Annotated in this window: 42 protein-coding genes, 5 tRNA genes, 5 rRNA genes and 1 riboswitch (2 of these 53 cut by a window edge); of the genes, 35 read left to right on the top strand and 17 right to left on the bottom strand. The window is 53.8% G+C overall.

The features are described from left to right. From EBC_RS02705 to birA, 4 genes are all read left to right on the top strand, one after another. Positions 1-1,419 (top strand): 23S ribosomal RNA (locus EBC_RS02705) (it extends 1,489 nt beyond the left edge of the window). A 107-nt stretch (positions 1,420-1,526) separates the two neighbouring features. Then, positions 1,527-1,642 (top strand): 5S ribosomal RNA (rrf, locus tag EBC_RS02710). A 1,095-nt stretch (positions 1,643-2,737) separates the two neighbouring features. Next, the gene (murB, locus tag EBC_RS02715) at positions 2,738-3,775 is read left to right on the top strand and encodes a UDP-N-acetylmuramate dehydrogenase (protein WP_013200287.1); all 1,038 of its coding nucleotides are present in this window, start codon (positions 2,738-2,740) and stop codon (positions 3,773-3,775) included. Beyond that, positions 3,772-4,734, top strand: a complete 963-nt coding sequence (gene birA / locus EBC_RS02720; protein WP_013200288.1) for a bifunctional biotin--[acetyl-CoA-carboxylase] ligase/biotin operon repressor BirA — start codon at positions 3,772-3,774, stop codon at positions 4,732-4,734. Before murB ends, birA begins: the two co-directional genes overlap by 4 nt. Before the next feature lie 30 nt (positions 4,735-4,764). Here the strand turns inward: birA and coaA are convergent, their stop codons facing one another. Then, on the bottom strand, positions 4,765-5,715 hold the full coding sequence (gene coaA / locus EBC_RS02725; protein WP_013200289.1) for a type I pantothenate kinase: 951 nt from the start codon (positions 5,713-5,715) through the stop codon (positions 4,765-4,767). A gap of 567 nt (positions 5,716-6,282) precedes the next feature. On the opposite strand from coaA, the gene EBC_RS02730 reads away from it, so the two are divergent. From EBC_RS02730 to rpoC, 13 genes are all read left to right on the top strand, one after another. Continuing rightward, positions 6,283-6,358, top strand: a tRNA-Thr gene (locus EBC_RS02730). Between the two features lie 20 nt (positions 6,359-6,378). Continuing rightward, positions 6,379-6,463, top strand: a tRNA-Tyr gene (locus EBC_RS02735). 159 nt (positions 6,464-6,622) lie between these two features. After that, positions 6,623-6,697: transfer RNA gene (locus EBC_RS02740), tRNA-Gly, on the top strand. Positions 6,698-6,703: 6 nt separating this feature from the next. Beyond that, positions 6,704-6,779 (top strand) — tRNA-Thr (locus tag EBC_RS02745). Between the two features lie 114 nt (positions 6,780-6,893). Beyond that, entirely contained in the window at positions 6,894-8,078 is a 1,185-nt protein-coding gene (tuf, locus tag EBC_RS02750) for an elongation factor Tu (protein WP_013200290.1), read from the top strand. Positions 8,079-8,306: 228 nt separating this feature from the next. Continuing rightward, complete coding sequence (gene secE / locus EBC_RS02755; RefSeq protein ID WP_013200291.1) at positions 8,307-8,690, top strand: preprotein translocase subunit SecE; 384 nt, start codon at positions 8,307-8,309, stop codon at positions 8,688-8,690. 1 nt (position 8,691) lies between these two features. After that, the gene (gene nusG, locus EBC_RS02760) at positions 8,692-9,237 is read left to right on the top strand and encodes a transcription termination/antitermination protein NusG (protein WP_013200292.1); all 546 of its coding nucleotides are present in this window, start codon (positions 8,692-8,694) and stop codon (positions 9,235-9,237) included. A gap of 201 nt (positions 9,238-9,438) precedes the next feature. Beyond that, entirely contained in the window at positions 9,439-9,867 is a 429-nt protein-coding gene (rplK, locus tag EBC_RS02765; protein ID WP_013200293.1) for a 50S ribosomal protein L11, read from the top strand. A gap of 3 nt (positions 9,868-9,870) precedes the next feature. Beyond that, on the top strand, positions 9,871-10,572 hold the full coding sequence (gene rplA, locus EBC_RS02770; RefSeq protein WP_013200294.1) for a 50S ribosomal protein L1: 702 nt from the start codon (positions 9,871-9,873) through the stop codon (positions 10,570-10,572). Between the two features lie 291 nt (positions 10,573-10,863). Further along, positions 10,864-11,367, top strand: a complete 504-nt coding sequence (rplJ, locus tag EBC_RS02775; RefSeq protein ID WP_013200295.1) for a 50S ribosomal protein L10 — start codon at positions 10,864-10,866, stop codon at positions 11,365-11,367. A 71-nt stretch (positions 11,368-11,438) separates the two neighbouring features. Beyond that, positions 11,439-11,804: a 50S ribosomal protein L7/L12 gene (gene rplL, locus EBC_RS02780; RefSeq protein WP_013200296.1), complete on the top strand. Its 366-nt coding sequence runs from the start codon at positions 11,439-11,441 to the stop codon at positions 11,802-11,804. Positions 11,805-12,130: 326 nt separating this feature from the next. Next, entirely contained in the window at positions 12,131-16,159 is a 4,029-nt protein-coding gene (gene rpoB / locus EBC_RS02785) for a DNA-directed RNA polymerase subunit beta (protein WP_013200297.1), read from the top strand. A 133-nt stretch (positions 16,160-16,292) separates the two neighbouring features. Continuing rightward, complete coding sequence (gene rpoC / locus EBC_RS02790; RefSeq protein ID WP_013200298.1) at positions 16,293-20,513, top strand: DNA-directed RNA polymerase subunit beta'; 4,221 nt, start codon at positions 16,293-16,295, stop codon at positions 20,511-20,513. A gap of 135 nt (positions 20,514-20,648) precedes the next feature. On the opposite strand, the gene EBC_RS02795 is transcribed toward rpoC, so the two are convergent. After that, entirely contained in the window at positions 20,649-20,840 is a 192-nt protein-coding gene (locus tag EBC_RS02795) for a DUF1127 domain-containing protein (RefSeq protein ID WP_013200299.1), read from the bottom strand. A gap of 171 nt (positions 20,841-21,011) precedes the next feature. Between EBC_RS02795 and EBC_RS02800 the strand changes: the two genes are divergently transcribed. Further along, the gene (locus tag EBC_RS02800; protein ID WP_013200300.1) at positions 21,012-22,496 is read left to right on the top strand and encodes an aminotransferase-like domain-containing protein; all 1,485 of its coding nucleotides are present in this window, start codon (positions 21,012-21,014) and stop codon (positions 22,494-22,496) included. Positions 22,497-22,632: 136 nt separating this feature from the next. Here EBC_RS02800 and thiH read toward each other — a convergent pair whose 3' ends face one another. From thiH to EBC_RS02835, 7 genes are all read right to left on the bottom strand, one after another. Beyond that, positions 22,633-23,760: a 2-iminoacetate synthase ThiH gene (thiH, locus tag EBC_RS02805; protein ID WP_013200301.1), complete on the bottom strand. Its 1,128-nt coding sequence runs from the start codon at positions 23,758-23,760 to the stop codon at positions 22,633-22,635. Next, positions 23,757-24,533, bottom strand: a complete 777-nt coding sequence (locus tag EBC_RS02810; protein ID WP_013200302.1) for a thiazole synthase — start codon at positions 24,531-24,533, stop codon at positions 23,757-23,759. Before EBC_RS02810 ends, thiH begins: the two co-directional genes overlap by 4 nt. A gap of 1 nt (position 24,534) precedes the next feature. Next, complete coding sequence (gene thiS, locus EBC_RS02815) at positions 24,535-24,735, bottom strand: sulfur carrier protein ThiS (protein WP_041691857.1); 201 nt, start codon at positions 24,733-24,735, stop codon at positions 24,535-24,537. Then, on the bottom strand, positions 24,719-25,480 hold the full coding sequence (locus EBC_RS02820; RefSeq protein WP_013200303.1) for a HesA/MoeB/ThiF family protein: 762 nt from the start codon (positions 25,478-25,480) through the stop codon (positions 24,719-24,721). Before EBC_RS02820 ends, thiS begins: the two co-directional genes overlap by 17 nt. Then, positions 25,470-26,117, bottom strand: a complete 648-nt coding sequence (thiE, locus tag EBC_RS02825) for a thiamine phosphate synthase (protein WP_013200304.1) — start codon at positions 26,115-26,117, stop codon at positions 25,470-25,472. The genes EBC_RS02820 and thiE overlap by 11 nt, the downstream gene beginning before the upstream one ends. Continuing rightward, the gene (gene thiC, locus EBC_RS02830; RefSeq protein WP_013200305.1) at positions 26,114-28,048 is read right to left on the bottom strand and encodes a phosphomethylpyrimidine synthase ThiC; all 1,935 of its coding nucleotides are present in this window, start codon (positions 28,046-28,048) and stop codon (positions 26,114-26,116) included. Before thiC ends, thiE begins: the two co-directional genes overlap by 4 nt. A gap of 88 nt (positions 28,049-28,136) precedes the next feature. After that, positions 28,137-28,237, bottom strand: a riboswitch (TPP riboswitch). Positions 28,238-28,355: 118 nt separating this feature from the next. Then, entirely contained in the window at positions 28,356-28,862 is a 507-nt protein-coding gene (locus EBC_RS02835; protein WP_013200306.1) for an Rsd/AlgQ family anti-sigma factor, read from the bottom strand. 84 nt (positions 28,863-28,946) lie between these two features. Here EBC_RS02835 and nudC point away from each other — a divergent pair, with 84 nt between their 5' ends. The 7 genes from nudC (at position 28,947) to EBC_RS02870 (ending at position 34,461) form a co-directional block, all read left to right on the top strand. Then, entirely contained in the window at positions 28,947-29,720 is a 774-nt protein-coding gene (gene nudC, locus EBC_RS02840) for an NAD(+) diphosphatase (RefSeq protein ID WP_013200307.1), read from the top strand. A gap of 365 nt (positions 29,721-30,085) precedes the next feature. After that, positions 30,086-30,628, top strand: coding sequence for a bactofilin family protein (locus EBC_RS24670; protein ID WP_013200308.1), 543 nt, complete (start codon positions 30,086-30,088; stop codon positions 30,626-30,628). Positions 30,629-30,811: 183 nt separating this feature from the next. Then, positions 30,812-31,879, top strand: a complete 1,068-nt coding sequence (gene hemE, locus EBC_RS02850) for a uroporphyrinogen decarboxylase (protein WP_013200309.1) — start codon at positions 30,812-30,814, stop codon at positions 31,877-31,879. Positions 31,880-31,881: 2 nt separating this feature from the next. After that, a complete protein-coding gene (gene nfi, locus EBC_RS02855; protein ID WP_013200310.1) occupies positions 31,882-32,550 on the top strand; it encodes a deoxyribonuclease V in 669 nt (222 codons plus the stop codon). 65 nt (positions 32,551-32,615) lie between these two features. Beyond that, positions 32,616-33,206: a YjaG family protein gene (locus tag EBC_RS02860; protein WP_013200311.1), complete on the top strand. Its 591-nt coding sequence runs from the start codon at positions 32,616-32,618 to the stop codon at positions 33,204-33,206. 188 nt (positions 33,207-33,394) lie between these two features. Then, positions 33,395-33,670, top strand: coding sequence for a nucleoid-associated protein HU-alpha (gene hupA, locus EBC_RS02865; RefSeq protein WP_013200312.1), 276 nt, complete (start codon positions 33,395-33,397; stop codon positions 33,668-33,670). Positions 33,671-33,795: 125 nt separating this feature from the next. Continuing rightward, positions 33,796-34,461 (top strand): DUF1481 domain-containing protein, encoded by a 666-nt coding sequence (locus EBC_RS02870; protein WP_041692185.1) that lies wholly within the window; start codon positions 33,796-33,798, stop codon positions 34,459-34,461. Positions 34,462-34,499: 38 nt separating this feature from the next. Here EBC_RS02870 and purD read toward each other — a convergent pair whose 3' ends face one another. Continuing rightward, positions 34,500-35,780: a phosphoribosylamine--glycine ligase gene (gene purD / locus EBC_RS02875; RefSeq protein WP_013200314.1), complete on the bottom strand. Its 1,281-nt coding sequence runs from the start codon at positions 35,778-35,780 to the stop codon at positions 34,500-34,502. Positions 35,781-35,799: 19 nt separating this feature from the next. Further along, positions 35,800-37,389 carry a bifunctional phosphoribosylaminoimidazolecarboxamide formyltransferase/IMP cyclohydrolase gene (gene purH, locus EBC_RS02880; protein WP_013200315.1) on the bottom strand — a complete coding sequence of 530 codons (1,590 nt, stop codon included), beginning with the start codon at positions 37,387-37,389 and terminating at the stop codon, positions 35,800-35,802. A 628-nt stretch (positions 37,390-38,017) separates the two neighbouring features. Here purH and EBC_RS02885 point away from each other — a divergent pair. From EBC_RS02885 to rrf (EBC_RS02900), 4 genes are all read left to right on the top strand, one after another. Then, positions 38,018-39,558: ribosomal RNA gene (locus EBC_RS02885) — 16S ribosomal RNA — on the top strand. A gap of 73 nt (positions 39,559-39,631) precedes the next feature. Then, positions 39,632-39,707: transfer RNA gene (locus tag EBC_RS02890), tRNA-Glu, on the top strand. A gap of 229 nt (positions 39,708-39,936) precedes the next feature. Further along, positions 39,937-42,844 (top strand): 23S ribosomal RNA (locus tag EBC_RS02895). Between the two features lie 106 nt (positions 42,845-42,950). After that, positions 42,951-43,066 (top strand): 5S ribosomal RNA (rrf, locus tag EBC_RS02900). Together the 16S, 23S and 5S rRNA genes with 1 tRNA gene alongside form the textbook arrangement of a ribosomal RNA operon. Before the next feature lie 199 nt (positions 43,067-43,265). Here rrf (EBC_RS02900) and EBC_RS02905 read toward each other — a convergent pair. Both EBC_RS02905 and EBC_RS02910 read right to left on the bottom strand, forming a co-directional pair. Then, the gene (locus tag EBC_RS02905; RefSeq protein WP_013200316.1) at positions 43,266-44,060 is read right to left on the bottom strand and encodes a transporter substrate-binding domain-containing protein; all 795 of its coding nucleotides are present in this window, start codon (positions 44,058-44,060) and stop codon (positions 43,266-43,268) included. Then, a complete protein-coding gene (locus tag EBC_RS02910; RefSeq protein ID WP_013200317.1) occupies positions 44,057-45,265 on the bottom strand; it encodes a M20 family metallopeptidase in 1,209 nt (402 codons plus the stop codon). The genes EBC_RS02905 and EBC_RS02910 overlap by 4 nt, the downstream gene beginning before the upstream one ends. A gap of 160 nt (positions 45,266-45,425) precedes the next feature. Between EBC_RS02910 and EBC_RS02915 the strand changes: the two genes are divergently transcribed. The 5 genes from EBC_RS02915 to aceK all read left to right on the top strand — a co-directional run bounded on the left by EBC_RS02915 (position 45,426) and on the right by aceK (position 52,390). Next, positions 45,426-46,277 carry a LysR family transcriptional regulator gene (locus EBC_RS02915; protein WP_013200318.1) on the top strand — a complete coding sequence of 284 codons (852 nt, stop codon included), beginning with the start codon at positions 45,426-45,428 and terminating at the stop codon, positions 46,275-46,277. Positions 46,278-46,383: 106 nt separating this feature from the next. Beyond that, positions 46,384-47,313, top strand: a complete 930-nt coding sequence (gene metA, locus EBC_RS02920) for a homoserine O-acetyltransferase MetA (RefSeq protein WP_013200319.1) — start codon at positions 46,384-46,386, stop codon at positions 47,311-47,313. 327 nt (positions 47,314-47,640) lie between these two features. After that, positions 47,641-49,239: a malate synthase A gene (gene aceB, locus EBC_RS02925; protein ID WP_013200320.1), complete on the top strand. Its 1,599-nt coding sequence runs from the start codon at positions 47,641-47,643 to the stop codon at positions 49,237-49,239. Between the two features lie 18 nt (positions 49,240-49,257). Then, complete coding sequence (gene aceA, locus EBC_RS02930; protein WP_013200321.1) at positions 49,258-50,562, top strand: isocitrate lyase; 1,305 nt, start codon at positions 49,258-49,260, stop codon at positions 50,560-50,562. Positions 50,563-50,581: 19 nt separating this feature from the next. Continuing rightward, positions 50,582-52,390: a bifunctional isocitrate dehydrogenase kinase/phosphatase gene (gene aceK / locus EBC_RS02935; RefSeq protein ID WP_013200322.1), complete on the top strand. Its 1,809-nt coding sequence runs from the start codon at positions 50,582-50,584 to the stop codon at positions 52,388-52,390. Here the strand turns inward: aceK and EBC_RS02940 are convergent. The 4 genes from EBC_RS02940 to iclR all read right to left on the bottom strand — a co-directional run bounded on the left by EBC_RS02940 (position 52,336) and on the right by iclR (position 56,328). Next, on the bottom strand, positions 52,336-52,977 hold the full coding sequence (locus EBC_RS02940) for a bifunctional 4-hydroxy-2-oxoglutarate aldolase/2-dehydro-3-deoxy-phosphogluconate aldolase (RefSeq protein ID WP_041691858.1): 642 nt from the start codon (positions 52,975-52,977) through the stop codon (positions 52,336-52,338). The genes aceK and EBC_RS02940 overlap by 55 nt on opposite strands. Positions 52,978-52,991: 14 nt before the next feature. Then, complete coding sequence (gene edd / locus EBC_RS02945; RefSeq protein ID WP_013200323.1) at positions 52,992-54,812, bottom strand: phosphogluconate dehydratase; 1,821 nt, start codon at positions 54,810-54,812, stop codon at positions 52,992-52,994. Next, the gene (gene gntK, locus EBC_RS02950) at positions 54,809-55,348 is read right to left on the bottom strand and encodes a gluconokinase (protein WP_013200324.1); all 540 of its coding nucleotides are present in this window, start codon (positions 55,346-55,348) and stop codon (positions 54,809-54,811) included. Before gntK ends, edd begins: the two co-directional genes overlap by 4 nt. A 146-nt stretch (positions 55,349-55,494) precedes the next feature. Then, positions 55,495-56,328, bottom strand: coding sequence for a glyoxylate bypass operon transcriptional repressor IclR (gene iclR, locus EBC_RS02955; RefSeq protein WP_013200325.1), 834 nt, complete (start codon positions 56,326-56,328; stop codon positions 55,495-55,497). Positions 56,329-56,525: 197 nt separating this feature from the next. Here iclR and metH point away from each other — a divergent pair, with 197 nt between their 5' ends. Further along, a protein-coding gene (metH, locus tag EBC_RS02960) for a methionine synthase (RefSeq protein ID WP_013200326.1) crosses the window boundary here: on the top strand, positions 56,526-57,671 show its 5' end (the start). It continues 2,538 nt past the right edge of the window; only the first 1,146 of its 3,684 coding nucleotides appear in the window; its start codon is at positions 56,526-56,528; its stop codon lies beyond the right edge, outside the window.

Raw genomic sequence — 57,671 nt, forward strand, 5'->3', positions numbered from 1 at the left:
GGTAAATCCGGACTCTTTTTAACGCTGAGGTGTGATGACGAGGCACTACGGTGCTGAAGTAACAAATGCCCTGCTTCCAGGAAAAGCCTCTAAGCATCAGGTAACACGGAATCGTACCCCAAACCGACACAGGTGGTCAGGTAGAGAATACCAAGGCGCTTGAGAGAACTCGGGTGAAGGAACTAGGCAAAATGGTGCCGTAACTTCGGGAGAAGGCACGCTGGCGCGTAGGTGAAGGGACTTGCTCCCGGAGCTGAAGCCAGTCGAAGATACCAGCTGGCTGCAACTGTTTATTAAAAACACAGCACTGTGCAAACACGAAAGTGGACGTATACGGTGTGACGCCTGCCCGGTGCCGGAAGGTTAATTGATGGGGTTATCCGCAAGGAGAAGCTCTTGATCGAAGCCCCGGTAAACGGCGGCCGTAACTATAACGGTCCTAAGGTAGCGAAATTCCTTGTCGGGTAAGTTCCGACCTGCACGAATGGCGTAATGATGGCCAGGCTGTCTCCACCCGAGACTCAGTGAAATTGAACTCGCTGTGAAGATGCAGTGTACCCGCGGCAAGACGGAAAGACCCCGTGAACCTTTACTATAGCTTGACACTGAATATTGAACCTTGATGTGTAGGATAGGTGGGAGGCTTTGAAGCGTGGACGCCAGTCTGCGTGGAGCCAACCTTGAAATACCACCCTTTAACGTTTGATGTTCTAACCTGGCGCCGTGATCCGGCGTGGGGACAGTGTCTGGTGGGTAGTTTGACTGGGGCGGTCTCCTCCTAAAGAGTAACGGAGGAGCACGAAGGTTAGCTAATCACGGTCGGACATCGTGAGGTTAGTGCAATGGCATAAGCTAGCTTGACTGCGAGAGTGACGGCTCGAGCAGGTGCGAAAGCAGGTCATAGTGATCCGGTGGTTCTGAATGGAAGGGCCATCGCTCAACGGATAAAAGGTACTCCGGGGATAACAGGCTGATACCGCCCAAGAGTTCATATCGACGGCGGTGTTTGGCACCTCGATGTCGGCTCATCACATCCTGGGGCTGAAGTAGGTCCCAAGGGTACGGCTGTTCGCCGTTTAAAGTGGTACGCGAGCTGGGTTTAGAACGTCGTGAGACAGTTCGGTCCCTATCTGCCGTGGGCGCTGGAAGATTGAGAGGGGTTGCTCCTAGTACGAGAGGACCGGAGTGAACGCACCACTGGTGTTCGGGTTGTCATGCCAATGGCATTGCCCGGTAGCTAAGTGCGGAAAAGATAAGCGCTGAAAGCATCTAAGCGCGAAACTTGCCTCGAGATGAATCTTCCCTGGGCCTTTAAGGCCCCTGAAGGGACGTTGAAGACTACGACGTTGATAGGCCGGGTGTGTAAGCGCAGCGATGCGTTGAGCTAACCGGTACTAATGACCCGTGAGGCTTAACCTTACAACACCAGAAGCGTTCTGGTGGTGTCTGAGAGACACGAACAGATATTTTCAGCTTGAACCGGATAAATTTGCGCGGCCCTATGGCGGCGTGAATAACAGAATTTGCCTGGCGGCTTTAGCGCGGTGGTCCCACCTGACCCCATGCCGAACTCAGAAGTGAAACGCCGTAGCGCCGATGGTAGTGTGGGGTCTCCCCATGCGAGAGTAGGGAACTGCCAGGCATCAATTAAGCAGACAAGCCTCATGCGAAAGCATGGGGCTTTTTTGTGTGCGTAAAAAGCAAAAATCCACGCCAGACCTGCATCAAAACGGCTCCCGGACTCCCCAGGCCCGCCTGATAACGGCCAAAACCCGCCACTAAAATCCAAAACCCGCCACTGAAATCCAAAACCGCCCCAAACACCCCCTAAAACTCCCAAACCATCCCAAAACCAGACAAAAGAAGACGCCGTCCTTCCGCACGACGCCTTAAAGGATAATGACAGGCAGATAACGTCGTGTTCTGAAAGCGTTAATTACCCGACCTTGTTAAGGAGAACATAATGGTAATTTTATTGAGATCCATAAACCCGATGGAATAACCAAAATATAAGAGTAATTAGCAAAAATTTATTCTGACTGTGGTTTTTTACAGATAATATTTAAATTATAAGGAGAGAATAAAAGTGCAGAGGATAAAGACACTGAGTGAAGGGTTTGTTGAGTGAAATAACTGAGCGACTGATATTGCTATATCCTAACCTTCCATTGCGCGCATTGTACATGACGTAAGACAGACAGGGGAGCTCAAAATATTTAAATGATTTCTTGGTGGTAAACACCAATCACTCGCATTATATATTAGCCAGTTTTTATGGCCAATCTCCTGCTAATGGCGTCCCGAGACAATATGAAAAACTGAACCTGAATAGCGTTAAAATAATTCCATCTCATCAGCTATCCTATCAACAGTTGTAGTCTGGTAGACCTTCATTGCCTGAATCTGTATCAAATAGTCTTCAGATGGAATGAATATCATCGGGTCGTCTGATGTGATCTAAATTCATTATTACAATCATGCATTAAATTAAACCTCATCATTGTTAAAGGGGGTTATTTAATGGTGGGTGAATGTTTTGGTGAAACAGTCGATTGATTGAGATGGGGTTTTGTCCCTGCATTTTAATATAAAGCAATATTCAAGAGTTTGGTTTTTAGGGGTTATCCGTAACTCATTCCCGTATTACAACAAAAGTCTTTATTAAATCAAAATCCACTGCAAGCTTGCGGATGGATGGGGTACACTCTCCCGTAGATTAATTTATTAAGGTTTGAGCATGTCCTCTCAACATAACTCCCTTCAATCCTGGAATACTTTTGGCCTTGACGCCCATGCCGCTAATCTTGATGTAGCGACCAGCGCAGAGTCGCTTCTGCAAAGCTGGCAGCAGAGCCTGCTACACAACCAGCCGGTGTTGCTACTGGGAGAAGGTAGCAACATTCTTTTCCTGGAAGACTTTTCTGGCCGGGTGATCATCAACAGAATTAAAGGCATACAGATCGAGGAAGATCAGCATCACTGGCAGCTGCATATCGGCGCGGGTGAAAACTGGCACAATCTGGTGCAGGTCCTGCTGGAGAAAGGCATACCGGGACTGGAAAATCTGGCGATGATCCCCGGTTGTGTTGGTTCAGCACCTATACAGAACATTGGGGCTTATGGCGTCGAGCTAAAGGATGTCTGTGCTTATGTTGATGTATTGGATTTAAACACCGGTGAAGTCGAACGTCTGACGGCAGCCGCATGCCAGTTCGGTTATCGGGACAGCATCTTTAAGCATCAGTATCAGCTGGGCTATGCCATTGTTGCCGTAGGACTGGTGTTGAACAAACAGTGGTGCCCGGTAATGACTTACGGCGACCTGAGAGCATTAGATCCACAGACAGTCACTCCCCAACAAATTTTCGATGCGGTCTGCGCAATGCGTAGCAGTAAGCTGCCGGATCCGGCGATAACAGGTAACGCTGGCAGCTTCTTCAAGAATCCGGTTGTCACTGCTGAAGCCGCAGAGGCGATCCGCACTGCCTACCCAACGCTGCCCGCTTATCCTCAAGCGGATGGAAGAGTAAAGCTGGCTGCAGGCTGGCTGATTGAGCAGTGTGAGCTTAAAGGGGTTAGCGTTGGCGGCGCAGCGGTGCATCAGCAGCAGGCGCTGGTTTTGATCAACAAAGAGAAGGCGACAGGGAGCGACATAGTGGCTTTAGCGCATGAAGTGCGCCAACGAGTGGGCACGAAATTTAACGTGTGGCTTGAGCCTGAGGTGCGCTTTATTGGCGCGCAGGGTGAAAAGGATGCAGTTGGAGTCATTGCATGAAAGCAAATACCGTCCCGTTAACGCTGATTGGCCTGTTGGCTGATGGCGAGTTCCATTCCGGAGAGCAGCTTGGCGAACAGCTGGGTATGAGCCGCGCCGCAATCAATAAGCACATTCAGACCCTGAAGGATTGGGGGATTGATGTCTTCACTGTTACCGGCAAAGGCTATAGCCTGCCGGCACCGATGCAGCTGCTGGATGAAGAAACGATTATGGCGCAGCTGAAGGAAAAACGGCTGGCCGTAATCCCGGTGATTGATTCAACTAATCAGTATCTGTTGGAAAGAATGGATTCACTGCAATCAGGTGATGCCTGTGTCGCAGAGTATCAACAGGCTGGCAGAGGACGGCGTGGTCGTCAGTGGTTCTCCCCGTTTGGTTCTAATCTCTATTTATCTCTTTACTGGCGCCTGGACCAGGGGCCAATGGCGGCAATGGGCCTGAGTTTAGTTATCGGGATTGTCATTGCCGAAGTTTTGCAATCACTGGGTGCTAAAGACGTTCGCGTAAAGTGGCCTAACGATCTCTATCTGAACGATCGCAAACTGGCCGGCATTTTGGTTGAGTTGACCGGAAAAACCGGCGATGCCGCTCAGTTGGTGATCGGTGCGGGTATCAATCTTGCTATGCGCTCACCCGATGCCGGTATTGTGAACCAGGGCTGGATAAACCTGCAGGAAGCCGGCGTCAACGTGGACCGAAATACGCTAACGGCGCATCTGATCAACAATATGCGTGAATCGTTGCCGATATTTGAGCGCGAGGGACTGGCACCTTTTATCGATCGCTGGAGCGAGCTGGATAACTTTATTAACCGGCCGGTTAAATTGCTGATTGGCGATAAAGAAATCCCGGGAATTGCGCGCGGCATCGATCAGCAAGGCGGATTAATTCTGGAGCAGGATGGGGTAAGGAAATCCTGGGTCGGGGGCGAAATTTCGCTTCGTCCGCAAGATTAATTGCAAGAAAAGGGGCTTTCGCCCCTTTTTTTATTTCCGCAAGCGGACCAGGTCCACCGCATGATCGACGCTTTTGGTCATTATCAGGCTGGCTCGTTCCCGGGTAGGCAAGATATTTTCCTTAAGGTTCATAAGGTTGATCTCTTCCCATAGCTGAGTTGCCACGCCCACCGCTTCCTCTTCAGAGAGTTTCGCGTAGTTGTGGAAATAAGAGTCTGGATCGGTAAAGGCGCCCTGGCGGAATTTCAGGAAGCGGTTAATGTACCAGCTCTGCAGCAGATCTTGCGGGGCATCGACGTAAATTGAGAAGTCTACAAAATCAGAGACAAAGACGTGATGCGGATCGTGAGGATAGTCCATCCCACTCTGCAAGACGTTAAGCCCTTCAAGAATCAAAATATCAGGCTGCTGCACAACCTTGTCACCCTGCGGGATCACATCATAAATAAGATGAGAGTAAACCGGAGCCGTGACCTGCGAAGCGCCTGATTTTAAATCTGATACGAAATTCACCAGTCGGTGCATGTCGTAAGACTGCGGAAAGCCTTTCTTCTTCATCAGACCGCGTTCTTTAAGCACCTCATTAGGGTGCAGGAAGCCGTCAGTGGTGATCAGCTCTACCCGCCGATGCTCAGGCCAGCGGCTCAGCAGAGCCTGCAGTACACGCGCTGTAGTGCTCTTACCCACGGCGACGCTGCCAGCAATACTGATGATATAGGGAATCTTCTGGCCATTGGTTCCCAGGAACTGCTCAAGTACAGCCTGACGACGAACGTTAGAACTGATATAGAAATTAAGCAGACGTGAAAGGGGAAGATAGATCTCGGCTACTTCCTCAAGAGATAAATCTTCATTTATCCCCTTCAGGCGGGCAATTTCTTGTTCACTCAAGGTCATTGGGACTGAATCGCGGAGCGCAGCCCATTGATCACGATTGAATTGTAGATAGGGGGTGGTCAACAAGGAGTCTTTTTTGCTCATATGCATGCTTCTGCCAGCAAGAATTTGCCTGTCGTAGAGTTAACTACTCTGTCGAGGGGGATAAACCCGCCTTTTCCAGCTCATGTGACTAAGGTAAATTTCAGAAAACAATGGGCAGGAGGTTACCACCAGAGAGACAGTAGCTGAAGGAAAAATATATTCTGCGAGCGCAAACGGAACGGCACCCGCATTTATTGAATAATGTGCTGGCAATCAGCAAAAGAAACTGATCACACACGCCAAGAAAAAATCGCTTATACGCCGCCTCTGTTTAGTCAGTCATGGCACGATGCCTGCCAATTGTCGCCTTTTTAAGCGTAGTGTGTTGCCATCGCAATTTTTTTGCCGCGATCATGCATCTTTTAAACTTAGCGGCGCAGTTGAATCGCAAAATCATCCGCGTGGATGCTGGTGAAAAAATCGCTAAAATGGCGCTTCTTTGAACTGTTTTTCTGCCCCAATGCGATAATTTGCGAAGAATTGCACAAATAGTAAGCATAAGAACATTTATCGCAATTTTTTTGTTGCATCAGAGGCCAGGTCTTCCTAGAATGCGCACCACTTGATGCCGGCTTAGCTCAGTTGGTAGAGCAACTGACTTGTAATCAGTAGGTCACCAGTTCGATTCCGGTAGCCGGCACCATCAAGTAACGAAATACCCCTGGTGGGGTTCCCGAGCGGCCAAAGGGAGCAGACTGTAAATCTGCCGTCATCGACTTCGAAGGTTCGAATCCTTCCCCCACCACCATTTCGACCCGGAACGTTAAGGTTGAAATGAATGAAGATTTTAGACTGAGCACCAGCGCAGTCAGGGTCATCAAGCGTATGCGGGTTGACTCGAATAGCAAGGGGGCATCTTCTTGTTGTTCAAAAGCTACAGACAGAACAGGTAGCCGAGTTCCAGGATGCGGGCATCGTATAATGGCTATTACCTCAGCCTTCCAAGCTGATGATGCGGGTTCGATTCCCGCTGCCCGCTCCAAGCCGTGCTGATATGGCTCAGTTGGTAGAGCGCACCCTTGGTAAGGGTGAGGTCCCCAGTTCGACTCTGGGTATCAGCACCACTTCTAATTCTCCCTCCCTGATTCTTTCTCTGTACGTTAAAATTCAACTGTTCAGGCTTTGCCTGGTTGATGTGGTGATATCACCGATTTATCCGTGTCTTAGAGGGACAAGTTATGTCTAAAGAAAAATTTGAACGTTCCAAACCGCACGTCAACGTTGGTACAATCGGCCACGTTGACCACGGTAAAACTACCCTGACTGCTGCTATCACTACCGTTCTGGCTAAGACCTACGGTGGTTCTGCTCGTGCATTCGACCAGATCGATAACGCACCAGAAGAAAAAGCGCGTGGTATCACCATCAACACTTCCCACGTTGAATATGACACCCCATCACGCCACTATGCGCACGTTGACTGCCCAGGCCACGCCGACTATGTGAAAAACATGATCACCGGTGCTGCGCAGATGGACGGTGCAATTCTGGTTGTTGCTGCAACTGACGGCCCTATGCCTCAGACCCGTGAGCACATCCTGCTGGGTCGCCAGGTTGGCGTTCCTTTCATCATCGTATTCATGAACAAATGCGACATGGTTGATGATGAAGAGCTGCTGGAACTGGTTGAGATGGAAGTTCGTGAACTTCTTTCTGCCTACGACTTCCCTGGTGATGACCTGCCAATCGTTCGCGGTTCTGCACTGAAAGCACTGCAGGGCGAAGCTGAGTGGGAAGAGAAAATCATCGAGCTGGCTGGCCACCTGGATAACTACATCCCAGAACCAGAGCGTGCAATTGACAAGCCATTCCTGCTGCCAATCGAAGACGTATTCTCCATCTCCGGCCGTGGTACTGTTGTTACCGGTCGTGTAGAGCGCGGTATCATTAAAGTTGGTGAAGAAGTTGAAATCGTCGGCATCAAAGATACGGCTAAATCAACTTGTACCGGCGTTGAAATGTTCCGTAAGCTGCTGGACGAAGGTCGTGCAGGCGAGAACTGTGGTGTTCTGCTGCGTGGTATCAAGCGTGAAGACATTCAGCGTGGTCAGGTTCTGGCTAAGCCAGGCTCTATCAAGCCACACACCAAATTTGAGTCAGAAGTTTACATTCTGTCCAAAGACGAAGGCGGCCGTCATACTCCGTTCTTCAAAGGCTACCGTCCACAGTTCTACTTCCGTACAACTGACGTGACCGGTACCATCGAACTGCCAGAAGGCGTTGAGATGGTCATGCCTGGTGACAACATCCAGATGGTGGTTACCCTGATCCACCCAATCGCGATGGATGACGGTCTGCGTTTCGCAATCCGTGAAGGTGGCCGTACTGTTGGTGCGGGTGTTGTTGCTAAAGTTATCGCATAATCGCGGATAATATTTGACGCAACGCACATGAAAAGGGCATCATTTGATGCCCTTTTTGCACGCTGTAACATAGAACCTGGCTCATCAGTGATTTTCAACCATAATCATTGCTGAGGCAGGCTCTGTAGCACGGCGTTATATGCCGAGTTTCGCCTGAAAGCCTCATTCGGTTTGGTTGCCTCGTATTACGGGGCAAAATAGTTTCTGTTTATTGTGGCAGGTTGGTTTATGAGTGCTAATACCGAAGCTCAAGGGAGCGGGCGTGGCCTGGAAGCGGTAAAGTGGCTAGTCGTAGTGTTACTACTGATTCTGGCCATCGTAGGTAACTACTTTTACCGTGAAGTCTCGCTGCCGTTGCGTGCGCTGGCCGTCGTTGTCCTTATCGCTGTAGCCGGTGGCATTGCGCTGCTGACCACGAAAGGTAAGTCTACACTGGCGTTTGCCCGTGAAGCCCGCACCGAAGTTCGCAAGGTCATTTGGCCGACTCGCCAGGAAACGTTGCATACCACGTTAATCGTTGCCGCGGTTACTGCCGTGATGTCACTGATTTTGTGGGGACTGGATGGTATTCTGGTCCGTCTGGTATCGTTTATCACTGGCCTGAGGTTCTGAGATGTCTGAAGCTCCAAAAATGCGCTGGTACGTCGTTCAGGCGTTTTCCGGTTTTGAAGGCCGCGTAGCCCAATCGCTGCGCGAGCATATCAAGTTACATAACATGGAAGAGCTTTTTGGCGATGTCATGGTTCCAACTGAAGAAGTGGTTGAGATCCGTGGTGGTCAGCGTCGTAAAAGCGAGCGTAAGTTCTTCCCGGGTTATGTCCTGGTCCAAATGCTCATGAATGATGCAAGCTGGCACTTAGTGCGTAGCGTGCCTCGCGTCATGGGATTCATTGGTGGTACCTCCGATCGTCCGGCACCTATTAGCGATAAAGAAGTCGATGCGATCATGAACCGCCTGCAGCAGGTTGGTGATAAGCCACGTCCGAAAACCATGTTTGAACCTGGTGAAATGGTCCGTGTTAGTGACGGTCCGTTCGCAGACTTCAACGGTGTGGTTGAAGAAGTGGATTATGAGAAAAGCCGCCTGAAAGTGTCGGTTTCAATCTTTGGGCGTGCTACGCCGGTTGAGCTGGACTTTGGTCAGGTTGAAAAAGGCTGATAATCACTCTGCGCGGAGACAGACTGTGGGGTAACCACTCCCTGCATATAAAATGATCTCTTTGAGTGAAAATTGGTTGCGAGAGGCGCGAAATTGCCATACAATTTCGCGCCTTTTGTTTTTATGCGCTGTTCGCAGCGTGTGGAATATTAATCACGGGGAGCTCTTCACGGAGCGTCTGAACCCAATTGAGGAATTATCATGGCTAAGAAAGTACAAGCCTACGTCAAGCTGCAGGTTGCAGCTGGTATGGCAAACCCAAGTCCTCCGGTCGGTCCGGCACTGGGTCAGCAAGGTGTTAACATCATGGAATTCTGTAAAGCGTTTAACGCCAAAACAGAATCCCTGGAAAAAGGCCTGCCTACTCCAGTTGTGATTACCGTTTACTCTGACCGTTCTTTCACCTTCGTTACCAAAACGCCTCCAGCACCTATCCTGCTGAAGAAAGCGGCTGGTATTAAGTCTGGTTCCGGTAAGCCGAACAAAGACAAAGTCGGTAAAGTAACGCGTGCTCAGGTACGTGAAATCGCAGAAACTAAAGCTGCGGACATGACTGGTGCTGATATTGAAGCGATGGCTCGCTCAATTGAAGGTACTGCTCGTTCCATGGGCCTGGTTGTAGAGGACTAAGAAATGGCTAAGCTGACCAAGCGTATGAGCGTGATCCGCGACAAAGTTGATGTAACTAAACAGTATGACATCAACGAAGCTGTTGCTCTGCTGAAAGAACTGGCTACTGCCAAGTTCGTTGAAAGCGTTGACGTAGCGGTAAACCTGGGCATTGATGCCCGTAAATCTGACCAGAACGTTCGCGGTGCAACTGTACTGCCACACGGTACTGGCCGTTCTGTTCGCGTTGCCGTATTTGCCCAGGGCGCAAACGCTGAAGCTGCTAAAGCTGCAGGCGCTGAGCTGGTAGGTATGGAAGATCTGGCTGACCAGATCAAAAAAGGCGAAATGAACTTCGACGTTGTTATCGCATCTCCTGATGCAATGCGCGTTGTTGGCCAGCTGGGCCAGGTACTGGGCCCACGCGGTCTGATGCCTAACCCGAAAGTGGGTACCGTAACCCCTAACGTTGCTGAAGCGGTTAAGAACGCTAAAGCCGGTCAGGTTCGTTACCGTAACGACAAAAACGGCATCATCCATACCACTATCGGTAAGGTTGATTTCGATGCAGATAAACTGAGAGAAAACCTGGAATCCCTGCTGGTTGCGCTGAAAAAAGCAAAACCTTCACAGGCGAAAGGCGTTTTCATCAAGAAAGTTAGCCTGTCCACCACTATGGGTGCAGGCGTTGCAATCGATCAGGCTGGCCTGAACGCTGCAGTTTAATCTGCTTTACGCGGGCGAAAGTTTCTATTAGAATCTTACGCCCGTTGTTCCGTTAATTGCGGAACCAGAATTTTCGGTTGGAGCCTGGCCTTATCCAGGCCTCCGTCCAAGACCGCAGGTGTCTCGAAAGAGGCTTAATCTCCTGCGTAGACGGTGACAGAACCTGAAGAATATTTTTATAGTCTTTGCTGGATTCTGCTCACCGTGTTAAGCGCCTGACTTCGGAAACGCGGTCAGGTGAAGTGAGTTCCGGAGAAATTCATCTCCGGCAAAATCCAGGAGCAAAAGCTAATGGCCTTAAATCTTCAAGACAAACAAGCGATTGTTGCTGAAGTCAGCGAAGTAGCCAAAGGCGCGCTGTCTGCGGTAGTTGCGGATTCTCGTGGCGTACCAGTAGGCAAAATGACTGAACTGCGTAAAGCAGGTCGTGAAGCTGGCGTTTACATGCGTGTTGTTCGTAACACCTTGCTGCGCCGCGTCGTTGAAGGTACTCAGTTTGAGTGCCTGAAAGACACGTTCGTCGGTCCAACCTTGATTGCATATTCTATGGAACACCCGGGCGCTGCTGCTCGTCTGTTCAAAGATTTCGCTAAAGCGAATGCAAAATTTGAGGTTAAAGCTGCGGCCTTTGAAGGCGAGTTAATCAGTGCGGCTCAGATCGACCGCCTGGCAACTCTGCCTACTTACGATGAAGCAGTCGCACGCCTGATGGCAACCATGAAAGAAGCCGCTGCCGGCAAACTGGTTCGCACTCTGGCTGCAGTACGTGATCAGAAAGAAGCTGAAGCTGCATAAGCTCAGGCCTTTCATTTTCCGTACTCTTGCTAACGTATTTACACCTAAACTGAATTTCAGGAACATTTGACATGTCAATCACTAAAGAACAAATCATTGAAGGCGTTGCAGCCCTGTCTGTAATGGAAATCGTTGAACTGATCTCCGCTATGGAAGAAAAATTCGGCGTTTCAGCTGCTGCTGCAGTTGCTGGCCCAGCCGCTGCTGCTGAAGCTGTAGAAGAAAAAACCGAGTTCGACGTTGTACTGAAAGCTATCGGCGCTAACAAAGTTGCCGTGATCAAAGCAGTACGTGGCGCAACTGGTCTGGGCTTGAAAGAAGCTAAAGACCTGGTTGAGTCTGCACCTGCTGCCCTGAAAGAAGGCATCAGCAAAGACGACGCTGAGTCTCTGAAGAAAGCACTGGAAGAAGCTGGCGCAGAAGTTGAAGTTAAGTAAGCCAACCTTTCAGGTTGCAGCCTAATCTGATTTAGGCTGACGGCTGGTGACTTTTTAGTCACCAGCCTTTTTGCGCTCTACAGCGTCAATGACGTTTCACACTGTTTAGTCATTGAATTGCTTAATATCTTTCTCTATCGACGACTTAATATATTGCCCTCCTGCGGCGCTTCTCTGCTTTGCTACGGCAACGAAATGATTTAAGAGTGATAGAAAGAGGTATTACGGAAGGGGAGTCTTCTTTCCGCGTCACAAAATAGTGTTGCATGAACTGTCCCCTCTGGACGGACAGCGAGGTTCTACCTTTCAGCGAGCTGAGGAACCCTATGGTTTACTCCTATACCGAGAAAAAACGTATTCGTAAGGATTTTGGAAAGCGCCCCCAGGTGCTCGACATTCCTTATCTCCTTTCTATCCAGCTTGACTCGTTCCAGAAGTTCATCGAGCAAGACCCGGAAGGTCAACATGGTTTGGAAGCGGCTTTCCGTTCCGTATTCCCAATCCAAAGCTATAGCGGTAATTCTGAACTGCAGTACGTCAGCTACCGTTTAGGCGAACCTGTTTTTGATGTGAAAGAGTGTCAGATTCGTGGCGTCACGTACTCTGCACCCCTGCGCGTAAAACTGCGCCTGGTGATCTACGAGCGCGAAGCGCCGGAAGGCACCGTTAAGGACATCAAAGAACAAGAAGTTTACATGGGTGAAATTCCACTCATGACCGATAACGGTACCTTTGTCATCAACGGTACAGAAAGGGTTATCGTTTCTCAGCTGCATCGTAGTCCTGGTGTCTTCTTCGACAGCGATAAGGGTAAAACCCACTCATCGGGTAAAGTGCTTTATAACGCACGTATCATTCCTTACCGTGGTTCATGGTTGGACTTTGAGTTCGACCCGAAAGACAACCTGTTCGTTCGAATTGACCGTCGCCGTAAATTGCCTGCGACCATCATTCTGCGTGCACTGAATTACACCACTGAGCAGATCCTTGACCTGTTCTTTGACAAAATCGTGTATGAAATCCGCGACAACAAGCTGCAGATGGAACTTGTTCCTGAGCGCCTGCGTGGAGACACTGCCTCATTCGATATCGAATCCAACGGTACTATCTACGTTGAGAAAGGCCGTCGTATTACTGCACGTCATATCCGTCAGCTGGAAAAAGATGGCATTGAGCACATCGAAGTTCCTGTTGAATACATCGCCGGCAAAGTCGTTGCTAAAGACTATGTTGACGAGAGCACCGGTGAGCTGATCGTTGCTGCCAACATGGAGCTGTCGCTGGATCTGCTGGCTAAGCTGAGCCAGTCTGGTCACAAGCGCATCGAAACGCTGTTCACCAACGACCTGGATCACGGTGCGTACATTTCCGAAACCGTCCGCGTCGACCCAACCAGCGATCGCTTGAGCGCACTGGTTGAGATCTACCGCATGATGCGCCCTGGTGAACCACCAACGCGCGAAGCGGCTGAAAACCTGTTCGAGAACCTGTTCTTCTCTGAAGACCGCTACGATCTGTCTGCGGTTGGTCGTATGAAGTTCAACCGTTCTCTGCTGCGTGACGAGATCGAAGGTTCCGGTATTCTGAGCAAAGACGACATCATCCAGGTGATGCGTAAACTGATCGGGATCCGTAACGGTATTGGCGAAGTGGATGATATCGACCACCTCGGCAACCGTCGTATTCGTTCCGTTGGCGAAATGGCAGAAAACCAGTTCCGTGTCGGTCTGGTCCGTGTTGAGCGTGCGGTGAAAGAGCGTCTGTCTTTAGGCGATCTGGATACCCTGATGCCTCAGGACATGATCAACGCCAAGCCAATTTCTGCAGCAGTGAAAGAGTTCTTTGGTTCCAGCCAGCTGTCCCAGTTTATGGACCAGAACAACCCACTGTCTGAGATTACGCACAAACGTCGTATCTCTGCACTTGGCCCGGGCGGTCTGACGCGTGAGCGTGCAGGCTTTGAAGTTCGAGACGTTCACCCGACGCACTACGGTCGCGTGTGCCCAATCGAAACGCCTGAAGGTCCAAACATCGGTCTGATCAACTCCTTGTCCGTGTACGCACAGACCAATGAGTACGGTTTCCTGGAAACCCCATACCGTCGCGTTCGCGAAGGCGTGGTGACCGACGAAATTCATTACCTCTCTGCAATTGAAGAGGGTAACTACGTTATCGCTCAGGCTAACACCAACCTCGACGACGAAGGTCACTTCGTAGACGATCTGGTTACTTGCCGTAGTAAAGGCGAATCGAGCTTGTTCAGCCGCGATCAGGTTGACTACATGGACGTATCCACCCAGCAGATCGTTTCTGTTGGTGCGTCACTGATCCCGTTCCTGGAGCACGATGACGCCAACCGCGCATTGATGGGTGCAAACATGCAACGTCAGGCGGTTCCAACTCTGCGTGCTGATAAGCCGCTGGTTGGTACCGGTATGGAACGCGCGGTAGCGGTTGACTCCGGTGTTACAGCCGTAGCAAAACGTGGTGGTACTGTTCAGTACGTGGATGCATCCCGTATCGTTATCAAAGTTAACGAAGACGAAATGTACCCAGGCGAAGCCGGTATCGACATTTACAACCTGACCAAATACACCCGTTCTAACCAGAACACCTGCATCAACCAGATGCCTTGCGTGAACCTGGGTGAGCCAATTGAACGTGGTGATGTGCTGGCTGATGGTCCTTCAACGGATCTCGGCGAACTGGCACTGGGTCAGAACATGCGCGTCGCGTTCATGCCTTGGAACGGCTACAACTTCGAAGACTCCATCTTAGTCTCCGAGCGTGTGGTACAGGAAGATCGCTTCACCACCATCCACATTCAGGAACTGGCATGTGTGTCTCGTGACACCAAGTTGGGGCCGGAAGAGATCACCGCTGACATCCCTAACGTGGGTGAAGCTGCGCTCTCCAAGCTGGATGAATCCGGTATCGTTTATATCGGTGCTGAAGTGACCGGCGGCGACATTCTGGTTGGTAAGGTAACGCCGAAAGGTGAAACCCAGCTGACGCCAGAAGAGAAGCTGTTACGTGCAATCTTCGGTGAGAAAGCGTCTGACGTTAAAGACTCTTCTCTGCGCGTACCAAACGGCGTATCAGGCACCATTATTGATGTGCAGGTCTTCACCCGCGATGGCGTGGAAAAAGACAAGCGCGCGCTGGAAATCGAAGAGATGCAGCTGAAGCAGGCGAAGAAAGACCTGTCTGAAGAATTGCAGATCCTCGAAGCTGGCCTGTTTAGCCGTATTAGCTACCTGCTGGTTGCCGGTGGCGTTGAAGCGGAAAAACTGGAAAAGCTGCCTCGCGAGCGCTGGTTGGAACTCGGCCTGACCGACGAAGACAAGCAAAACCAGCTGGAACAGCTGGCAGAGCAGTACGACGAGCTGAAGCACGAGTTTGAGAAGAAACTCGAAGCGAAGCGCCGCAAAATCACTCAGGGCGATGACCTGGCACCTGGCGTGCTGAAAATCGTTAAAGTGTATCTGGCCGTTAAACGTCAGATCCAGCCTGGTGACAAGATGGCTGGTCGTCACGGGAACAAAGGTGTTATCTCCAAGATCAACCCGATCGAAGATATGCCATACGATGAGAACGGTACGCCGGTCGACATCGTACTGAACCCGCTGGGCGTACCATCACGTATGAACATTGGACAGATTCTTGAAACCCACCTGGGTATGGCTGCGAAAGGTATTGGCGAGAAGATCAACGCCATGCTTAAGAAGCAGGAAGAAGTGTCTAAGCTGCGTGAGTTTATTCAGCGTGCGTACGATCTGGGCTCCGATTTACGTCAGAAAGTCGATCTGAACACCTTCACCGACGACGAAGTGCTGCGTCTGGCAGAAAACCTGAAGAAGGGGATGCCAATCGCAACACCAGTGTTTGACGGCGCGAAAGAAAGCGAAATCAAAGAGCTGTTACAGCTCGGCGGCCTGCCTTCTTCTGGTCAGATCACGCTGTTTGATGGTCGTACTGGCGAGCAGTTCGAGCGTCAGGTTACCGTTGGCTACATGTACATGCTGAAACTCAACCACTTAGTGGATGACAAGATGCATGCACGTTCTACCGGCTCTTACAGCCTCGTTACTCAGCAGCCGCTGGGTGGTAAGGCGCAGTTCGGTGGACAGCGATTCGGTGAGATGGAAGTGTGGGCACTGGAAGCATACGGTGCCGCTTATACCCTGCAGGAAATGCTGACCGTGAAGTCTGATGACGTTAATGGCCGTACCAAGATGTATAAAAACATCGTGGACGGTAACCATCAGATGGAACCGGGCATGCCGGAATCCTTCAACGTACTGTTGAAAGAGATCCGCTCGCTGGGTATTAACATCGAGCTGGAAGACGAGTAATCCCTGTGACTATCAGGCTGTAGCCCATGTGGATGCAGCCTGAGAGAGAACGGGAAAAGCACTCGAATTTGTACTGGTTACAGCACGTCCGCCTGGACGTGCTGAGAAGTCTCACTCCGACGGGAGCTAATCCGTGAAAGACTTACTAAAGTTTCTGAAAGCGCAAACTAAGACCGAAGAGTTTAGTGCGATCAAAATTGCTCTGGCCTCGCCAGACATGATCCGTTCATGGTCTTTTGGTGAAGTTAAAAAGCCAGAAACCATCAACTACCGTACGTTCAAACCAGAACGTGACGGGCTTTTCTGTGCGCGTATTTTCGGGCCGGTAAAAGACTATGAGTGCCTGTGCGGTAAGTACAAGCGCCTGAAACACCGTGGTGTGATCTGTGAGAAGTGTGGCGTTGAAGTTACACAGACCAAGGTTCGCCGTGAGCGCATGGGCCACATTGAGTTGGCATCACCTACTGCGCACATCTGGTTCCTGAAATCGCTGCCTTCGCGCATCGGTTTGCTGCTGGATATGCCACTGCGTGACATCGAGCGCGTGCTGTACTTCGAATCATACGTTGTGGTTGAAGGCGGCATGACCAACCTCGAGCGTCGTCAGATCCTGACTGAAGAGCAGTATCTGGATGCGCTGGAAGAGTTCGGTGACGAATTCGACGCGAAGATGGGTGCGGAAGCTATTCAGGCCCTGTTGAAAAACATGGATCTGGAGCAGGAATGCGAGACGCTGCGTGAAGAGCTGACCGAAACCAACTCCGAAACCAAACGCAAAAAACTGACCAAGCGTATCAAGCTGCTGGAAGCGTTCGTTCAGTCTGGTAACAAGCCAGAGTGGATGATCCTGACCGTGCTGCCTGTACTGCCACCGGATCTGCGTCCGCTGGTACCGCTGGACGGCGGTCGTTTCGCTACGTCGGATCTGAACGATCTGTATCGTCGCGTGATCAACCGTAACAACCGTCTGAAACGCCTGCTGGATCTGGCTGCGCCAGATATCATCGTACGTAACGAAAAACGTATGTTGCAGGAAGCGGTCGATGCGCTGTTGGATAACGGCCGTCGCGGTCGTGCGATCACCGGTTCTAACAAGCGTCCTCTGAAATCTTTGGCCGATATGATCAAAGGTAAGCAGGGTCGTTTCCGTCAGAACTTGCTGGGTAAACGTGTCGACTACTCTGGTCGTTCGGTTATCACCGTCGGTCCATACCTGCGTCTGCACCAGTGTGGTCTGCCGAAGAAAATGGCACTGGAGCTGTTCAAACCGTTTATCTACGGCAAGCTGGAACTGCGTGGTCTTGCTACCACCATTAAAGCTGCCAAGAAAATGGTTGAGCGTGAAGAAGCTATCGTTTGGGATATCCTCGACGAAGTGATCCGCGAACACCCGGTCCTGCTGAACCGTGCACCAACTCTGCACCGTCTGGGCATCCAGGCATTTGAGCCAGTACTGATCGAAGGTAAAGCTATCCAGCTGCACCCGTTGGTTTGTGCGGCTTATAACGCCGACTTCGATGGTGACCAGATGGCTGTTCACGTACCGCTGACGCTGGAAGCCCAGCTGGAAGCGCGTGCGTTGATGATGTCTACCAACAACATCCTGTCTCCAGCGAACGGTGAGCCAATCATCGTTCCTTCTCAGGACGTTGTATTGGGTCTGTACTACATGACCCGCGACTGTGTTAACGCCAAAGGCGAAGGCATGGTGCTGACTGGCCCGAAAGAAGCTGAGCGTGTTTACCGCGCCGGTCTGGCCTCTCTGCACGCTCGTGTGAAAGTCCGTATCACCGAGCACGAAAAGAACGAGCAGGATGAGTGGGTTGCTAAAACCAGCATCATTGATACCACCATTGGTCGCGCCATTCTCTGGATGATCGTGCCTAAAGGTTTGCCGTACTCTATCGTCAACCAGGCGCTGGGCAAAAAAGCGATCTCCAAGATGCTGAACACCTGTTACCGCATCCTGGGCTTGAAGCCGACCGTTATCTTTGCGGACCAGACCATGTACACCGGTTTTGCCTATGCAGCGCGCTCAGGTGCGTCAGTAGGTATCGACGACATGGTCATCCCAGAGAAGAAAGTGGAAATCATCACCGAAGCGGAAGCAGAAGTGGCTGAGATCCAGCAGCAGTTCCAGTCTGGTCTGGTTACCGCTGGCGAACGCTATAACAAAGTGATCGATATCTGGGCTGCGGCCAACGAACGCGTTGCTAAAGCGATGATGGAAAACCTGTCTACCGAAGTGGTTATCAACCGTGACGGTGAAGAAGAGCGTCAGGTTTCCTTCAACAGCATCTTTATGATGGCTGACTCCGGTGCGCGTGGTTCTGCAGCACAGATTCGTCAGCTGGCCGGTATGCGTGGTCTGATGGCTAAGCCAGATGGCTCAATCATCGAGACGCCAATTACCGCGAACTTCCGTGAAGGTCTGAACGTACTCCAGTACTTCATCTCCACGCACGGTGCACGTAAAGGTCTTGCGGATACCGCACTGAAAACAGCTAACTCCGGTTACCTGACCCGTCGTCTGGTTGACGTGGCACAGGATCTGGTTGTCACTGAAGACGATTGTGGTACCCACGAAGGCATCATGATGACCCCGGTTATCGAGGGTGGTGATGTTAAAGAGCCACTGCGTGAGCGTGTTCTGGGTCGTGTGACGGCTGAAGATGTGATCAAGCCGGGTACTGCTGACATTCTGCTGCCACGCAACACCCTGCTGCACGAACAGCAGTGTGACCTGTTGGAAGAGCACTCTGTTGACAGCCTGAAAGTCCGTTCGGTAGTAGGTTGCGAAACTGACTTCGGTGTGTGTGCACACTGTTATGGACGCGATCTGGCACGTGGTCACATCATCAACAAAGGTGAGGCCATCGGCGTTATCGCAGCACAGTCCATCGGTGAGCCGGGTACCCAGCTGACGATGCGTACGTTCCACATCGGTGGTGCGGCATCTCGTGCGGCTGCTGAATCCAGCATCCAGGTGAAGAACAAAGGTACGCTGAAACTGATCAATGCCAAGTCGGTAACCAACTCCGCTGGCAAGCTGGTGATCACCTCGCGTAACGTTGAACTGAAAATGATCGACGAATTTGGTCGTACCAAAGAGAGCTATAAAGTTCCTTACGGTTCAACCATGGCGAAAGGCGACGGCGAGCAGGTTGCAGCGGGCGAGACCGTAGCAAACTGGGATCCGCACACCATGCCAGTGATCACCGAAGTGAGCGGTTTCATTCGCTTCACTGACATGATCGACGGCCAGACCATTACCCGTCAGACAGATGACCTTACCGGTCTTTCTTCTCTGGTGATCCTGGACAGTGCTGAACGTACTGCCGGTGGTAAAGATCTGCGTCCAGCGCTGAAAATTGTTGATGCGAACGGCAACGATGTGATGATCCCAGGCTCCGATATGCCTGCTCAGTACTTCCTGCCGGGTAAAGCAATTGTGCAGCTGGAAGATGGTATCAAGATCAGTTCTGGTGACACCCTGGCACGTGTACCGCAGGAATCTGGCGGTACCAAGGACATCACCGGTGGTCTGCCACGCGTTGCTGACCTGTTCGAAGCCCGTCGTCCGAAAGAGCCGGCAATCCTGGCTGAAATCAGCGGCATCATTTCCTTCGGTAAAGAAACCAAAGGGAAACGTCGTCTGGTTATCACCCCGATTGATGGCAGCGATCATTACGAAGAGATGATCCCGAAATGGCGTCAGCTGAACGTGTTCGAAGGTGAACGTGTTGAACGTGGTGATGTTGTTTCCGATGGCCCTGAGTCTCCACATGACATTCTGCGTCTGCGTGGCGTGCATGCGGTGACCCGTTACATCACTAACGAAGTGCAGGAAGTTTACCGTCTGCAAGGCGTTAAGATTAACGATAAGCACATCGAAGTCATCGTGCGTCAGATGTTGCGTAAAGCAACCATCGCAAGTGCAGGAAGTGCAGACTTCCTGGACGGTGAGCAGGTTGAGTTCTCACGCGTTAAAATTGCTAACCGTGAGCTCGAAGCCAACGGCAAAATCGCAGCGACCTTCGCACGCGATCTGCTGGGTATCACCAAAGCGTCTCTGGCGACCGAGTCCTTCATCTCTGCGGCCTCGTTCCAGGAAACGACGCGCGTACTGACCGAAGCAGCCGTTGCGGGCAAACGCGACGAACTGCGCGGCCTGAAAGAGAACGTCATCGTGGGCCGTCTGATCCCAGCCGGTACCGGTTACGCTTATCATCAGGATCGTATGCGCCGTAAAGCAGCTGGCGAAACGCCGGTTGTTCCTCAGGTGACTGCGGACGAAGCTTCTGCCAGCCTGGCAGAGTTGCTGAACGCGAGCATGGGCGGCAAAGACGATTAATCGTCTCTGACCCTCAAGCCACTAAAAACCGCTCTCCGGAGCGGTTTTTTTATGCCTGCGATTTACGGACAAAAAAATGGGTGGCCGGATTTCTCCAGCCACCCTAAATACGGGCCGTGTCAGCCCAACACCACATCATTTATAGCGACGAACATCCTCACAGGTCATGCCAATATCTTTCAGCTGGCTTGCGCTAAGCCGTGAGAGAATTTTGCGGGTCTCTACCCGGCTCCGCCAGGCTTTCCACAGACGGTAAGGCAATTTGTAGATCAGATGAAACGGTGAATCTGCGAAAGGCTTTGCAGCCCGATTTTCATTGAATTCCATGATGCTCTCCTCAACGGGGTATGGGGCTATTTTGCGCGGAAGCGGAATTTCAATACAGATGCAAAAAACACCTTTATTTAACATACAGATTGGCAGATAGTGAGTCTGAATGGTCAGATGCAGAGCGATCTGTACTGGTTTCTGGCTTGTATACCGTGTGGAGAAGATACGATGACGCGTTATCAACATCTGGCAGATTTGCTGGCAGGGCGGATTGAACAAGGGCTTTACCGCAGTGGTGAGCGCCTGCCCTCGGTCAGGATCCTCAGTACTGAACATGGCGTAAGCATCAGTACCGTTCAGCAGGCGTATCATTTGCTGGAAGAGAGGCAGTTGATCACGCCGCAGCCTCGCTCAGGCTATTTTGTCACTCCGCGCAAAGCCGAACCGCCCGTTCCTCCGCTAACCCGTCCGGCTCAGCGTCCGGTAGAAATTACGCAGTGGGATGCGGTGCTGGATTTGTTAAACGCCCGTCAGGAAAAAGATGTGTTGCAGTTAGGCAGCGGCATGCCTGACCTGAACCAGCCAACGCTCAAGCCGCTGTGGAAGATCATGAGTCGGATCGGCCATCAGCAGGATGTGCGGATGCTGAACTACGACAATATTTATGGGCTGCCGGAATTACGTGAACAGATTGCCCGTCTGGCCATTGATGGCGGTTGTCATCTGACGGCGGATGAGATTGTGGTCACCACCGGTTGTCACGAAGCCTTGTCGGTATCGATTCGCGCTGTCTGCCAGCCGGGCGATATTGTGGCGGTAGAATCCCCGACCTTCCACGGCACCATGCAGTCCCTGCGGGGCTTTGGCATTAAAGCCATTGAGATCCCCACCGATTCAGAAACCGGGATCAGCCTTGAAGCCCTTGAGCTGGCGTTTGAGCAGTGGCCGATTAAAGCGGTGGTGGTGGTACCCAACTGCAATAACCCGCTGGGCTTTATCATGCCCGAACCACGTAAGCGTGCCTTGCTGGCTCTGGCGCAGCGTTTTGACGTGGCCATTGTCGAAGATGACGTCTACGGCGAACTGGCGTATGAATATCCCCGCCCGCCAACCATCAAGTCGTTCGATGATGAAGGCCGGGTTTTGCTGTGCAGTTCCTTCTCCAAAACCGTCGCCCCTGGTCTGCGGGTGGGCTGGGTTGTGCCGGGACGATATCTCGATCGTGTACTGCATATGAAATACATCGTGACCGGTTCAACAGCCACGCAAACCCAGATGGCCGCGGCGGAATTTGTTCGCCAGGGCTACTATCCGGCGCATCTGCGACGGATGCGTCAGCAGTACCAGCGTAATCTGGAAATATTTACCCACTGGGTTCGCCATTACTTCCCTTGCGGCATTTGCGTCACCCGGCCGCAGGGCGGTTTTTTGATGTGGATAGAATTGCCGGAAGCATTCGACTCCGTCAGGCTTAACAAGGAGTTGCGCGAGGCCAAACTGCAAATCGCGGTGGGATCGCTGTTCTCCGCCTCTGGAAAATACCGCAACTGTCTGCGCCTAAGCTATGCCCAACCGTTTACCGACAGAACCGGCATAGCGCTGGAAATCCTTGGTGCTGCGGTGGAGCGGGCAATGGAGCGCTGTGGTATCAAGGTGCACCATCCGGTCACCTCCACCGATGAGGAAGAAGGCAGGGTCAGCGAGAGGGGTTGATACTGACCCTGGTTAACTCCCCTGTTGGAGTCAACGAGAGGGAGTTTACCGTCCTCACTGAACTGTGCCAGTGAGGACGTGACGCGATGCGAAGCGGATTCCAGCGTTTTTGAGGTCCGTTACATCCGCTGGCATTTTACTTCGCGGCTCTTCCCAGATAGCCATCCCAGTCCTTCCAGACCGGCTGCATTCCTGACTGAATCAACGCTTTCGCGACCTGCTGCGGGTGACGGTTATCATGTGGGGAGAACTGTTCCAGCTCCGTCTGCCCGTCGGCATAGCCGCCGGGCTGCGTTTTCGAAAAGGCGCTGACAGTATTAATCGCCAGCGGCACCACCTTATCGCGGAACTGGGGTGATTCCCGGGTTGAGAGCGACTGCTCAACTTCCGGTGCAAACAGCCGGAAAGCGCAAATAACCTGAACCAGCTGCGCTTCATCCATGATCGACGCCGGCTGAATGCCGCCCGCGCAAGGCCGGAGTCGGGGAAAGGCCACCGAATATCGGCTTTGCCAGTAGGTTTTCTGCAGCCATAACAGGTGTTCAGCCATCATATAGCAGTCGGTGCGCCAACTGTCTGACAGGCCGATCAAAGCGCCCAGGCCAATCTTATCCACGCCGGCACGGCCCAACCGGTCTGGCGTTTCCAGCCGGAAGAAGAAATCCTGCTTGTTGCCTTTAAGGTGATGCTGGCTGTAGACCGAAGGATGATAGGTTTCCTGATAGACCAGTACGCCATCCAGCCCTAATGTTTTCAGTTCGGCATACTCCGCTTCACTCATTGGCTGCACTTCCATCATTAAGGAACTGAAGTGCTGACGAATGGCGGGAACATGTTCACGGAAGTAAGCCATGCCGACTTTTGCCTGATGCTCGCCGGTGACCAGCAACAGGTTATCAAACCCCATCTTGCGGATAGCCTGACATTCCCGGGCAATCTCATCAGCATCTAACGTCTTACGCCTGATGCGGTTACTCATCGAGAAGCCGCAATAGGTGCAGTCGTTGGCACAGAGATTGGACAGATACAGCGGCACAAAGAGATTAACCGCATGGCCGAAGCGTTGCCGGGTTAAGCGCTGGGCCTTTTGCGCCAGCGGCTCCAGATAGGCCTGAGCAGCGGGCGAGAGCAGGGCCATCAGCTCTTCCCGCCCGACGTTGACCGCATTCAGCGCTCGCTCAACATCCGCGGCCGTTTTGCTGTGGATCCTCAGGCGAATATCATCCCAATCGAGCGTTTCCCACTGTGAGACGAAGCTTTTCATTGCGGCTCTCCTGCCTGCAAAAAGTGGGTCAGCGGGCTGGTGGCCACGGCCTGATGGTGGCGACTGCCCAACCCGCTGCGGTAAGCCAGTGCGCCAGCTTCAACAGCAAGTCTGAACGCCCTCGCCATTTGCACCGGGTCTTGCGCGGAGGCCATTGCGGTATTCACCAGCACCGCGTCAGCACCCATTTCCAGCGCTTCACTGGCGTGGCTGGGCGCGCCAATGCCGGCATCTATCACCACCGGCACATTAGACTGCTCGATTATGATCGCCAGCAGATCGCGTGTTTTCAGCCCTTGATTACTGCCGATCGGCGCACCCAACGGCATCACGGCCGCACAGCCCACTTCTTCTAACCGCTTGCACAGCACCGGATCGGCGTGGCAGTACGGCAATACGGTAAAGCCTTCCCGCACCAGGATCTCCGCTGCTTTCAGCGTTTCGATGGCATCGGGCAGCAGATAGCGAACGTCCGGGTGGATTTCCAGCTTTAGCCAATGGGTGCCCAGGGCTTCGCGTGCCAGACGGGCAGCAAAAATGGCTTCCTCTGCGGTTTTAGCGCCGGACGTGTTTGGCAGCAGCTGCACGCCCAGTTCCTGAAGAGGCCGCAGGATCCCGTCATCGCCACCGCGTAAATCAATCCGCTTCATCGCCATGGTGACCAGCTGGCTGCCGGACTCGCGCAACGCCGCAAGCATCATTTGTGGACTGGAGAATTTGCCCGTACCGGTAAATAAACGAGACGAAAAGGTTTTATCAGCAATTTGCAGCATGTCAGCCTCCGGCAATGGCCTGGAAAATCACCAGATCATCGCCTTCCTGTAATAAGTAAGAGGACCAGCGATCGCGGGGAATAATCTGCTGGTTAACGGCCAGCGCGGTGCCTGGCTGGTGGCGGGAAAGCTGCTCCAGCAGCCCGGCCAGCGTCAGCGAGCCGGCAAGCGTCAGGCTTTCATCGTTAACCACGATTTTCATCACTGACCCCGCATACCGGACAATCCACACTGCGTTGCAGCGACAGCGTTCGCCAGGTTTGTTGTCTGCCGTCAAACAGCCGAAGTTTGCCGTCAAGACAGGACGGCTGGCCTGCCAGCATCTTTAAGGCTTCCAGCGCCTGTAAGGTACCCATTACGCCCACCACAGGACCCAGCACGCCTGCGGTACGGCAATTTCGCTGGGGTTCGTCTTCGTCTGGCCATAAGCAGCGATAGCAACCGTGTTCAAAAGGAGGCGTAAGCACCAGCAGCTGGCCACCAAAGCCAACGGCGCTGGCACTGACTAACCGCTTACCCTGTTCCACGCAGGCGGCATTGACCGCATGGCGGGTTTCCATGTTGTCGCTGCAATCCAGCACCAGGTCGACCTGCTGCACGACTTCCCTGAGTGATTCAGCCATCATCCGCTGCGCCAGAGCAATAAACTCCACCTGCGGGTTTAGCGACTGTAGGTGCTTCTTCGCCACGGCGACTTTGGACTGACCGGTTTCATTCGTGCGAAACAGCACCTGGCGCTGAAGATTACTGATATGCACGCTATCGTCATCGGCCAGCACCAGCTTGCCAACGCCTGCGGCAGCGAGGTACAGCGCCGCAGGTGAACCCAATCCGCCGAGGCCGATAATCAGTACGCTGCCTGCCTGCAATTTCTGCTGGCCATCGAGGCCAAACTCCTCCAGCAGGAGCTGACGGCTGTAGCGTAAAAAGTCGTTGTCACTGAACATGGGCTTCGTCCCCGTTTCCAGCCAGATCGAGCAGCTGCGCGGTAGCTGCCTGCCAGTCAGGCGCCAGCGTGATGGCGCTGACCACCGCAATGCTTCCCACGCCGGTTGCCAAGACCTGCGGTGCCCGTTCCAGACTGATGCCGCCAATCGCCACCGTGGAAATCCCTTTCAGGCGGGAAATATGGCGCTGCAACTCCTGCAATCCCTGCGGCGAAGAGGGCATATTTTTGGTCTGGGTCGGAAAGACGTGCCCGAGGGCGATATAGGACGGCTTCTCAGCCAGAGCCCGATCGAGCTCGGCATCGTCATGGGTTGAAAGCCCCAGCCGTAATCCGGCGCGATGGATCGCATCCAGATCGGCGACATCCAAATCTTCCTGGCCCAGATGCACGCCATAGGCCTGATATTTAATCGCCAGCTGCCAGTAGTCATTGATAAACAGGCGTGCCTGATAACGCTTGCCCAGTTCGATAGCCGCCGCGATATCGTTTTCGACCGCCGCTTCAGGCAGATCCTTGATTCGTAACTGAATCGTACGCACGCCCGCTTCAAGCAGGCGCGCGATCCATGCCACCGTTTCCACGACCGGATAGAGTCCAAGCTGGGCCGACGTTGGCGGGAAGGCTGAGCGGCTCATGCTTTTTCCTCCTGCGACAGCGCATCGGCGGGGTGATAAAGTTCCCCGCCGCGGGTACGGAAAGCCTCTGACATTTCGGCCATACCAACCTCAATCGGTTTGGCTTCCGCCTCCTGTCTGGCGGCATAGTCCCGCACTTCCTGAGTAATTTTCATCGAACAGAATTTCGGGCCGCACATTGAACAGAAGTGGGCGACCTTGCCCGATTCCTGCGGCAGCGTTTCATCGTGATAGGCGCGCGCGGTATGAGGATCGAGTGCCAGATTAAACTGATCTTCCCAGCGGAATTCGAAGCGGGCTTTGGACATGGCGTTATCGCGGATCTGCGCGCCGGGATGCCCTTTTGCCAGGTCGGCGGCATGCGCGGCAATCTTGTAGGTAATCAGACCCTGCTTAACATCTTCCTTGTTGGGCAAGCCCAGATGCTCTTTCGGCGTGACGTAACAGAGCATTGCGCAGCCAAACCAGCCAATCATCGCCGCGCCAATACCGGAGGTGAAATGGTCGTAGCCAGGCGCGATATCGGTGGTTAGCGGGCCGAGCGTATAGAACGGCGCTTCGTGGCAGTGATTGAGTTGCTCGGTCATATTGCGGCGGATCATCTGCATCGGCACATGTCCTGGTCCTTCGATCATCACCTGCACGTCATACTCCCAGGCAATTTTGGTCAGCTCGCCCAGCGTATGCAGCTCGGCAAACTGCGCTTCATCGTTGGCATCCTGAATCGATCCTGGACGAAGTCCGTCGCCCAGCGACAGCGAAACGTCGTAGGCGGCGCACAGCTCGCAGATCTCGCGGAAGTGTTCGTAGAGGAAGCTCTCTTTGTGGTGAGACAGGCACCACTTGGCCATGATCGATCCCCCCCGGGAGACGATCCCCGTCAGGCGTTTTGCGGTCATCGGCACATAGCGCAGCAACACACCGGCATGGATGGTGAAGTAATCGACGCCCTGTTCAGCCTGTTCCAGCAAGGTATCGCGGAACACTTCCCAGTTGAGATCCTCTGCCAAACCGTTCACTTTTTCCAGCGCCTGATAAATGGGAACCGTACCAATCGGAACGGGACTGTTACGCAGGATCCATTCGCGCGTCTCATGAATATTGCGCCCGGTAGAAAGGTCCATCACCGTATCGGCGCCCCAGCGGGCGGACCACACCAGCTTCTCCACTTCCTCTTCAATCGACGAGCTGACCGCGGAGTTACCGATATTGGCGTTAATCTTCACCAGGAAATTGCGGCCGATAATCATCGGTTCGGATTCAGGATGGTTAATATTTGCAGGGATGATGGCGCGGCCGGCCGCCACTTCCTGCCGGACGAACTCTGCCGTGATATTTTCCGGCAGGCTGGCACCAAAGCTGTTGCCGGGATGCTGTTGCAACAGCACGTCACCCCGAATACGTTCGCGGCCCATATCTTCACGCAGGGCGATAAATTCCATCTCTGGCGTAATCACGCCCAGCCGCGCGTAATGCATTTGCGTCACGCAGCGGCCAGCCAGTGCCTTGCGTGGGCGGGGAAGATGGTCAAAACGCAAATGATCGAGGCCTTCATCCGCCAGGCGCTGTTGGGTGTACACCGAACTGAGCTGCTCAATGTGCTGAGTATCACCACGCTGTTCAATCCAGTCATTGCGTAGCCTGGCAAGTCCGCGATGCACATCAATTTTTGCGTCCGGATCGCCATAAGGTCCGGCCGTGTCATACACCGGTACCGGTTCGTTATCTTCAAACTGCGGATTGTCTTTGCTGCCACCGACCATCGTCGGACTGAGCTGGATTTCACGCATCGGCACGCGAATATCCTCGCGCGAACCGTTCAGCCAGATGCGTTTAGAATTGGGGAAAGCGGTGCCCTGAAGGGAGTCGATAAACTGCTGGGCTTCTGCGCGCTGTTCGCGGCGGGTCGGTCTTTTATCACGGGTAGACATAGCTCGTTCCTGAAAAAAGGGAATTTGCTTGCCTGGAGTTCGGAGGAGTAAGCGCAGGGTGTGAAAATGGTCGGATCCACACCGTCACTGAAGATTTACTCTTGTTCCCTTCGCAGGTACTAACCTGATCAGGTTCCGCGGATCCCGAATTAACGGTCTCAGCCCCTAAGGGCACTCCGACAAGAAGAATTTTGCTGGCAGACAGCACCAGCAAAACAATCGTGGCAGGACTGGCCTCGCCACATAGTGCCCTTTCAGCATAAAGGGGCTTTTTTGAAACTACAAGGGGTTTACAATCTGATAACGTTTACGCCGGACGGGCAAGCGCACTCTCATTAGCTGCCTCAGGCTTATCCGCCGTTTTTTCCAGCGCCAGCTGAATAAAGCGGTCTTCAAGCGTGAAACGCGCTTCCAGCGCTTCGCCCACTGTGGACAAAGCATTCTGGAATTCGAGACAGTTATCGTGATCGATGGCCTTCTCGAGATGGGTATCATACACCTGCATGATCATCTCGGTGTTTGCCTGCAGGGAAGGGTAGATCAGCGCGGCTTTAGCCAACTGTTCGCTGCCTTCCATCTCCTGAATAAAGCGTTGATAAACGGTGAAATGCCCGGTGGAAAGGTAATCCACCAATCCCTGACAGAAGCTGTCCAGCGCGTTTTCATCGAGCGTAGTGAGCGATTCCTTGTTAGGCTTGATGCCAACCAGACGATAATAGGCAATCAACAACTGCCTGCGGGAGCGTAGACAAAAGTCTACCAGGTCGCTACATCCGCCGACGCGCGCGGTCAGAACTTCTAACTGGTTAAGCATGAGTGACTCCATGAGTGTAATTATTACTATTTCGCCCCAATCCAGTAATTCAGAAAGTCTGTAAAGCTGAGGATGAGCAATTTTATGCAACGTGAGATTTCAAGCGTAGACGTTGGCTGGTGGGTTGTCAGTCATGAACATAAACTTTGGTTACCGAAAGGTCAATTACCGTTCGGTAGCGCGCAAGAATTAAGCCTGACAGGATCGAACGGATCACAAATCGGCGAGTGGCAGGGCGATCCCGTCTGGCTGATCTGTGAGAACCGTCAAGAGGGCATGGGATCCTTGCGTCAGATCCTCGATCTGGACGTGGGCCTGTTCCAGCTGGCGGGTAAAGGGATCCAGCTGGCGGAGTTCTATCGCTCGCATAAGTGGTGCGGCTACTGCGGCCATGAAATGCACCACAGCAAAACCGAACTTGCCTGCCTCTGCCGCCATTGTCGACAGCGCTATTACCCGCAAATCGCGCCCTGCATCATTGTGGCGATCCGCCGTGGGGAAGAGATCCTGCTGGCCCAGCATACCAAACACCGTAACGGCATCTATACGGTGCTGGCCGGTTTTGTTGAAGTCGGCGAAACGCTGGAACAAACCGTCGCGCGTGAAGTGATGGAAGAGAGCGGGCTGAAGGTGAAAAACTTGCGTTACGTCTCCTCTCAACCCTGGCCGTTCCCCCAGTCGTTGATGATGGCTTTTATGGCCGATTACGACAGCGGCGAGATTGTTATCGATCCCAAAGAGCTACTGGATGCGGGTTGGTATCGCTTTGATGCCTTACCGCAGCTTCCTCCTCCAGGAACGGTCGCCCGTCGCCTGATTGAGGATACCGTGGTGCTTTGCCGCGAAGAGGCTGAGTAAGTACCCAGGCCGGCAAATTCACCCTTTGCCGGCTTTTGCTGAACCCGCTCGGGTGTTTAATCATCGTATTTCATTTTTTTAAATAAACTACTGTGCTTAATCGTGCAGCATCACGTATTTTATTGTTCTGATTTTGTCTGCCAGACTGCATTAATATTAATGTCATGTTAATAACATCAGGGAATGATGCCATGGAAAGGTTCAGGAAAGAACATTACTTATGGGGCCTGTGGCTCTTATGGATTTTTTCTCTTTGTTGTTACCTCTTCCCGCAATATAAATTCTTTGATTGTTGCCTGAGGGTGACGATCGGCTGTTATTTAATATTCGTTTTATTAACTCTCGCTAAAAGGATGGATCCCAATATGTTTAACTTCAATAAGAAAGAAACAGACTCGCCAGTGAACGGCTCAGTCGATACCGCCTCGCTGCTGGCACCGAAGGCCGCGCTGGAGCTGGCTGATGAGAGCGCGACGGCGAAAGAAACCCGTATTTCATCAGGCAGTAAATTAACGGGTGAAATAATTAATGAAGCTAATATTTCGATAAATGGTCAGATCGTTGGCGATATTGTCAGTAAGAAAACGGTACAGATCGGTCAAGAGGGGAAAGTGAATGGCAAGGTATCTTCTTTGAAAGTTGTCGTAAATGGTTCGCTAAAAGGATGCTGTTACGCGAAGTCAGTCACGATTCTTTCCCGTGGCCGAATTGAAGGGGATGTTTATGCCGAGGATTTCTCTATTGAGAAAGGCGGCGTATTTATTGGCAATTCTCATGTGCTTGATGAAAACAGGCTGCCAGATAAAGCCTCGACCGCGGCGAGGACAAAGCCAGAAATATCTGAGTTAATGCCGCCAGCGCCGGGAAAAAATATCAATAAAGAGCGGGGTGATAAAGCCGCTAAATAAGGGTTTGATATGCGCATTAAGCCACCCAACCGGGCGCGAGGTTCACCGCCCGGTGGGTGAGCCCATTCTGTCTTCCGCTCTCAGCCGCCCGGCGATCGCTCAATTTTTGTGACGCTGTGGCAGCGCCATTTCCAATAAATGTTACACTACGCGCATGCATGTGTGCTTAGAGAGCTTTTAAAAATGAGTGAACTGAAGAACGATCGTTATTTGCGCGCCCTGTTGCGCCAGCCGGTAGATGTAACGCCAGTGTGGATGATGCGCCAGGCCGGGCGTTATTTGCCTGAGTACAAAGCGACTCGCGCGGTAGCCGGTGATTTTATGTCGCTGTGCAAAAATGCCGAACTGGCGTGTGAAGTGACGCTGCAACCGCTGCGTCGCTATAACCTGGACGCGGCGATCCTGTTCTCCGATATCCTGACCATTCCAGATGCGATGGGCTTAGGCCTCTATTTTGAAACGGGTGAGGGTCCGCGTTTCTCTTCACCGGTCACCTGTCGTGCAGACGTTGAAAAGCTGCCAATCCCCGATCCTGAACAAGAACTGGGTTATGTGATGAATGCCGTGCGCACCATCCGTAAGAATCTGAACGGTGAGGTTCCGCTGATTGGTTTCACCGGCAGCCCGTGGACGTTGGCGACCTATATGGTGGAAGGCGGCAGCAGCAAGGCCTTCACCAAACTGAAAAAGATGATGTATGCCGAGCCGGCCACCCTGCATCTGATGCTGGATAAGCTGGCTGACAGCGTCACCCTGTACCTCAATGCGCAAATCCGCGCCGGTGCGCAGTCGGTGATGATCTTTGATACCTGGGGCGGCGTGTTGACGGGTCGTGACTACCTTGAGTTCTCCCTTCACTACATGCACAAAATCATTGATGGCCTGCAGCGTGAAAACGACGGACGTCGCGTACCGGTTACTATGTTCACCAAGGGTGGCGGACAGTGGCTGGAAGCCATGGCGGCGACCGGCTGTGATGCGCTGGGGCTGGACTGGACGACCGATATTGGCGATGCACGCCGCCGTGTAGGCGATAAGGTCGCGCTGCAGGGCAATATGGATCCTTCCATGCTGTATGCCGCGCCTGCCCGTATCGAGCAGGAAGTAGCAACTATCCTTGCAGGCTACGGTAATGGCAGCGGTCACGTGTTCAATCTGGGTCACGGCATCCATCAGGATGTGCCGCCAGAGCACGCAGGCGTGTTTGTCGAGGCAGTCCACACGTTGTCTCGCCCATACCATCAGGACTAAGCATGGATATTCAGGCATTAAAACAGGAACAGCTTGCGCGTGCCGCTGAGGTGATACGTGAAGATGATTTTGAGGTAATGCCGCCCCGTTACATTGGCGGTGCCGATGTCGGGTTTGAGCAGGGCGGTGAGATAACCCGCGCCGCCCTGGTTATTCTGGAATATCCTTCGCTCCAGTTAGTGGAGCATCGTGTTGCGCGCATCGCCACCACCATGCCCTATATCCCCGGTTATCTCTCCTTCCGTGAATATCCCGCGTTGGTGGCCGCCTGGCAGCAGCTGGAGCATCGCCCTGACCTGTTAATGGTCGATGGGCAGGGCATTGCCCATCCGCGTCGCCTGGGCGTTGCCAGCCACTTTGGCCTGCTGGTGGATGTGCCGACGCTGGGCGTAGCAAAAAGTCGGCTGTGTGGCACCTTCGAACCGCTCGCCGATGAGCCGGGCGCCAGCCAGCCATTAATGGACAAAGGCGAGCAGATCGGTTTTGTCCTGCGCAGTAAAATCCGCTGTAATCCGCTTTTTATCTCGCCTGGCCATCGCATGAGCCCGGCTACCGCATTGAGCCTGGTGGAGAGCTGCCTGAAAGGTTATCGCCTGCCTGAACCCACGCGCTGGGCAGATGCCGTCGCTTCCCAACGGCCCGCTTTCCTGCGCTGGCAACAGAGGGGTTAACGGTGTGAGCCGTCACCTTTTCGGTTACACTGCAGGCCGCGCACTTATCTTTAAGAGATCCGAACATGTTACGTAATCCCATTCATCTGCGGCTTGAGAAACTGGAAAGCTGGCAGCACGTTACTTTTATGGCCTGCCTGTGTGAACGCATGTACCCCAACTACTGGGCGTTTTGCCAGCAGACAGGCTTTGGCGACAGTCAGATTTACCGCCGTATTCTCGATTTGATTTGGGAAACGCTGGTGATTAAAGACGCCAAAGTGAATTTTGACTCGCAGCTGGAAAAGTTTGAAGAAGCGATCCCGGCCGCAGAGGATTACGATCTGTACGGCGTCTACCCGGCTATCGATGCCTGCGTGGCATTAAGCGAATTACTGCATTCGCGTCTGAGCGGTGAAACTCTGGCGCATGCCATTGCGGTAAGTGAAGCGTCGATCACCAGCGTCGCGATGCTGGAAATGACCCAGGCCGAACGCGAAATGACCGATGAAGAGCTAAAAGAGAATCCTGCTGTTGAAGAGGAATGGGATATCCAGTGGGAGATTTTTCGCCTGCTCAGCGCCTGCGAAGAGAGGGATCTTGACCTCATCAAAGGACTGCGATCTGACCTCAAAGAAGCCGGGATCAGTAACATCGGTATAAATTTTCAGCAGTAAGGCGATAAAACGTGACTTCAGGCCTGATTTGTAGCGCCTAAAGGCTTCACATTCGCCCCCTGTCTGGTCTACATTTGGGGGGCTGAAAAATGTGGCTATCGGTGCGTGTATGCAGGAGAGTGCCAGAAACTGGTTTTTCCCTCGCACTCGATACTTAGCAAGCGATAAATACACTGTAAGGATAACTTATGAACAAGACTCAACTGATTGATGTAATTGCGGACAAAGCGGACCTGTCTAAGACCCAGGCTAAAGCTGCACTGGAATCCACCCTGGCGGCGATTACTGAGTCTCTGAAAGAAGGTGATGCTGTACAACTGGTTGGTTTTGGTACCTTTAAAGTTAACCACCGGGCTGAGCGTACTGGCCGCAACCCGCAGACTGGTAAAGAAATCAAAATTGCTGCTGCTAACGTACCGGCATTTGTTTCTGGTAAAGCACTGAAAGACGCTGTTAAGTCATAATTTGACAGTGAAGAGTTTAAACAGGGGGGCGTCGAGCCCCTTTTGTTGACGCTCTCCGTTGAGATCCCTCTGCTTTCGCCAACCAGGCTGCGGCAAACCCTTCTGCAATGTGTGATAATCACACCATGATACGAAACCCAATAACGACTTCTGCACTGTTCCTGATGCTGCTGACGCTGGCAGGATGCAGTTCAACCCCGAAAGTTCCTGACTTTACCGCCAGTGGTTATCTGGCCGATCGCGGAACCGTGAGGATTTGGCGTAAAGACAGCCATCAGCATTCCAGCCATCTGGTCACCATCTATACCCCTTTCAATGAAACCACGAGCGAGACCACGGATTATCAGTGGCAGGCAGACAAGCTGGTGTCGATTGAAAGGAAGACTAAAGGTGACCATCCTGAAAGCGTCACGCTGCGTTTTGATCAGGACGGAAATCTGAGCTTTATGCAACGCCAGCTGGACGGACGACGAGAAGCGCTCTCAGCAGATGCGATAGCGTTGTATCAGTTTGATGCAGGGCGGATGTTGAAAATCAGTGACGACCTGATAGATGGGCGGGTATGGCTGAAGCAGGGGCACTGGTCACCTTCAGGCACCGTGACGCTATGCCAGGGCGGTGAGGAAAAACCGACCTTTGATAGCTTCTTTATGCATTACATCACTCAGCATCAGCGCGAGTCAGGTAAACCGGTGAGTATTTCATGGCTGGAAGCGCCAAAAGGGACGCAGCTGATTCTGGTTTCTGCGGAAGATCAGTGCCTGTCGGAACCGAAAGAAGCGGACTTTTAATAACGGGGCAATCAGCTTGCCCCGTCAGCATGACTTAACTACTTACGACCAATCGCACGATAGCCGATATCGCTGCGGCAGAAGCTGCCGTTCCAGGAGATATGCTTAGCCAGTTCATAAGCGTGTTTCTGAGCCGCGGCAACATCTTCGCCCAGCGCGGTCACGCACAGCACACGTCCGCCGTTGGTGACCACCAAATCGTCCTGCATCTTGGTCCCCGCATGGAAGACTTTGCCATTCGGCGTCTCTTCCAGCGGTAAGCCGTGGATCTGATCGCCGGTAGCGTAATCGCCAGGATAGCCGCCAGCAGCCAGCACCACGCCCAGAGAAGGACGAGGATCCCACACCGAGTCTTTGGTATTCAGCTTGCCGTCCACGGCAGCCAGGCACAGATCCACCAGATCCGACTGCAGACGCAGCATGATCGGTTGAGTTTCCGGATCGCCAAAGCGGCAGTTAAATTCGATCACTTTCGGCTGACCGCTCTGATCGATCATCAGGCCAGCGTAGAGGAAGCCGGTATAAACGTTGCCTTCGGCGGCCATGCCACGCACGGTTGGCCAGATCACTTCATCCATCACGCGCTGGTGGATTTCATCGGTCACGACCGGAGCCGGAGAGTAAGCACCCATGCCGCCGGTATTAGGACCGGTATCCGCATTGCCGACACGTTTGTGATCCTGGCTGGTGGCCATCGGCAGCACGTTCTCGCCGTCGACCATCACGATGAAGCTGGCTTCCTCGCCGTCAAGGAACTCTTCTACCACGATGCGGTGTCCGGCATCGCCAAAGGCGTTTCCTGCCAGCATATCCTGAATCGCGTCTTCTGCTTCCTGCAGGGTCATCGCCACGATCACGCCTTTACCGGCGGCCAGACCGTCGGCCTTGATCACGATTGGCGCACCTTTACTTCGGGTGTAAGCCAGAGCGGGCTCCACTTCAGTAAAGTTCTGGTACTCAGCGCTTGGGATCTTGTGGCGAGCCAGGAAATCTTTGGTGAAGGCTTTTGAACCTTCAAGCTGGGCAGCAGCCTGCGTTGGGCCAAAAATCTTCAGGCCAGCAGCACGGAAAGCATCAACCACGCCCATCACTAACGGCGTTTCCGGACCGACGATGGTCAGGCCGATATTTTCACTCTGGGCGAAGCTCAGCAGCGCGGGAATATCGGTGGCGCTGATGTCGACGTTCTGCAAAGCAGGTTCAAGTGCCGTTCCGGCGTTGCCCGGGGCAACAAACACGGTTTCTGCCAGTGGCGACTGCGACGCTTTCCAGGCCAGCGCATGTTCGCGTCCGCCATTACCAATCACTAAAATTTTCATTGTTCAGTCTGCTCCGTAATTAATGGCGGAAATGGCGCATGTCGGTGAAGATCATCGCCAGGCCGTGTTCGTCGGCGGCGGCAATCACTTCGTCATCACGAATCGAGCCACCAGGCTGGATAACACAGCTCACGCCAGCAGCCGCTGCGGCATCGATACCATCGCGGAACGGGAAGAACGCATCAGACGCCATGGCCGAACCTTTCACTTCCAGTCCTTCATCGCTGGCTTTGATACCGGCAATTTTCGCTGAGTAGACGCGGCTCATCTGGCCTGCACCTATGCCGATGGTCATATTGTCACGGGCATACACGATGGCATTGGACTTAACGAACTTGGCCACTTTCCAGCAGAACAGCGCGTCACGCAGTTCCTGCTCGGTTGGCTGGCGCTTGCTGACGACACGCAGCTGGCTTTCATTCACCATGCCGAGATCGCGATCCTGCACCAGCAGGCCACCGTTGACGCGTTTGAAATCCAGCGCGGTCTGACGCTCCTGCCACTGACCGCAGGTCAGCACGCGAACGTTCTGTTTCGCGGCGGTAATCTTCAGGGCGGCTTCGCTGGCAGATGGCGCGATGATCACTTCGACGAACTGACGGCTGATGATCGCCTGAGCAGTGGCTTCGTCCAGCTCGCGGTTGAACGCAATGATGCCGCCAAACGCGGAGGTTGGATCGGTTTTGTAAGCACGCTCGTAGGCATCGAGGATTGAACCACCAACAGCCACGCCACACGGGTTCGCATGCTTGACGATCACGCAGGCTGCCTCGGTGAACTCTTTCACACATTCCAGCGCGGCATCAGTATCTGCGATGTTGTTATAAGAGAGGGCTTTGCCCTGAAGCTGTTGCGCGGTGGCCACGGATGCCTCTGTGACATTCTCTTCTATATAGAAGGCCGCATCCTGATGGCTGTTTTCGCCGTAGCGCATATCCTGCTTCTTAATGAAGTTCAGGTTCAGCGTGCGGGGGAAGCGGCCAGCCGGTTCGCTGGTTTCACCATGGTACGCCGGCACCATGCTGCCAAAATAGTTGGCAATCATGCTGTCGTAGGCGGCGGTGTGTTCGAAGGCTTTAATTGCCAGGTCGAAACGGGTGGCCAGCGTCAGAGAGTTCTGGTTGGCATCCATCTCGGCAACGATTGCCTGGTAGTCGCTGCTCTTAACGACAATCGCCACGTCTTTGTGGTTCTTCGCCGCTGAGCGCACCATGGTTGGCCCGCCGATATCGATATTCTCAACCGCATCTTCCAGCGAGCAACCTTCACGGGCAACGGTCTGGGCAAACGGATAAAGGTTAACGACTACCATGTCGATAGGAGAGATGCTGTGCTCCTGCATGATGGCATCATCCTGTCCGCGGCGTCCTAAGATGCCGCCATGCACTTTCGGGTGCAGGGTTTTGACGCGTCCATCCATCATTTCCGGGAAACCGGTGTAGTCGGACACTTCAGTAACAGGCAGGCCCGCGTCTGCCAGCAGGCGAGCAGTACCGCCAGTGGAGAGGAGCTCGACGCCGCGCTGAGTCAGCGCCTGAGCAAATTCGAGAATGCCGGCTTTGTCAGACACGCTCAGAAGCGCGCGGCGTACAGGACGAGGTTGTTGCATGAGGTTTATCCCTTGGCTTTGGTTCGCATCGATAAGATCGTTACCTCAAGCTTAGCCATTTTCTTCCTCTATATAGAAGAAGAGTGAATTCAGCCTCAGGTAACGCCCTTAACAGCGGCAGTTTTTTTCGGGGGCATTGTAGCGAAAACGTTTGCGTGGTGCTTGTCTAATTTAACGGGCGCTGACGAATGTGGATAAGATTGTGCATAACTGCGTATAAACAGCCCTTTTGCTGTGGATTGCAGCGAACGGTCTGTTTTTCGCAATTTAGGGGTTGTCAGGGTGCGAGAACTCCCTATAATGCGACTCCATCAACACGGCACAACGACTTACGAGTCATCGGGTTGAGAGGTTCAGGAAGCTGAATCGCCGGAGAAAAACTTCCCAAAAAGAAGTTGACTCTGAAGGAGGAAAGCGTAATATACGCCACCTCGCAGTAAGGCGCCAAGGCACTTACCGCAACGCTCTTTAACAATTTATCAGACAATCTGTGTGGGCACTCGCAGGATTGATATCAGCGCCGCAAGGCGCAAAAAAATATCAAGCCTTAAGAGTGAACACATAATGAAATTCATTATGACGTTTTACACTTGAGCATCGCTGAACTTGTTTCAGCAAATCGAACTTTTAATTGAAGAGTTTGATCATGGCTCAGATTGAACGCTGGCGGCAGGCCTAACACATGCAAGTCGAACGGTAGCACAGAGAGCTTGCTCTCGGGTGACGAGTGGCGGACGGGTGAGTAATGTCTGGGAAACTGCCTGATGGAGGGGGATAACTACTGGAAACGGTAGCTAATACCGCATAACGTCTTCGGACCAAAGTGGGGGACCTTCGGGCCTCACACCATCGGATGTGCCCAGATGGGATTAGCTAGTAGGTGGGGTAATGGCTCACCTAGGCGACGATCCCTAGCTGGTCTGAGAGGATGACCAGCCACACTGGAACTGAGACACGGTCCAGACTCCTACGGGAGGCAGCAGTGGGGAATATTGCACAATGGGCGCAAGCCTGATGCAGCCATGCCGCGTGTATGAAGAAGGCCTTCGGGTTGTAAAGTACTTTCAGCGGGGAGGAAGGCGATAAGGTTAATAACCTTATCGATTGACGTTACCCGCAGAAGAAGCACCGGCTAACTCCGTGCCAGCAGCCGCGGTAATACGGAGGGTGCAAGCGTTAATCGGAATTACTGGGCGTAAAGCGCACGCAGGCGGTCTGTCAAGTCAGATGTGAAATCCCCGGGCTTAACCTGGGAACTGCATTTGAAACTGGCAGGCTAGAGTCTTGTAGAGGGGGGTAGAATTCCAGGTGTAGCGGTGAAATGCGTAGAGATCTGGAGGAATACCGGTGGCGAAGGCGGCCCCCTGGACAAAGACTGACGCTCAGGTGCGAAAGCGTGGGGAGCAAACAGGATTAGATACCCTGGTAGTCCACGCCGTAAACGATGTCGACTTGGAGGTTGTGCCCTTGAGGCGTGGCTTCCGGAGCTAACGCGTTAAGTCGACCGCCTGGGGAGTACGGCCGCAAGGTTAAAACTCAAATGAATTGACGGGGGCCCGCACAAGCGGTGGAGCATGTGGTTTAATTCGATGCAACGCGAAGAACCTTACCTGGCCTTGACATCCACGGAATTCGGCAGAGATGCCTTAGTGCCTTCGGGAACCGTGAGACAGGTGCTGCATGGCTGTCGTCAGCTCGTGTTGTGAAATGTTGGGTTAAGTCCCGCAACGAGCGCAACCCTTATCCTTTGTTGCCAGCGAGTAATGTCGGGAACTCAAAGGAGACTGCCGGTGACAAACCGGAGGAAGGTGGGGATGACGTCAAGTCATCATGGCCCTTACGGCCAGGGCTACACACGTGCTACAATGGCGCATACAAAGAGAAGCGAACTCGCGAGAGCAAGCGGACCTCACAAAGTGCGTCGTAGTCCGGATCGGAGTCTGCAACTCGACTCCGTGAAGTCGGAATCGCTAGTAATCGTAGATCAGAATGCTACGGTGAATACGTTCCCGGGCCTTGTACACACCGCCCGTCACACCATGGGAGTGGGTTGCAAAAGAAGTAGGTAGCTTAACCTTCGGGAGGGCGCTTACCACTTTGTGATTCATGACTGGGGTGAAGTCGTAACAAGGTAACCGTAGGGGAACCTGCGGTTGGATCACCTCCTTACCTGAAGATACCTTCCCGCGTAGTGTCCACAACAGATTGTCTGATAGAAAACGTAATGAGCAACAGTAACAGAGTCCCCATCGTCTAGAGGCCCAGGACACTGCCCTTTCACGGCTGTAACAGGGGTTCGAATCCCCTTGGGGACGCCATCTCCTGATAATGAGTGAAAGACATTATCAACCCGTATCTCAAAACTGATTCTCTCCGCAAGGACGAGTCACGTTTGAGATATTTGCTCTTTAACAATCCGGAACAAGCTGAAAATTGAAACGACATGTCGTTTTCATTCTCCGTAATAAGAATGAAATCAACGATATGTTCGAGTCTCTCAAATGCTTACAACAGCAATGTGTCTTTCGGGACGCTTGTGGGTTGTGAGGTTAAGTGACTAAGCGTACACGGTGGATGCCTAGGCAGTCAGAGGCGATGAAGGGCGTGCTAATCTGCGATAAGCGTCGGTAAGGTGATATGAACCGTAATAACCGACGATACCCGAATGGGGAAACCCGGTGCACTTTGGTGCATCATTGCAACATGAATACATAGTGTTGCAAGGCGAACCTGGGGAACTGAAACATCTAAGTACCCAGAGGAAAAGAAATCAACCGAGATTCCCCCAGTAGCGGCGAGCGAACGGGGAACAGCCCAGAACCTGAATCAGTTTGTGCATTAGTGGAAGCGTCTGGAAAGTCGCAGGGTACAGGGTGATACTCCCGTACACAAAAATGCACTTGCTGTGAGTTCGATGAGTAGGGCGGGACACGTGACATCCTGTCTGAATATGGGGGGACCATCCTCCAAGGCTAAATACTCCTGACTGACCGATAGTGAACCAGTACCGTGAGGGAAAGGCGAAAAGAACCCCGGCGAGGGGAGTGAAACAGAACCTGAAACCGTGTACGTACAAGCAGTGGGAGCACCTTCGTGGTGTGACTGCGTACCTTTTGTATAATGGGTCAGCGACTTATATTCTGTAGCAAGGTTAACCGTATAGGGGAGCCGAAGGGAAACCGAGTCTTAACTGGGCGTTAAGTTGCAGGGTATAGACCCGAAACCCGGTGATCTAGCCATGGGCAGGTTGAAGGTTGGGTAACACTAACTGGAGGACCGAACCGACTAATGTTGAAAAATTAGCGGATGACTTGTGGCTGGGGGTGAAAGGCCAATCAAACCGGGAGATAGCTGGTTCTCCCCGAAAGCTATTTAGGTAGCGCCTCGTGAACTCATCTTCGGGGGTAGAGCACTGTTTCGGCTAGGGGGCCATCCCGGCTTACCAACCCGATGCAAACTGCGAATACCGAAGAATGTTATCACGGGAGACACACGGCGGGTGCTAACGTCCGTCGTGAAGAGGGAAACAACCCAGACCGCCAGCTAAGGTCCCAAAGTCATGGTTAAGTGGGAAACGATGTGGGAAGGCACAGACAGCCAGGATGTTGGCTTAGAAGCAGCCATCATTTAAAGAAAGCGTAATAGCTCACTGGTCGAGTCGGCCTGCGCGGAAGATGTAACGGGGCTAAACCATGCACCGAAGCTGCGGCAGCGACGCTTATGCGTTGTTGGGTAGGGGAGCGTTCTGTAAGCCGTCGAAGGTGGCCTGTGAGGGCTGCTGGAGGTATCAGAAGTGCGAATGCTGACATAAGTAACGATAAAGCGGGTGAAAAGCCCGCTCGCCGGAAGACCAAGGGTTCCTGTCCAACGTTAATCGGGGCAGGGTGAGTCGACCCCTAAGGCGAGGCCGAAAGGCGTAGTCGATGGGAAACAGGTTAATATTCCTGTACTCGGTGTTACTGCGAAGGGGGGACGGAGAAGGCTATGTTAGCCGGGCGACGGTTGTCCCGGTTTAAGCATGTAGGCGGAGAGTTTAGGTAAATCCGGACTCTTTTTAACGCTGAGGTGTGATGACGAGGCACTACGGTGCTGAAGTAACAAATGCCCTGCTTCCAGGAAAAGCCTCTAAGCATCAGGTAACACGGAATCGTACCCCAAACCGACACAGGTGGTCAGGTAGAGAATACCAAGGCGCTTGAGAGAACTCGGGTGAAGGAACTAGGCAAAATGGTGCCGTAACTTCGGGAGAAGGCACGCTGGCGCGTAGGTGAAGGGACTTGCTCCCGGAGCTGAAGCCAGTCGAAGATACCAGCTGGCTGCAACTGTTTATTAAAAACACAGCACTGTGCAAACACGAAAGTGGACGTATACGGTGTGACGCCTGCCCGGTGCCGGAAGGTTAATTGATGGGGTTATCCGCAAGGAGAAGCTCTTGATCGAAGCCCCGGTAAACGGCGGCCGTAACTATAACGGTCCTAAGGTAGCGAAATTCCTTGTCGGGTAAGTTCCGACCTGCACGAATGGCGTAATGATGGCCAGGCTGTCTCCACCCGAGACTCAGTGAAATTGAACTCGCTGTGAAGATGCAGTGTACCCGCGGCAAGACGGAAAGACCCCGTGAACCTTTACTATAGCTTGACACTGAATATTGAACCTTGATGTGTAGGATAGGTGGGAGGCTTTGAAGCGTGGACGCCAGTCTGCGTGGAGCCAACCTTGAAATACCACCCTTTAACGTTTGATGTTCTAACCTGGCGCCGTGATCCGGCGTGGGGACAGTGTCTGGTGGGTAGTTTGACTGGGGCGGTCTCCTCCTAAAGAGTAACGGAGGAGCACGAAGGTTAGCTAATCACGGTCGGACATCGTGAGGTTAGTGCAATGGCATAAGCTAGCTTGACTGCGAGAGTGACGGCTCGAGCAGGTGCGAAAGCAGGTCATAGTGATCCGGTGGTTCTGAATGGAAGGGCCATCGCTCAACGGATAAAAGGTACTCCGGGGATAACAGGCTGATACCGCCCAAGAGTTCATATCGACGGCGGTGTTTGGCACCTCGATGTCGGCTCATCACATCCTGGGGCTGAAGTAGGTCCCAAGGGTACGGCTGTTCGCCGTTTAAAGTGGTACGCGAGCTGGGTTTAGAACGTCGTGAGACAGTTCGGTCCCTATCTGCCGTGGGCGCTGGAAGATTGAGAGGGGTTGCTCCTAGTACGAGAGGACCGGAGTGAACGCACCACTGGTGTTCGGGTTGTCATGCCAATGGCATTGCCCGGTAGCTAAGTGCGGAAAAGATAAGCGCTGAAAGCATCTAAGCGCGAAACTTGCCTCGAGATGAATCTTCCCTGGGCCTTTAAGGCCCCTGAAGGGACGTTGAAGACTACGACGTTGATAGGCCGGGTGTGTAAGCGCAGCGATGCGTTGAGCTAACCGGTACTAATGACCCGTGAGGCTTAACCTTACAACACCAGAAGCGTTCTGGTGGTGTCTGAGAGACACGAACGATATTTTCAGCTTGAACCGGATAAATTTGCGCGGCCCTATGGCGGCGTGAATAACAGAATTTGCCTGGCGGCTTTAGCGCGGTGGTCCCACCTGACCCCATGCCGAACTCAGAAGTGAAACGCCGTAGCGCCGATGGTAGTGTGGGGTCTCCCCATGCGAGAGTAGGGAACTGCCAGGCATCAATTAAGCAGACAAGCCTCATGCGAAAGCATGGGGCTTTTTTGTGTGCGTAAAAAGCAAAAACCCACAGCAGACCCGCCTCAAAACAGCTCCTGAACCCCCCAAAATACCCAAAAACCAGACAAAAAAGACGCCGTGCTGCCGCACGACGCCTCATTCAGTTCAGTTTTTACCCTATCCCAACTTAATTAATCGGACTATTTCGCCTCCGTGCGCGTCACTTTCATCTCAATATCGCCAAAATAGTGCTGCTTGATCGTCTGCCAGGTGCCATCGGCCATGATCTTCGCCAGCCCTTGATTCAACATTTGCTGCGTTTTCTCATCCCCTTTGCGCACTCCGTAAGCAGAACCAATGCTGTAAAGCAGATCGTCACGCACTTCCGGGCCGCTCAAGGCAAAGTCTTTGCCTTCAGGCTTGTGAAGGAAACCAAATGTAATGGCCACCGCCGGGCTTAAAGCCCCATCGAGCCGTCCCGCAGCCAAATCCTGATAAATCACATCCTGATCCGGATAGGTTTTGATCTCCACACCGTGGGGTGCCCAATACTTATTGGCGTACATTTCCTGAATGGAACCCTGCTGAACAGCAATCGATTTACCCTGCAGCGACTCTGCAGTGGGCTGCAAATTAGTGCCTTTACGTGCTACTAACTGAGAAGGGACATGATAAATAAAGTCACTGAAATCAATGGATTTCTTACGTTTAATGGTCGCACCAAGCGGTGAAATGAAGTCCACTTTTTTCGCCATCAGCGAAGGTATCTCTGCATCAAAGCTGCTGACGACATAGTCACATTTCACCGCAATCGCTTTACACACTGCGTTAGTAATATCGATCTCAAAGCCGGCAGGTTTGCCGTTCACATCGCGATATTGAAACGGCGGATAAGCCAGATCGGCCGCGACGCGTAAGGTACCCTCGGCCGCGATGGCGGAAGAGCAGCACAGGGCGAGCGTGGCCAGCATCAGAGCACGGGATACGTTGATCATTGCTTCTCTCCATCCAGTAATTTTTGGGTATGCCACTGAGTAAATTCGTTTTTAACCGCTGCAAGCTGGGCTTCATCGTGGCAAAGGTCATACGCCGTCATTGCCAGCGCTTTCGCCGCCGTTAACATGGCGCGGAGCCCGACAGCCGATCCGGCCGCAGCGGCAAACTCAGGCGTATGCGGGGTGACGTCACCAATGCGCAGATAAGGGTGGATTGCCGCCGTGACCTGGCTGACGTTGCCAATATCAGAAGAGCCTACGCCGCCACTTTTGGGTGGGTCGTAGCTTTCCACGCCAAGCAGCGCCAGGTTATCGGTAAAGTTGGCCGCCAGCGCCAGATTATTATTCCGCTCGGCGTAAATCAGCCCCTCTTCGATCTCTACCCGTGCTCCGGTCATTTCAGCGGCGCCATTCACTGCGGCATACACTTTTCGACGCACTTCACTCAGGCCACCCACCGTCGCCGCTCGCAGGATAAACTTGGCTTCAGCATAAGCGGGAACGATATTTGCCGCGCTGCCGCCGTGAGTAATTATCCCATGCACACGGACATCATCGGTAAAGAACTGGCGCAACGCGTTGATTGCGTTGAAGGTATGGATCACCGCATCAAGCGCACTGATCCCTTGCTGCGGCGCGGAAGCCGCGTGGGCCGGTTTACCAAAGAATTTAAACGTAGAGTCATGACAGGCAAGGGCGCCGCGCAATACCATGTTGCGCTCCCTGGGATGGAACATCATCGCCGCATCGACATCATCAAAGACGCCTTTCTCAACCATGATGATCTTGCCGCCGCCATCTTCCTCGGCAGGTGTGCCAATCACTTCTATGCAGCCATTGAACTCAACGTTCGCGGCCTTCAGAGCCAGCGCGGCAGCAACCGAGGCGGTGCCAATCAGGTTATGACCGCAGGCATGACCAAGTTCGGGCAGCGCGTCATACTCCGCCAGAAAAGCGATAGTCGGGCCGCCGGTGCCCTGTTTCCAGCTGGCGCGAAAAGCCGTTTCCAGCCCGCCGGTGCCGGTTTCAATGCTGAAGCCAGCCTCGCGCAACGGCTTGATCAATTCAGCCGCAGAGCGATGTTCTGCAAAGCTCAGTTCAGGGTGCTGATGCAGGCTCAGCGCCAAATCGTTCATTGCCGGGCTGAGTTGTTCAGCCGCATAAATAATTTTATCTTTCTGCGCGCTGTTGGTGCGTTCAGACATAGTGATTCCCCAATTAGGTGCAGTTAAATACAGAAAAACCAGTGCGTTATAATGGTATAGGCTTTTTTATGCGCAATTCCCAATTGTAGTTTTTTATGGCTTGCATCACTCTGCCAAAAATTATTTTATGGTTGCAGGGCACAAGGCGAATGGGCATGCAATGAACGAAAAAGACTGGTTAATCATCCGTACTGTCTGGCAGTACAAAAACATTACGCGCGCTGCGGAAGAGCTGTTTACCTCACAGCCTGCGCTCAGTTACCGGCTGCGGCAGATCGAGCGCAAGCTGGCTATTCAGCTGTTTGAAACCGGCGGTAAAGGCCTTAACTTCACGGCGCAGGGGCGTTATCTGGCGCAGCATGCTGAAACGGTGCTTGATGAACTTCAGCTCTTACGCGCTACCTTGCAAAGCCTGAACGGACCGCAGCAGGGCGAACTCAAGATTGGCGTATCGAGCAATTTCGCCGCCTACCGGTTACCCGATTTGCTCGCCGAATTTAGCCAACAGCATCCGGGGATTAGCGTCAATCTGGTCAGCGGGCTCAGTGAGGAGATGTTTCTGAAGCTGCAGCGCGGCGACGTGCATCTGGCGGTGGTCAAAGACGACTATGGCTGGAAGGAAGGCAAGAGGCTGATCGATGAGGATGACTATTACCTGATTAGCCGGCAGCCGATCGACCTGGCGCTGCTGCCCCATTTGCCGCAGATAAAGATCAGCCACGGTGGCCATATCACTAAACTTATCGAACGTTGGTGGAATGCCAATTACTCGCTGGCACCGCGCGTGGCGATGCACGTTGATAAACTGGAAGTCTGTCTGGCGATGGTTGAGCGGGGGTTGGGTTATGCCATCGTCTCCAGCTATCAACCGCTGGCACCCACGCTTTGCCGCACGCCGATAGCGGTTGGCGGGGAGTCGGTTAAGAGCCGTACCTGGCTGCTCTATCGACATGCCAGCACCGACGCGGCGGTGACGCTGCCCTTTGTCGAAATGTTTGGCGACCGGAGATGAAACATTTTCAACTAAAGCATGAAGCCTCGACATTCAGCGGGCATCACGTTATCTTCGGGTGTCTGGATGTCTAAACGTATGAATGGATAAATGAGGAAGCAAGGTTATGCCAATCAGGGTACCCGATGAACTACCAGCAGTGAATTTTCTGCGTAACGAGAATGTCTTTGTGATGACCTCTACCCGGGCCAGCACGCAGGAAATCCGTCCGTTGAAAGTGCTGGTACTGAATCTGATGCCGAAAAAGATTGAGACTGAGAATCAGTTTCTCCGCCTGCTTTCCAACTCGCCGCTACAAATTGATATCCAGCTGCTGCGCATCGACAGCCGTGAAACCCGCAACACGCCAATGGAGCACCTGAATAACTTCTACTGCAACTTTGAAGACATTCAGCATGACAACTACGATGGCCTGATTGTCACCGGCGCGCCGTTGGGGCTGGTTGATTTTAATGATGTGGCCTACTGGCCGCAGATCCAGCGCGTGCTTCACTGGGCGAAAGAGCACGTGACCTCGACGCTGTTTGTCTGTTGGGCGGTTCAGGCGGCATTGAACATCCTTTATGGCATTCCAAAGCAAACGCGTGAAACCAAGCTGTCAGGCGTTTACGACCACCAGATCCTGCATCCTCATGCATTATTAACCCGTGGCTTTGACGATAACTTCCTGGCGCCACATTCGCGCTATGCGGATTTCCCTTCGCAATTGCTGCGGGATTACACCGATCTGGAAATTTTTGCTGAATCGGAACAAACCGGCGCCTATCTGTTTGCCAGTAAAGACAAGCGGCTGGCGTTTGTCACCGGGCATCCTGAGTATGATGCACTGACCTTGTCGGGAGAATTCCATCGCGACTTTGAAGCCGGTCTGAACCCGGATATTCCGTATAATTATTTCCCGCAGAATAATCCTCAGCTCACGCCGCGCGCCAGCTGGCGTAGTCACGGTAACCTGCTGTTTTCTAACTGGCTGAACTATTACGTTTACCAGATCACGCCGTTCGATCTGCGCCATATGAATCCCAGCCTGGAATAAACCGGCGAGTCGCAAAGAAAGGGTCATCCTCTGAAAAAGGCTGGCCCTTTTTTATTGCCTGAAATCTGCCACGCCCGAGTATTTATCCCGTTAATCTTCCGAGACTTACCCCATCACTACGGCTCTGAAATCCTTCAGTGAAACTCCCTTCCTGTAATAACAAAACTTTAAACAACTATTTTTCAGTAAGTTAAATGGTATTTTTAAATAAAATGGAAATAGTTTTTGATTTTTTAATTTAAAAAATTGTATGTTGATTTACGGGTTAAAAATCACCCAATGACGAAACCGACCTTCTGAGAATGCAACCAGGCTGGGAGTGAAGAGATGACACAACAGGTTATCAGCACCGATTTGACGTTCCAGCGCCCATCAGGCCCGAAAGAGCGGCAAATCCTGACCGATACGGCAGTTGAATTCCTGACTGAACTGGTGACGCGCTTCACCCCGCGTCGCAATGAATTACTGAATGCCAGGAAGCAGCAGCAGCAGCGATATGATGCCGGTGAGTTGCCCGGATTTATTTCGGAAACGAATTCCATTAAGCAAAGCGACTGGAAAATTCGCGGCATTCCCGCTGACCTGCTCAATCGCCGGGTCGAGATCACCGGTCCGGTTGAACGCAAGATGGTAATCAATGCCCTGAATGCCAACGTGAACGTTTTTATGGCTGACTTCGAAGACTCGCTGGCACCCTCGTGGGACAAAGTGATCGAAGGGCAGATCAACCTGCGTGATGCGGTTACCGGCACCATCAGTTACTGCAATGAAGCCGGGAAGATCTACCAACTGAAGCCGGATCCTGCGGTGCTGGTGTGCCGCGTTCGCGGTCTGCACCTGCCTGAGAAACATGTCACCTGGCGCGGTGACGCTATCCCCGGCAGCCTGTTTGATTTCGCGCTCTACTTTTTCCACAACGTTGACGCGTTGCTGGCCAAAGGCAGCGGTCCCTATTTTTACTTGCCAAAAACCCAGAGTTGGCAGGAAGCGGCCTGGTGGAGCGAGGTGTTCAGTTTTGCTGAGGATCGTTTCGATCTGCCACGCGGCACGATCAAGGCCACGCTGTTGATCGAGACGCTGCCGGCGGTCTTCCAGATGGACGAGATCCTTTTCAGCCTGCGCGATCATATCGTCGGCCTGAACTGCGGTCGCTGGGACTACATCTTCAGCTATATCAAAACCCTGAAAAATCACCCGGACCGCGTATTGCCCGATCGCCAGTCGGTGACGATGGAAAAAGGCTTCCTCGATGCCTACTCGCGGCTGCTGATCAGAACCTGTCACCGCCGGGGCGCGTTTGCGATGGGCGGAATGGCGGCCTTTATCCCGAGCAAAGATCAGGAGCGCAACCAGTGGGTGCTCAACCGGGTGAAGACCGATAAAGAGCGTGAGGCGACCAACGGCCACGACGGCACCTGGATTGCTCACCCCGGGCTGGCAGATACGGTCACGGCGGTGTTCGATCGGGTGCTGGGCGACAAACCCAATCAGCTGGACGTGCTACGGGACGACGACGCAGCCATCACCGCGGAACAGCTGCTGGCGCCCTGTGACGGTGAAAGGACCGAGGCTGGTATGCGCGCCAACATTCGCGTGGCCGTGCAGTACATCGAAGCGTGGATCTCCGGCAATGGCTGCGTGCCGGTGTACGGATTGATGGAAGATGCCGCGACGGCCGAAATCTCCCGCACCTCGATCTGGCAGTGGATCCGCCACGGCAAAACGCTGCAAAGCGGTGAGCAGGTGACCGAAGCGCTGTTCCGCCAGATGCTGGCCGAAGAGATGCTGGTGATCCAGCAAGAGCTTGGCGACCAACGCTTCTCTCAGGGGCGCTTCTGTGAAGCCGCCGAACTGATGGAACGCATCACCACTGAACCTGAACTGGTGGAGTTCCTGACTCTGCCGGGCTACAGCTTACTTCACTGATCGACCGGAGAATTTGCTATGACATCTCGTACCCAACAGATCGAACACCTGACGCAATCCTGGAACGATGCACGCTGGGAAGGCATTACCCGTCCTTACACAGCGGAAGAGGTGGTGAGGCTGCGCGGCTCGGTTAATCCGGCCTGCACTCTGGCACAGCTGGGAGCAGAAAAACTGTGGCATCTGCTGAACGGTGGGTCGAAGAAGGGCTATATCAACAGCCTTGGCGCGCTGACCGGCGGCCAGGCACTGCAGCAGGCGAAAGCGGGGATCGAGGCGGTGTATCTCTCCGGCTGGCAGGTGGCGGCGGATGCCAACCTCGCCGGCAGCATGTATCCCGATCAGTCGCTCTACCCGGCCAACTCGGTGCCATCGGTGGTTGAACGCATTAACAACACCTTCCAGCGAGCCGATCAGATCCAGTGGGCCAATCAGATTGAACCTGGCGACGCGCGTCATGTGGATTATTACCTGCCGATCGTTGCCGATGCAGAAGCGGGCTTTGGCGGCGTGCTGAATGCCTTTGAACTGATGAAGGCGATGATTCAGGCCGGGGCAGGCGGGGTGCATTTTGAGGATCAGCTGGCGTCGGTGAAAAAATGCGGCCATATGGGCGGCAAGGTGCTGGTGCCCACCCAGGAAGCGATTCAGAAGCTGGTTGCGGCAAGGCTGGCGGCTGATGTGATGGCGGTGCCAACGGTGCTGATTGCCCGCACTGACGCGGATGCCGCCGACTTAATCACCTCCGACTGCGATGACTATGACCGCGAATTTATCACCGGCGAGCGCACGCCTGAAGGCTTCTTTAAAACGCATGCCGGTATTGAGCAAGCGATCAGTCGCGGGCTGGCTTACGCGCCCTATGCCGATGTGCTGTGGTGCGAAACCTCGACGCCGGATTTGTCGCTGGCGAAGCGCTTTGCCGACGCTATTCATGCCCGTTTCCCGGGCAAGCTGCTGGCCTATAACTGCTCGCCTTCGTTTAACTGGAAGAAGAACCTCGATGACAACACCATCGCGCATTTCCAGCAGTCGCTGAGTGAAATGGGTTACCGCTTCCAGTTTATTACCCTGGCGGGCATCCACAGCATGTGGTTCAACATGTTCGATCTTGCCCGCAGCTACGCCGAAGGGGAAGGGATGCGCCATTACGTGGAAAAAGTGCAGCAGCCGGAGTTTGCCGCGCGGGAGCAGGGTTACACCTTCTCCTCCCATCAGCAGGAAGTCGGAACCGGTTATTTTGACAGCGTCACCAATATCATCCAGGGCGGCGTCTCGTCAGTGACCGCGCTGACCGGATCAACGGAAGAACAGCAGTTCTGAGTGGAACAACGGGGGCCCCATGCCGCAACGAGAAACGCTGATCGCACACACCATCCTGCAGGGATTTGATGCGCAGTATGGCCGGTTTCTGGAAGTGACTGCCGGGGCCCAGCACCGTTTTGAACAGGCCGACTGGCCTGCGGTACAGGCGGCAATGAAAGCCCGTATTCATCTGTACGATCGCCATGTGGGTCTGGTAGTGGAGCAATTGCGCTGCATTACCGGGGAGCAGGTGAATGACGATGCTTTTCTGTTGCGGGTGAAGGCGATTTACACCGACCTGCTGCCCGACTATCCCCGGTTTGAAATCGCTGAAAGCTTCTTTAATTCCGTCTATTGCCGTCTGTTTGGGCATCAACTGCTGACGCCCGAGCGGCTGTTTATCTTCAGCTCACAGCCGCAGAGACGCTTTCGCACCCTTCCGCGTCCGTTAGCGAAAACCTTCCACGCCCACGGCGACTGGCAGGCACTGCTGAGCCGGGTGCTGCACGATCTGCCGTTACGCCTGCCGTGGCAGGACTGCCCGCGGGATATCGGCTTTGTGATCGCCCATCTGCAGGAAAACTTCAGCGCGCAGCAGCTGGCTGGCGCATCGCTTGAAGTGGCCAACGAGCTGTTCTACCGCAATAAAGCCGCCTGGCTGGTGGCAAAACTGCATCTGGCGTCGGGCGTGTATGCCTTTCTGTTGCCGATCCACCGCAGCGATCGGGGCGAACTGTTTATTGATACCTGTCTGACGCGCAAGCGCGAAGCCAGCATCGTGTTCGGCTTTGCCCGCGCCTATTTTATGGTTTACGCGCCGCTACCCGCCGCGCTGGTGGAGTGGCTGCGCGAAATCCTGCCGGGAAAAACCACCGCCGAGCTGTATATGGCGATCGGTTGCCAGAAGCATGGCAAAACCGAGTGTTACCGCGAGCATTTGCAGTATATGCGCACGACGGAGGACGAATTTATCATTGCGCCTGGCGTGCGGGGACTGGTGATGCTGGTATTCACCCTGCCGGGATATGACCGGGTTTTTAAGGTGATCAAAGACCGCTTTGCACCACAAAAGGAGGTGACGCCGGCGCGCGTCCGCGCGTGCTATCAGCTGGTCAAGGAACACGACCGCGTTGGGCGCATGGCGGATACGCAGGAGTTTGAAAACTTCGCCGTCGAGAAGGCGCGTATCAGCCCTGCGCTGTTACAGGCGTTGCAGCAGGAGATCCCGGAAAAATTGCAGCAGCAGGGCGACAAGCTGGTGATCAGCCATTTGTACCTGGAACGCAAAATGACGCCGCTGAATCTGTGGCTGGAACAGGCGGATGTGCAGCAACGGCGGGAAGCGATTGAAGAGTATGGCAATGCGGTTAAACAGCTGGCCGCCGCCAATATTTTCCCCGGCGATATGCTCTTTAAGAACTTTGGCGTCACCCGCCACGGTCGGGTGGTGTTTTATGATTACGACGAGATCAGCTATATGACCGAGGTGAATTTCCGGCAGATCCCCGCGCCGCGCTATCCGGAGGATGAGCTGAGCCATGAACCCTGGTACAGCGTGTCGCCTGAAGATGTTTTCCCGGAAGAATTTCGCCACTATCTTTGTGCCGATCCGGCGATTGCGCGGCTGTTTGATGAGATGCATGGGGAATTATTTACCGCTGCGTTCTGGCAAAACCTGCAGCAGCGTATTGCGGAAGGGCATATTGAGGATGTTTTTGCCTATCGTCGCCGGCAGCGCTTCTGCCAGCGTTATCCGCAGAGCCTGACCGAAAGCCAGGCTCTGCGTCAGGATCAGGCGGAGGCGCCTGCTACCGCTTCACGTGCCAGCGAGGTGATGCGATCGTAATCGCCGCTCTCCAGCGCGTCATTCGGCACCAGCCAGGAGCCGCCGATACAATGCACGCTGTTAAGCGCCAGATAGTCACGGTAATTCGCCGGTGAAATGCCGCCCGTCGGGCAGAAGCGAACCTGAGGGAATGGACCGGCGATGGCCTGCAACGCTTTCACGCCGCCGTTGGCTTCCGCCGGGAAGAATTTAAACTCACGCAAACCCTGATCCAGTCCCAGCATCAGCTCGGACACGGTGCTGATCCCAGGGATCAGCGGGATCGTGCCGGCGTTTGCGGCCTGCAGAAGATCCTCAGTCAGACCTGGGCTGATGGCGAACTGCGCGCCCGCTTCGGTCACCTCGCGCAGCTGCTGCGGGTTGATCACCGTGCCGGCCCCAACGATCGCGTCCGGGACTTCTTTGGCAATGGCGCGGATGGCGTCAAGGGCGCAGGCGGTACGCAGCGTCACTTCCAGCACGCGAACACCGCCCGCCACTAAGGCTTTAGCCAGCGGCACCGCGTGCTCCAGCTTATTGATCACGATGACCGGGACCACCGGACCTGAGGTCAGGATCTGCTCAGCACTGATTTTCCAGTTATTCATTAGCCTATTCTCCGTTAAAATTTGATGCAGCAGGCGCCCTGTTCGGCACCGGAAAGCTGACTACGCAACGCGCCAAATAATTCGCGCCCGGAGCCGATATGTTCAGCGCTTAAATCAGGCTGATAAGCCATTCGGTCATGCAGAACCTGCGGATCAACCTGCAGTTCCAGCTCGCCAGTGCGGCCATTGACCCGAATGATGTCCCCGTTTTGCACTTTCGCCAGCAGCCCGCCGGTGTAGGCCTCAGGCGTCACATGAATGGCGGAAGGAACCTTGCCAGATGCGCCAGATAAGCGGCCATCGGTGACCAGCGCCACCTTAAAGCCGCGATCCATCAATACGCCGAGCGGTGGCATCAGCTTATGCAGCTCCGGCATGCCGTTGGCCTGTGGGCCCTGGAAACGCACCACCACCACGCAATCTTTGTTTAATTCACCGGCCTCGAAGGCGGGCAGCACGTCATGCTGGCTTTCAAACACCACCGCAGGCGCGGTAATGATCTGGTTATCTGCCGGCACGGCAGAGGTCTTCATCACTGCGCGGCCCAGATTTCCCTGCAGCACCTTGGTGCCGCCATGCTGCTCGAAAGGCTGCGCAACCCTGGCGATCACCTTGTCATCAAGTGACACTTCCGGGCCATCCCGCCACGCCAGCTGGCCGTTTTCCAGCCACGGTTCCTGGGTATAACGCTGCAAGCCAAAACCGGCCACGGTATGCACATCTTCATGCAGCAGGCCGTGCGACAGCAGTTCCCGCACCAGCAGCGCCACGCCGCCGGAAGCCTGGAACTGATTAATGTCGGCCGGGCCATTGGGATAGATCCGGCAAAGCAGCGGAATAGCTTCGGAAAGGTCGGAGAAATCATCCCAGTTAATCTGTATTCCCGCCGCGCGGGCCATCGCCACCATATGCATGGTCAGGTTGGTGGAGCCACCGGTCGCCAGCAGCGCCACAATACCGTTCACCACCACTTTTTCATCAACCAGTTTGCCTAACGGCAGATAGTTGCCGGACATTTCGGTCAGGCGCGTGACCTGGCGGGCAGCGGCATCGGTCAGCGCGTCGCGCAGTGGCGTATCGGGATGGATAAATGACGAACCCGGCAGATGCATGCCCATCACTTCCATCACCATTTGGTTGGTGTTCGCGGTACCGTAGAAGGTGCAGGTGCCAATGCCGTGATAGGAGGCGGCTTCCGCTTCCAGCAGCGCATGGCGATCGGCTTTCCCTTCGGCATACAGCTGGCGAACGCGGACCTTTTCTTTATTGGGCAGCCCGCTGCTCATTGGCCCGGCGGGAATAAACAGCGCCGGCAGATGACCAAACGACAGGGCGGACATCACCAGACCGGGAATGATTTTGTCGCAGATGCCAAGGAACAGCGCGCCATCGAACATATTGTGTGACAGGCCGACAGCCGAAGACATGGCGATGATATCGCGGCTCATCAGTGACAGCTCCATGCCGTCCTGGCCCTGCGTCACGCCGTCGCACATCGCGGGCACGCCGCCCGCCACCTGACCCACGGCACCGACCTGATTCAGGGCGCGGCGAATTTTATCCGGGTAAACCTCGTAAGGCTGGTGGGCGGAGAGCATGTCGTTATAGGCGGTAATGATGGCGATATTGCTGCGCACCATATTTTTCAGCGATGCCTTATCGTCTGGCTGGCAGGTGGCAAAGCCATGGGCAAGGTTGCCGCAGGCCAGCTTGGCACGCTGCACGGTTTTGGATCGGGCAGCGTCGATACGCTTCAGATAGGCGGCGCGGGTCTCAGCCGAGCGATCGATAATGCGCTGTGTGACGCGGGCAATGGCGGGGTGAACGCTGTTCATGCGCAGGCTTCCTGTGGCTGGAAGAGCTGGATATGCTCAACCGTGGCGGCAATCACCTGCTCCAGCGGTTGATTGATGTCGATGATTTTGACGTCACTCTCTTCGACGCCTGGCTGTTCCAGCGCGGCAAACTGACTGACCAGCATCTGGGTTTTGAAGAAATGCCCGCTGCGGGCGGCCAGGCGCGCTTCAATCACCGGGAAATCGCCATGCAGATAGACAAACGAAAGGTTGCTGTTACCGGCGCGCAGACGGTCGCGATACTGCTTTTTCAGCGCGGAGCAGACGATAATCGACACGCTGTTAGTACGCTGCATGGCAAAGGCGGCATTGTTAAGCGCCGTCAGCCATGGTGCGCGGTCGCCGTCATTTAACGCTTCGCCTGAGGCCATTTTCTGAATGTTATCGCGGGGATGCAGGAAATCGCCATCCAGCATGCCTGCCGAGAGCTGGCGGGCGACGCTTGCCGCCACGGCCGATTTTCCGCTGCCGGAAACCCCCATGATGACGTAGATTCGGTGGTGTTGATTGCTCATAGCTCAGCTCCAAAATAGCAAAGGCACGACGCTCGCTGGCGTTGTTACCGGTAACATCTTTCCTTAGCATTGTTGGGGGAATGCGCTGAGGACGCAATCAGAACAGCGGGGAATCGGCGGTAATTGTGATCTGGTTCAAATTTTGTTTAGCGCGCGCCGCCGTATTCGCGGGTGATCTCTTTCGCGGCTTTTATCACCAGCGCACCCATCTCGGTCACCCGGTCATCGGTCACTCTGGAAATCGGGCCGGAAATCGAAATCGCGGCAAACGGTTCGTGGTGCTCGTCATAAATGCAGGCCGCCACGCAGCGCAGGCCCAGCGCATGTTCTTCATCATCGAAGGAGAAGCCCACTTTGCGTACCTGCGCGAGGTTCTCTTTTAAGCTGTGCGGCGACATCAGGGTTTTTGGCGTGTAGTGATGTAAGCCCTGACGGTGCAGCAGCTCGCTGACCTGCGCATCATTCAGATTGGCGAGGAACGCTTTGCCCGCGCCGGAGGCGTGCATCGGCAGCTTGCCGCCAATCGGCGCGGACATCCGCATCAGCTGCGTACACTGCACCTGGTCAATAATCACCGCCTGGCGATCGCTCAGGTCCAGCACCGCCAGATTGACGGTTTCGCCGGAGTCTTCCATCAGCTGGCGCAGCATCGGATGGACCAGCGCCAGCAGATTGCGGCTCTGTAAAAAGCTGCTGCCGACCACAAAGGCATGCGCACCGATGGTCCACAACCCCAGATCGCCCACCTGGCGGACAAAGCCCTGCTGTTGCATGGTGGTCAGCAGGCGATGCGTGGTGGAGTTGGGCAAGCCGGCCTGTTGTGCCAGCTCGGTTAACGCCACGCTGCCGTGCGAATCAGCGATAAATTCCAAAAGCTTCAGGCCACGGGTCAGTGACTGAACCTGTCCGGCTGGTTGGGCGGGCTGAGCTGCAGCCGCGCGGGGTTTTTTACCGCGTTTAACCACGACGGGGGTCGCCATATCTGACTCCTTAATTTTCACCATGTGGAAATCATTTTCGTTTTATTGGTTAATAATGCAACGTGAGCTTTACTGGTCGGAGGTGTTGGCGCTTTGCCTGAAAATGTCTCACCGTCGATTTCTTTTACCCGCTCAAAAGTTGTGCCAGTATGTTCAGCTGGCCGTGTTGCCAGTGGGTAGACGTTGAAGGGGCGAGAGTGAGCAACAGAATTGAAGCACTGCAGCAGCAGCTGGCGAAACGTATCATGCTGCTTGATGGCGGCATGGGCACCATGATCCAGAGTTATAAGCTGGACGAGGCCGATTTTCGCGGTCAGCGTTTTGCCGACTGGCAAAGCGATCTTAAAGGAAACAATGACCTGCTGGTGCTGACCCGTCCGGACATTATCAGCGAGATCCACCACGCTTATCTGGAAGCGGGTGCCGATATTCTGGAAACCAACACCTTCAACTCCACCACCATCGCCATGGCGGATTACCATATGGCGTCGCTGTCGGCAGAAATTAACTTTGCCGCCGCCAAACTGGCACGCGCCGCCGCCGATGAATGGACCGCGCGCACGCCGGATCGCCCGCGCTACGTGGCGGGCGTGCTCGGCCCGACCAACCGCACCTGCTCAATATCGCCCGACGTCAACGATCCTGCTTTCCGCAACGTGACCTTCATTCAGCTGGTGGACGCCTACCGCGAATCCACCCGCGCGCTGGTGGAAGGCGGTTGCGACATCATCATGATCGAAACCGTTTTCGACACCCTGAATGCCAAAGCCGCCATCTTTGCCGTCGAAAGCGAATTTGAAGCGCTGGGCATTACGCTGCCGCTGATGATTTCCGGCACCATTACCGATGCGTCTGGTCGTACGCTGTCTGGCCAGACGACGGAAGCGTTCTATAACTCACTGCGCCATGCCAGGCCGCTCTCCTTTGGCCTGAACTGCGCGCTGGGCCCGGACGAGCTGCGCCAGTACGTGGCTGAACTTTCGCGCATAGCCGAAGGCTACGTCACTGCCCACCCTAACGCCGGTTTGCCAAATGCCTTCGGTGAATACGATCTGGATGCGAAGATTATGGCGGAGCAGATCGGCGAATGGGCGCAGTCAGGCTTCCTGAACATTGTCGGCGGCTGCTGTGGCACCACGCCTGAGCATATTGCGGCGATGGCGAAAGTGATTGAAGGCGTTGCGCCGCGTGCGCTGCCTGAGCTGCCGGTCGCCTGTCGCCTGGCGGGCCTTGAGCCGCTGACCATCAGCGCCGACTCGCTGTTTGTGAACGTCGGCGAACGCACCAACGTCACCGGCTCAGCCAAATTCAAGCGTCTGATTAAAGAAGATAAATATAACGAA

Origin of the sequence: Erwinia billingiae Eb661 (assembly GCF_000196615.1) — a bacterium.
In the GTDB taxonomy this organism is placed as follows: domain Bacteria; phylum Pseudomonadota; class Gammaproteobacteria; order Enterobacterales; family Enterobacteriaceae; genus Erwinia; species Erwinia billingiae.

Bases quoted from the DNA above. Each gene is read 5' to 3' on its own strand.
- rplA (WP_013200294.1), top strand. From the start codon at position 9,871: ATGGCTAAGCTGACCAAGCGTATGAGCGTGATCCGCGACAAAGTTGAT.
- EBC_RS24670 (WP_013200308.1), top strand. From the start codon at position 30,086: ATGTTTAACTTCAATAAGAAAGAAACAGACTCGCCAGTGAACGGCTCA.
- EBC_RS02915 (WP_013200318.1), top strand. From the start codon at position 45,426: ATGAACGAAAAAGACTGGTTAATCATCCGTACTGTCTGGCAGTACAAA.
- coaA (WP_013200289.1), bottom strand. From the start codon at position 5,715: ATGAGCAAAAAAGACTCCTTGTTGACCACCCCCTATCTACAATTCAAT.
- EBC_RS02810 (WP_013200302.1), bottom strand. From the start codon at position 24,533: ATGCTGCAAATTGCTGATAAAACCTTTTCGTCTCGTTTATTTACCGGT.
- EBC_RS02800 (WP_013200300.1), top strand. From the start codon at position 21,012: ATGACGCGTTATCAACATCTGGCAGATTTGCTGGCAGGGCGGATTGAA.
- EBC_RS02795 (WP_013200299.1), bottom strand. From the start codon at position 20,840: ATGGAATTCAATGAAAATCGGGCTGCAAAGCCTTTCGCAGATTCACCG.
- iclR (WP_013200325.1), bottom strand. From the start codon at position 56,328: ATGGCGACCCCCGTCGTGGTTAAACGCGGTAAAAAACCCCGCGCGGCT.
- rpoB (WP_013200297.1), top strand. From the start codon at position 12,131: ATGGTTTACTCCTATACCGAGAAAAAACGTATTCGTAAGGATTTTGGA.
- thiH (WP_013200301.1), bottom strand. From the start codon at position 23,760: ATGAAAAGCTTCGTCTCACAGTGGGAAACGCTCGATTGGGATGATATT.
- nudC (WP_013200307.1), top strand. From the start codon at position 28,947: ATGCAACGTGAGATTTCAAGCGTAGACGTTGGCTGGTGGGTTGTCAGT.
- EBC_RS02940 (WP_041691858.1), bottom strand. From the start codon at position 52,977: ATGAATAACTGGAAAATCAGTGCTGAGCAGATCCTGACCTCAGGTCCG.
- tuf (WP_013200290.1), top strand. From the start codon at position 6,894: ATGTCTAAAGAAAAATTTGAACGTTCCAAACCGCACGTCAACGTTGGT.
- aceB (WP_013200320.1), top strand. From the start codon at position 47,641: ATGACACAACAGGTTATCAGCACCGATTTGACGTTCCAGCGCCCATCA.
- thiS (WP_041691857.1), bottom strand. From the start codon at position 24,735: ATGAAAATCGTGGTTAACGATGAAAGCCTGACGCTTGCCGGCTCGCTG.
- thiE (WP_013200304.1), bottom strand. From the start codon at position 26,117: ATGAGCCGCTCAGCCTTCCCGCCAACGTCGGCCCAGCTTGGACTCTAT.
- rplK (WP_013200293.1), top strand. From the start codon at position 9,439: ATGGCTAAGAAAGTACAAGCCTACGTCAAGCTGCAGGTTGCAGCTGGT.
- purH (WP_013200315.1), bottom strand. From the start codon at position 37,389: ATGCAACAACCTCGTCCTGTACGCCGCGCGCTTCTGAGCGTGTCTGAC.
- EBC_RS02820 (WP_013200303.1), bottom strand. From the start codon at position 25,480: ATGTTCAGTGACAACGACTTTTTACGCTACAGCCGTCAGCTCCTGCTG.
- aceA (WP_013200321.1), top strand. From the start codon at position 49,258: ATGACATCTCGTACCCAACAGATCGAACACCTGACGCAATCCTGGAAC.
- EBC_RS02910 (WP_013200317.1), bottom strand. From the start codon at position 45,265: ATGTCTGAACGCACCAACAGCGCGCAGAAAGATAAAATTATTTATGCG.
- secE (WP_013200291.1), top strand. From the start codon at position 8,307: ATGAGTGCTAATACCGAAGCTCAAGGGAGCGGGCGTGGCCTGGAAGCG.
- purD (WP_013200314.1), bottom strand. From the start codon at position 35,780: ATGAAAATTTTAGTGATTGGTAATGGCGGACGCGAACATGCGCTGGCC.
- EBC_RS02905 (WP_013200316.1), bottom strand. From the start codon at position 44,060: ATGATCAACGTATCCCGTGCTCTGATGCTGGCCACGCTCGCCCTGTGC.
- rplJ (WP_013200295.1), top strand. From the start codon at position 10,864: ATGGCCTTAAATCTTCAAGACAAACAAGCGATTGTTGCTGAAGTCAGC.
- aceK (WP_013200322.1), top strand. From the start codon at position 50,582: ATGCCGCAACGAGAAACGCTGATCGCACACACCATCCTGCAGGGATTT.
- edd (WP_013200323.1), bottom strand. From the start codon at position 54,812: ATGAACAGCGTTCACCCCGCCATTGCCCGCGTCACACAGCGCATTATC.
- nfi (WP_013200310.1), top strand. From the start codon at position 31,882: ATGGATATTCAGGCATTAAAACAGGAACAGCTTGCGCGTGCCGCTGAG.
- birA (WP_013200288.1), top strand. From the start codon at position 3,772: ATGAAAGCAAATACCGTCCCGTTAACGCTGATTGGCCTGTTGGCTGAT.
- rplL (WP_013200296.1), top strand. From the start codon at position 11,439: ATGTCAATCACTAAAGAACAAATCATTGAAGGCGTTGCAGCCCTGTCT.
- EBC_RS02860 (WP_013200311.1), top strand. From the start codon at position 32,616: ATGTTACGTAATCCCATTCATCTGCGGCTTGAGAAACTGGAAAGCTGG.
- thiC (WP_013200305.1), bottom strand. From the start codon at position 28,048: ATGTCTACCCGTGATAAAAGACCGACCCGCCGCGAACAGCGCGCAGAA.
- hupA (WP_013200312.1), top strand. From the start codon at position 33,395: ATGAACAAGACTCAACTGATTGATGTAATTGCGGACAAAGCGGACCTG.
- metA (WP_013200319.1), top strand. From the start codon at position 46,384: ATGCCAATCAGGGTACCCGATGAACTACCAGCAGTGAATTTTCTGCGT.
- nusG (WP_013200292.1), top strand. From the start codon at position 8,692: ATGTCTGAAGCTCCAAAAATGCGCTGGTACGTCGTTCAGGCGTTTTCC.
- gntK (WP_013200324.1), bottom strand. From the start codon at position 55,348: ATGAGCAATCAACACCACCGAATCTACGTCATCATGGGGGTTTCCGGC.
- EBC_RS02835 (WP_013200306.1), bottom strand. From the start codon at position 28,862: ATGCTTAACCAGTTAGAAGTTCTGACCGCGCGCGTCGGCGGATGTAGC.
- hemE (WP_013200309.1), top strand. From the start codon at position 30,812: ATGAGTGAACTGAAGAACGATCGTTATTTGCGCGCCCTGTTGCGCCAG.
- EBC_RS02870 (WP_041692185.1), top strand. From the start codon at position 33,796: ATGATACGAAACCCAATAACGACTTCTGCACTGTTCCTGATGCTGCTG.
- murB (WP_013200287.1), top strand. From the start codon at position 2,738: ATGTCCTCTCAACATAACTCCCTTCAATCCTGGAATACTTTTGGCCTT.